This window comes from Mesorhizobium sp. WSM4808, assembly GCF_055811675.1.
Genome location: NZ_JBVVQX010000005.1, coordinates 153,903 through 196,390, shown reverse-complemented (window position 1 = coordinate 196,390; position 42,488 = coordinate 153,903). Strand labels below are relative to the sequence as shown.

Below are 42,488 nucleotides of genomic sequence, written 5' to 3'. Positions count from 1 at the left end.
TTTTCTAAAACTCTCCATCTCGCCCTCATTTTTTTGTTTTTTTTGTGGCCCCTCGGGGCGGCGGGGGCTCCCCGCTCCTTTCGGGTAAATCCCCCCCCCCCCTTTTTTGTTTTCCCCCCGCCCCCCGTGCCTATCGAGCACGGGATAGCGACGACGTCAGATCAGGGCCGGCGAACACGCTGCAAAAGCGGTCAGGGCTGCGCTCGCGCACGCCGGCAGAGTTGGACTCCTGCCGTGCTCGAGCTCAGTCGTGCTGCGCGGGTAAAGACCTGTCAACCAAGGTGCCCAGGTCGGACCGGCTGCCGTGCCGAACGGAATAGGCGCGCGTGAACTCGGCGCCGAGGAGGAAAATTTCCGACGAGTAGTAAACCCAGAGCAATATGACGAGCAGGCCGCCAGCGGCGCCATACGAAGACGCAATCGCGCTGGTGCCGATATACCAGCCGATAAGCGATTTCCCCAGTGTGAACAGGGCCGCGGTCCCGACAGCGCCAATTGCCACATCGCGCCATTCCAGGGTTCGATCGGGTAAAACTTTGTAGATGGCGGCAAACATCACCGAGATAAGTGCAAACGAAACGACGCCGTTGATCCCGCTGAGTATGATCGTTCCGAACGGCAGATAGGCGTTGATGAAATCGCCCAGTGCCGAAATCGCAGTGCTTGCGATGAGAGAGACCAGCAACAGGAACCCGAGTGCGGCCACCAACCCCAGACTGGCGGCCCGCGCCCGCACCAGACGCGACAGGGAATTGCCTTGCGGTTCGATCTTCCAGATCGTGTTCAACGATTGCTGCATCTCGCCGAAGACACCAGACGCGGACACCAGCAATGTGACCAGCCCTATGATCGCGGCCCAGGTGCCGTACAGGCTGCCGGATGCACTTTCCAGCGCAGTCTTCAGGAGATCGGCGCTTTCCGGTCCCATCAGCCCTGATATCTGCGCGGACAAGGCCAATTGTGCGGCATCGTGGCCGAAGACGAGACCAGCAATCGCAACCACGATCAGCAAGATCGGCGCCAGCGAAGTGGTGGCATAGAAAGCCATCGCAGCACCATGGCTAAGCGCATTGTCGTTGATGAAGCCGACTATGCTTTCACGCACCAGATGCCATGAATCTGTGATTGAGGGTCGCACTTCGGGTCCGCAGGCATTGAGTTGGCGTTCACTAGCAATGCGCCTGACCTTCCGAAGTTCCGGGGCGTGGCCGCCGCTGTTTCAGTGCTCCGCCAGCCAGGCATCGAGCCGGTCCTGTTCGCGGCGCAGTGCGTCGATGTTGATCAGGCCACGCGCCATGGCGAGATAGATCGCCCGTGTCCGCGAGTTGAACACGGAAGCATCGCCGGCGCCGTCCTCCGCCGGCACGATGCCGAGCTTGTCGTAGCAGTGCTTGATGCGGCTCTGCGCACCACGGATCGACAGGCCGCGCCGCGCCGCGATCGCCCGGTCGGTCAGGCCGAGCGCGATGTCGATCAGGCTCTCATATTCGCCGTCGGTGATGCCCTCGAACTTGTCCTGTACGCGGTGCTGGATGCCGCGGATTTCGCGGTCGATGATGCAGTGGCCTTCGCGGAAAACCCCGCGCAGCGCGGACCGCATGCCCTCCTCCGTCGCCGATTTGAGCACATAGCCGTAGACCGAACCGGGCGGCACGATGCGCGCCACGCCGCGCACATAGGCTTCGTCGGCGAAATTCGACCAGAACAGGATGTGCGTGCCGGCGCGACGGTTCCAGATCGCCTTGGCAACTTCGATTCCCGTCGCCTTGGGCATCTGCAAATCGAGCACGACATGCAGTGGCTCGCGTTCGGCCGCCAGGTTGATGGCGTCCTCGCCGTCGCTCGCTTCGATCACCTCGACGTCGCCGGGCCACAGCTGCTCCACCGTTCGCCGCGCGAAGCTACGGTGCAGCCCGTCATTCTCGGCGATCATCACAAGCATCACATGGCCTCCGATACGGCGAACTCGCCAGGCACCGCTGCAGCCGCCGCCAATTCTCGCGACGGCTGGCGGTCGATCTCGACGACGACACGGGTGCCGCCGTTCTTGCGGCCGGCCTGGCCGATACGCAGCCGCGCCCCGATAAGGGCTGCCCGCGTGTGCATATGGCCGATGCCGCCATACGCGGCCGGGTCGACGGTGCCGCAGCCTTGGCCGTCATCCGTCACGATGACCCGCAGCACGCTCGCGGTCGACGCCAACAGCACGTCGATGCGGTGCGGCGCGGCATGGCGAACGGCATTGTTGATCGCTTCCTGCACGATCCGGTAGAGCGCGGTCCGCACTGGCTCGGCCAGGCTGTCGGCACCGCCGTCGCTGGTGTCGGCGATGCGCACGGCGATCGGCGGCTTGGCCCTGGCGACGCTGCGGTTGAGATGCGCCTCGACCGCGTCGCGCAGGCCGAACAGTTCGAGCACGCTCGGCCGCATGTCGTCGACGATGTGGCGCAGTTCCGTCAGGCAGCCGGCGACCTCCTGCTCGAGATCGGCAAGCTGCGCTGCCCGCGCCACGCCTTGCCCGCGAAGGGCCGAAAGCTGGCGCGCGATGCGGGCGAGATCGGCAAGCGTTTGGTCGTGCAGGTCCATGGCCATGCGCCGCCGTTCGCGCTCCATGCCTTCGGTCAATTGCGAGGCGCCGACGCGCAGCAGTTCGACCCGGTTGCGCGCCTCGCTCTCGGCCAGCATGGCGCGGCGCGCCTCCTCGGTCTGGATCAGCGCGAAGATGTAGGGCGCGATCAGGTCCGCGCATTGCTGGGCGACCGCGACATCGGCAAGCGTGTAGCAGTCGACCTCGTGCCGGCTGATGTTGAGCGCGCCGATGATGCCGCCGCGCGCCCTGAGCGGCACGACGATGCGGCTGCGCAGCCTGGCGGCGAAGATCGGACCATCGATGGCGGTGGCGAAATGGAAGCGCTCGTCGCTCAACGCATCGTCGGCGAGCAGATAGGGGACTTCGCCCCACAGCACCGAGCGGATCGGGCTGACTTCGGTCGGCAGCGGATGCTGGGCTAGCTCGCTCCAGCTGGTGTGGAAGCCGGCTTCGTAACAGGCGTGCCGGCGGCCGTCATGCGACAGCACCGCCAGATCCATGTGATCGTGCGGGATGAGCGAGCCGATCTCAATGGCTGTCGCTCGGAACGCCGTGCCGGGATCGATATGGCCGGCAAGCGCCCGCGATATCGCCAGCAGCCGGTCGATCAAGACCAGGGACACTTCCGCCATTGCTTTCACGATCCTCCCGTGCCGCGAAATAGTGGACGCATGCCGCCGCCGCTGTCAACGACGGCGCCGTTGGCCATAGGGTCCCGCACTCAGCTTGACAAAAGACCTGACGACAGCTCGGCGGTGCCGGCAGCCTTGTGGCGGTAATAGGAATTTTTTCTTGACTCCATACCCTCAGCTATGGTACATTTTTGTCCATGGTGCTGATTTGCGCCAGTGACCCGCCGCACAGGCGGGTTTTTCGTTTGATGCTCCGTCAGCCAATGGCGGGCGAAGGCTCCGAAGAAACCCGTCAGCCCGAGTTCGTTGCCCTGCCGTTGGACCGGCCGATCAACTTGCGGTGCAATGATTGTAAAGGGTTCGCGTCCTGGTCTAGGGAGGAGCCCAGGAGACCGAAACAGAATGCCAGTGACGCAAAACGTTGCTCCGGGCGCCCCGGGAATTCCGGCGCGCTGGACATCAAGCGCCAAGAGTGGCGTCGGAACGTCGCTTTCGCCGGCCGGCCGGATTTGGTTTACGATCAGCCACGGCATCCTCAACGAAGTCTACTATCCGCGCGTCGACAGCGCCTGCACCCGCGACCTCGGCTTGATCGTCACCGGTCCCGGCGGCTATTTTTCGGAAGAGAAACGCGATGCCCTGCATACGATCGAACCGTTCGAGGACGGCGTGCCCGCCTACAGGCTGGTCAACACGGCGAGCGACGGCGCCTGGCGGATCGAAAAGCGCATCCTCGCCGACCCGGCGCGCCCGGCTCTGCTGCAGGAAATCACCTTCACGGCGCTGAAAGGGGTGCCCGGTGGCTACCGCGTCTACGCGCTTCTGGCGCCGCATCTGGTCAATGCCGGCATGGGCAACACCGCCTGGGTCGGCGAGCAGGAGGGAAAGCCCGTGCTGTTCGCCTCGGGACGCGGCTCTTGCCTGGCGCTGGCCTCGTCGCAGCCCTGGCGCACCGGCTCGGCCGGTTATGTCGGTTCTTCCGACGGTTGGCAGCAACTCCACGACACCGGTGAGCTCGACGCTGCATACCAGCGGGCCGAGGACGGCAATGTCGCGCTGACGGGCGAGATCGGCTTTTCCGCCACAGAGACCAAGGCCTTGCTGGCGCTTGGGTTCGGCGCGACATCGGACGAGGCCGCGGAACATGCTTTCGCCAGCCTGAAGCAGGGTTTTGAACCCGCGGCGAAATCCTATCTTCAGAACTGGCGCAATTGGCAGACTGGCCTGCTGCCGCTTGATCGACACACGGCATCATCGGGTATCAACAGCTATCGCACCAGCACCGCGGTACTGGCGACGCACCGGTCGATCGCCACACCGGGCGCCGCGGTCGCCAGCCTGTCGATCCCGTGGGGCTTCAACAGGGGTGACGACGACCTCGGCGGCTACCATCTGGTCTGGCCGCGCGATCTGGTCGAGACGGCGGGCGGCTTTCTTGCTGCCGGCGATGCTGCCTCGGCCCTGCAAATCCTCGATTACCTCAGCTCCATCCAGCAGCCGGACGGCCATTGGCCGCAGAACGCCTGGCTCGACGGATCGGCCTATTGGCCCGGCATCCAGATGGACGAATGCGCCTTTCCGCTGCTGCTGGCCGATGCTTTGCGCCGCGCCGGCCATTTGCCGCGCGCCGGGCTCATGACCTTCCTGCCGATGATCGAGCGCGCCGCCGGCTATGTCGTGCGCAACGGACCCGTCACCGGCGAGGACCGCTGGGAAGAGGATGCCGGCTACAGCCCGTTCACGCTCGCCGTCGAAATCGCCGCACTGCTTGCCGCGGCAGACCTGCTCGACGCTTGCGGCAAGACAGACGCCGCGACCTATCTGCGCGAGACATCAGACGTCTGGAACGACCAGGTCGAGCGCTGGACCTACGTCACCGGCACGGCGATCTGCAGTCAAGTCGGCGTCGAAGGCTACTATGTCCGCATAGCACCACCCGACAGCGCCGAGGCCGGTTCGCCGAAGGACGGCTATGTCCCGATCAAGAACCGGCCGCCCGGCGACACGGATCGGCCCGCCAAGGAGATCGTCAGCCCGGATGCGCTGGCACTTGTCCGCTTCGGTCTGCGGGCGGCCGACGATCCGCGCATGACAGACACGGTCAAGGTCATCGACGCGCAATTGCGCTGCGATCTGCCGCAAGGGCCGCTCTGGTATCGCTACAACGGCGATGGCTACGGCGAGCATGAAGATGGCGCGCCTTTCGATGGCACCGGCCAGGGTCGCCCCTGGCCGCTGCTGGCCGGCGAACGCGCCCACTATGAGCTGGCGGCTGGACACGAGGAAAAGGCAGCCAGCCTGCTGGCAGCACTGGAAGGCTCGGCCGGACCGGGCGGCCTGTTGCCGGAGCAGGTCTGGGACGGCGCCGATCTGCCGGAGCGCGAACTGCTGCATGGCCGACCCTCGGGCAGCGCCATGCCGCTGGTCTGGGCGCATTCGGAGCATATCAAGCTGCTGCGCTCGCTGCGCGACGGCGCGGTCTTCGACATGCCGCCGCAAGGCGTCAAGCGCTATATCGAGGACAAGACCGTATCGCCGTTCAGGACATGGCGGTTCAACAACAAGATCCGCACCATGCCGGAGGGCAAGACGTTGCGCGTCGAATTGTTGGACCCGGCTACAGTCCACTGGAGCACCGACAACTGGGCGACCGCCCACGACAGCCATACGGTGGAGAACGCCTTCGGCATCCATCTTGCCGATCTGCCCGCGGCAAGCCTCCCCGAGGGAAGCACGCTGCTCTTCACTTTTTTCTGGCCCGCGACCGGCGATTGGGAGAATGTCGACTTCTCCGTCATATCGGGCGACCAAGATGGCCAGTAGATCACAGCCAGTAGACCTTCCCTCGATAACCCCGCAAATCTCTTAGAAAACAGGGACGAAACCATGCAGATCGGAATGATGGGACTGGGCCGGATGGGCGCCAACATGGTCCGGCGCCTGATGCGCGACGGCCACGAATGCGTCGTCTACGACATCAACCCGGCCAGCGTCGCCGCCCTGGTGACCGACGGCGCGTCAGGGGCGGCCTCGATGGAAGAATTCGTCGGCAAGCTGGCCAAGCCGCGCTGCGTGTGGCTGATGCTGCCGGCGGCGATCACCGGCAGGATCATCGACCAGGTGGCGGCCCTGATGGAACCCGGCGACATCGTCATCGACGGCGGCAATTCCTACTACCACGACGCCGTCGACCAGGCCGCGAAGCTGGCCGGCAAGGGTATCCATCTTGTCGATGTCGGCACCAGCGGCGGCGTCTGGGGCCTGGAGCGTGGCTACTGCCTGATGATCGGCGGTCCCGACGTGGCGGTGCAGCACCTGGATTCGATCTTCGCCACGCTGGCACCGGGCGCCGATGCCGGCTCCAATCCGCCTGGGGATGCCGGGACCGCGCCCTTCGGCTATCTGCATTGCGGACCCAGCGGTGCCGGCCACTTCGTCAAGATGGTGCACAACGGCATCGAATATGGCGTCATGGCCGCCTATGCCGAAGGCATGAACATCCTGAAGTCGGCCAATGCCGGCAAGCGGCAACGGACGGCGGACGCCGAGACCAGTCCGCTGGAAAACCCGCAATACTACCAGTTCGACATCGACCTTCCCCAGGTGGCCGAGGTCTGGCGGCATGGCAGCGTTATTGGCTCCTGGCTGCTCGACCTGACGGCCGGCGCGTTGAAAAGCGATCCGGGCCTGGTGAATTTCGGCGGCCGCGTTTCGGATTCCGGCGAAGGGCGCTGGACGCTGAAGGCGGCGATCGACACCGGCGTGCCGGCTCCGGTGCTGTCCTCGGCACTGTTCGACCGCTTCTCCTCGCAGGGCGAATCCGAATTCGCCGACAAGCTGCTCTCCGCCATGCGCTATGCCTTTGGCGGCCATGTCGAGAAGCCGAAGGCCGGCAAGTGAGGACACTGGGAGAGACACGCGCATGAGCCAGGAACGGTCCGACACGCTGGTGCTCTTCGGGGCCACCGGCGACCTCGCCCACAAGAAGATATTTCCAGCCCTTTACCAGATGGTCGCCAAGGGCACGCTCACCGAGCCGGTGATCGGCGTCGCCTTCGACGCCTGGGGCCTCAAGCAGTTGCAGGCGCGCGCCCGCGATGGCATCGTCAATGCGCTCGGCAAGATCGACGAGAAAGCGTTCGCCAAATTCGCCTCGCTGCTGCGCTACGTCAGCGGCGACTACCGTGACGGAGCGACGTTCGAGAAACTGAAGAGCGCGCTCGGCACCGCACAGCGGCCGCTGCACTACATGGCGGTGCCGCCGACCATGTTCGAGACCGTCGTCCAGGGGCTGGAGCAATCAGGCACGGCGCATGGCGCGCGGCTGATGGTGGAAAAGCCCTTCGGTCACGATCTGCAATCGGCGCGCTGGCTGAACCGGGTCCTGCATCTGGTGTTCGACGAACAGTCGATCTTCCGCATCGACCATTACCTGGGCAAGGAAGCGATCCAGAACCTGCTCTATTTCCGCTTCGCCAATTCGCTGCTCGAGCCGATCTGGAACCGCAACTACGTCGAGAGCGTGCAGATCACCATGGCCGAGGATTTCGGCGTCGAGGGACGTGGCCGTTTCTATGACGATGTCGGCTGCATCAGGGACGTCATCGAGAACCATCTGCTCAACATCCTGTTGCTGCTTGCCATGGAGCCGCCTGTCGGCCGCTCCGCCGACGACCTGATCGATGAGAAGGTGCAAGTGCTGCGCGCGATCAGGACGCTGACCAAAGACGATGTCGTGCGTGGCCAGTTCACCGGCTATCTCGCCGAGCCCGGCGTGGCGCCGAACTCGCCTGTCGAGACCTTCGCGGCGGTGCGTTTCTTCGTCGACACCTGGCGCTGGCAGGACGTGCCGTTCTTCATCCGCGCCGGCAAGAACATGCCGGTGCATGTCACCGAAGTGGTGGTGCGGCTGAAGCGGCCGCCGCTCGATGTCTTCGATCCGATCAAGCCCGCCGACCAGAACTACGTCCGCTTCCGCATCGACCCACAGGTGGTGATCGCCATCGGAGCACAGCGCAAGGCGCCGGGCGACGACATGATCGGCGAGCAGGTCGAACTGACGGCGCTCGACGATTCAAAGGGCGACATGCCGCCCTATGAGCGTTTGATCGGCGACGCCATGAACGGCAACGGCCAGCTCTTCACCCGCCAGGACGCCAGCGAACTGGCCTGGCGCATCGTCGGCCCGGTGCTTGGCGACACCACGCCGCCGCATCTCTACGAGCCGCTCACATGGGGACCGGCGGACGTCATGGCCGGGTTCGGGCCGCCCAATGGCTGGATCGATCCGGTGAAGTGAGAGGACCACACGATGGCCAAGGCGGTGAAGCAACCTGCATCGGGCACCGAGAAGCCGGACACTGAAAAGATCGTGCTCACGATCGACATCGGCGGCTCGCACGTCAAGATTCTCACCAGCGCCGGCGGCGAGGAGCGCCGCGCCGACTCCGGACCGGGCCTGACACCGCAGCAGATGATCGACGCGGTGAAGAAGCTCGCCGAAGGCTTGTCCTACGACGTCGTCTCGATGGGCTATCCCGGCCCGGTCAATCACAACAGGCCGCTCGCCGACCCCGCCAATCTCGGCAAGGGCTGGGCTGGATTCGACTTTGCGGGCGCGTTCGGCAAACCGGTGAAAGTGGTCAATGATGCGCTGATGCAGGCCATCGGCAGCTACGAGGGCGGGCGCATGCTGTTCCTCGGGCTCGGCACCGGTCTCGGTGCGGCGATGATCGCCGACAACGTCGCCCAACCGATGGAACTCGCGCATTTGCCCTACAGGAAGGGCAGGAGTTTCGAGGATTATGTCGGCGAACGCGGCCTGGAAAAGCGCGGCAAGAAGAAATGGCGCAAATACGTCTTCGACGTCGTCGACCGGCTCCGTGCCGCCATGCAGCCCGACTATGTCGTGATTGGCGGCGGCAACGTCGACAAGCTCGATGAATTGCCCGCCGACTCCAGGCGCGGCGACAACACACGCGCCTTCGAAGGCGGGTTTCGTTTGTGGCGCGACAAAGCGCTGATAGTCTGATACTGTTATTGTTTAATATAGTTGTTCAAAATAACGTGTGACCTGACATCAAGTCGTTGCAATGCGCAGATTTGCCGACTAGGAATTCCGCGCTACACCAACGCCATTCGTCCGTGGACGCACGAAGGACGCCATAGCATTTTGATTTCGCGCATGATCCTTTCCGGAAGTCAAATCCGATTTTCAGGTCATTCGCTGTAGACGGAGAAATAGAGTGACCGACGATAGCAACAGTGCCCGTAAAGACATCGATCTGCTCGAGCTGACCGCTCACATCGTGTCCGCTTACGTCGAGAAGAACCGCTTGCCCGCCTCCGGCTTGGCCGACCTCATCGCCAGCGTCAGCGCCTCGATAAACGCGCTCGGCAAGCCTGCGGTCCCGGTGGCTGCCCCCCTGGTCCCGGCGGTCAACCCCAAGAAGTCGGTGACACCCGATTTCATCATCTGCCTTGAAGACGGCAAGAAGTTCAAATCGCTGAAGCGTCACCTGGGCGTGCATTTCGGCCTGACACCGGACGCCTATCGCGCCAAATGGGGCTTGCCGTCGGACTATCCGATGGTCGCTCCCAACTACGCGGCCTCGCGTTCGCTGCTGGCGAAATCCATCGGCCTCGGCCGCAAGGCTGCCCCCGTGAAGGCACCCGCCAAGGGCAGGAAGGCCAAGGCCTCGGCCTGAATATTCAGTCCTGAGCCAACAGTTAGGACGACTGGAACAGAAGCCTGCCGGCGAATTCGCCTTGGCAGGCTTCCTATTTTTATGGCTTGGATGGGCCGGACGGGTTCCTAGAGCAATTCCAGGAAAAGTGTGAAACGGTTTTCCGTCCGGAATTGCGTGAAAACAAGGAGTCAGAGCGGTCGCCGTTTCCGTGAAACGGTGAACTGCTCTTGGGGAGCGAGCCATGAACTACACCAGGATGGTGATCGAGAAAGAAGCGCCGGAAGAATACGGCTACGACCGTATCCGCTACAATCTTTCGGAAAGTTCGATCGCCGACCAGAAGCTCTCCGACATCGGCCTGTCGCTGCCTGATCTCACGCTTTTCTATGGCGAGCATCGCGGCGACAAGCAGTTGCGTGCACTGATCTCGGCGCAGGATGCCGGCATTTCACCGGATGATGTCCTGGTCACCGCCGGCGCCGCGGGCGCGCTGTTCATAATCTCGACCTCGCTCTTGTCGGCCAATGACCATCTCGTCGTCATCAGGCCCAACTACGCCACCAACATCGAAACCCCAAGGGCGATCGGCTGCGCCATCAGCTTTGTCGACCTGGCCTTCGAGGAAGGCTTCGCCATAGATGTCGAACGCGTCAAGGCGGCGCTGCGGCCGGACACGAAGCTGATCAGCTTCACCTGCCCGCACAACCCGACCGGCACGATGATGAGCCGAACCGAGCTCGATGCGCTGGTTGCGCTTGCCGAAAGCAGCAACTGCCGTCTGCTGGTCGACGAGACCTATCGCGACCTTTCCTACGGCCGGCGGCTGCCGACGGCTGCCTCACTCAGCCCGAAGGCGATCAGCGTCTCGTCATTGTCCAAGGCCTTCGGCATTCCCGGCATCCGCATCGGCTGGCTGATCACCAGGGACGCTGAGCTTCAGGAGAAATTCCTCGCCGCCAAGGAGCAGATCGGCATCTGCGGCAGCGTTATCGACGAAGGCATTGCCCGCGGCATGCTCGAACGCCGGGACGCTTTCCTGGCGACGCTGCTGCCCGAAATGGCGGGGCGCCGCGACATCGTCCAGGCCTGGATCGATCGCGAACCGCTGGTCGACTGGGTGCGGCCCGAAGGTGGCGTCGTCGGCTTCCCGCGCCTCAATGTCGAACCCGGCTTCGACCTCGACCGGTTCTATGTGAACCTGCTGGAAAACCACGGCACCTATGTCGGACCCGGCCACTGGTTCGAGATGGAAAAACGCTTCTTCCGCGTCGGCTTTGGCTGGCCGACGGAAGCCGAATTGCGTGGCGGCCTCGACGCCATTTCCGTCGCGCTGCGGCAGTAAGTTTCCCGTGCCAGCGACCGGTTGATGCTACTGCGTCACAGCGACCGTTCATAGTGGCCAGCGTCTGCGCCGCCCCTCACCTGCCTGCCGGCATCCTCTCCCCGTATAGTGACGGGGGGAGGGGTGCCGTCATCGGCGATTTCGCCAATCTCCAGCGTTGCGGGAGAAATGCCGGCGTCGCCGCCCGCCCCTCTCTCCCCGTCACTATAGGATGTCCGGCAGGACAGTGAGGGGCAGCGCCAACGTCAACGATTGCTCCGTTCGGCCAGAAACTCATGACGCAATAGCGCTAATGCATCTCGCTCAAAAGTCGCGACGCGCTTTAGGCTGAAAATTCCTTGATCCAGCACTGATTTTGACGCATATCCGCTGCGAACTGAGCTAAAAGTTCCGCCAGCCGGACCAGCGCCCATCGTGGAAGTGCCCCGCCAGCTGATGCCATTCGAACGGGGCCTCTTAAATCATGACAGCAGAACAGATATCGCCGGACCAGCGCTATGCCGCGTTCCGCCACCGCTCCTTCCTGAGCTATTGGGCGGCGCGTTTCCTCACCACATTCGCCACCATGATCGTGTCCGTCGCGGTCGGCTGGCAGATGTACGATTTGACCCGCGACCCGCTCGATCTCGGCCTTGTCGGCATCGTCCAGTTCCTGCCGTCGCTGCTTCTGGTGCTGGTCACCGGCGTCGTCGCTGATCGCTTCGGCCGCCGCCTGATCATGGCGCTGGCGGTCGTGGTGGAGGCGATGTGCGCGCTGGCGCTGCTGTTCCTGACGCTGCGCGGCATCAGCGGGCCGCTGCCGATCTTCTGCGTGCTTGCCATGTTCGGCGTCGCCCGCGCCTTTTTCGGTCCGGCCTCCGCCTCGCTGTTCGCCAATCTGGTGCCGCCTCAGGATTTCGCCAACGCCATCGCCTGGAATTCATCGGCCTGGCAGACGGCGACCATCGTCGGCCCGGTCGCCGGCGGCCTGCTCTACGGCGTGTCGCCGGAAGCGGCCTACGGAACCGCCGCCGTCCTGATGCTCGTGTCCGGGCTGCTGATCTTCACCATTCCGAAGCCGTCGCAGCGGACCGAGTCGGAAAAGCCGACGATGCAGCACCTGCTCGGCGGGTTCAGCTACATCTGGAGCGAGAAGATCGTGCTCGGCGCCATCTCGCTCGATCTGTTCGCCGTGCTCCTGTCCGGCGCCTCGGCGCTGCTGCCGGTCTATGCACGCGACATCCTCCAGCTCGGCCCCTGGGGCCTCGGCCTGCTGCGCTCGGCGCCCAGCATCGGCGCCATTTGCGTCGCCATCTGGCTGGCCGGGCATCCGCTTCGCAACCACGCGGGCATGATCATGCTGGTCGCCGCCGCCTCGTTCGGCGCCTTCACCCTGCTGTTCGGCCTTTCCACCATCACCTGGCTGTCGATCGTGGCGCTGGTCTTCCTTGGCGCCACCGATATGTTCAGCGTCTACATCAGGGAAACGCTAATTCAGCTGTGGACGCCCGACGAGGTGCGCGGCCGCGTCAACGCCGTCAACCAGGTCTTTGTCGGCGCCTCCAACGAGGTCGGCGAATTCCGCGCCGGCACGATGGCCGCGCTGATCGGCACGGTGCCGGCCGTGGTGATCGGCGGCATCGGCGCCATCGCCGTAGCGGGCCTGTGGATGGTGCTGTTCCCGCAACTGCGCAAGGTGCGCCATCTCGACGGACGCAACTGATCTTCCTCCAGTTGACAGCCAACATGCCTCGCCCATGCCACAGGAGTTCCCATGATCACTTGCTACCTGAAATATGTCATTGACCCCTACAAGCTTGCCGAGTTCGAAGATTATGGCCGTCGCTGGATAGCTCTGGTCAATCGCCTCGGCGGAAACCATCACGGCTATTTCCTTCCGAGCGAGGGGGCGAGCAATATCGCTTTTGCCATGTTCAGCTTTCCGAGCCTTGCCGACTACGAGGACTATCGCAAGCGTATGGCTGCCGACCCGGAATGCCAGGAAGTGTTTGAAATGGAAAAACGCAATCGCAGCATTCTCAGCTACGAGCGCAGCTTCCTGCGGCCGGTGCTCGAACCTTAAAGCGCGTCGCGTCGAAACAGATTCACGCGCCGCGCTTTAGGTCTTGTTTTATGCATGTCGTCTTCCCAAAAACCGAGGTCACTTTTGGGCGACATGCATTAGCTATTGCTCGGCTTGCCGAAAATCATCCGCAGGAACTCGTCCAGCCAGCGCTTGAGATGCATGTCCCAGATCAGCCGGCCGCCGAGATGATCGCGGCCGGGCTGGGCACCGGGCAATTCGAAGCGATGCGCGCCGCGCACCACCCAGCGCTGCATCATCACCCTGGTCAGTTCGCCATGGAACTGGATGCCCCAGGCATTGTCGCCATAGCGAAAGGCCTGGTTGGGATAGGTCTCGGCCGTCGCCAGCAGCGTCGCGTCCCTGGGCAGCGAGAAACCCTCGCGGTGGAACTGATAGACCATCTCCGGCCAGTGCATCAGTTGCTTGCCGGCTTCGGTCGCTTTCAGGGGATACCAGCCAACCTCGACCAGCCCTTCGCCGTGTCCTTCGACCTTGCCGCCGAGATAGTTGACCAGCATCTGTGCGCCGAGACAGATGCCGAGACATGGCCGGTTCTCCCTCAGCGGTATTTCCAGCCAGTTGGTCTCGCGGCGAACGAACTCGTCCTCGTCATTGGCGCTCATCGGACCGCCGAACACCACCGTGCCGGCGTGGCCGTCCAGTGTTTCGGGCAAGGCGTCGCCAAGCGGCGGCCGGCGGATATCGAGGTCGAACCCTTCTTCCAGCAACATGTGGCCGACACGCCCTGGGCTCGAACTCTCCTGATGCAGCACGATCAGTATCTTTGGCTTCGAACTCGTTTGGCGCGGCATGGGAAGGCGAAAATCCTATTCGTCGCTCGATGTTCCGGTGGCGCCGGGCGCGTGCGCCGCTGCCTTGCGGCGCGCCTCGACGCGATCATGGCGTTCGACGCCGATCAGCTCGGCGACGCGCCAGACGGTGTTGTCCTCGAGCTCGTGCAACTCGCCGTCGGCATAGACGATTTCCCACATCAGGCCGATGAAGGCCTTGCGCGCATCGGCATCGAGATGGCGCTTCAGGACACTGGTGAAGGCATAGAGATCGATCGCCTCATTGTCGGCCCGCTCGCCGGCGGCGGCAAGCGCCTCAAGTTCCGTGCCGCTGATCGAATAGCTCTCCGCCAGCACCGCCTTGAACCGTTCCCACTCGACATCCTGGCGCACGCCATCGGCATTCATCACATGGTAGAGCAGCGCCGAGGCGGCGATGCGCGGATCGTCCGTGCTGGCACGAGTGCCGGCGCCGGCCGGCAAATCCCTGAGAAACGACAGAACGCGTTCAAACATAGATCCATACCCCAACGGCCTGACGGCCTGCCCAACTCAAAACAGCCGAAACCGGCGCGGCGATTTCTCCGCTTCCTCGTCCGGATCGACGCCGGGATCGTCCGGCAACCGCGCAAGCTCCTCGGCCGGATCGACGCCCTCGGCATCGCTCGGCACCGCGGCGAAGGCCGCTGCCGTGATCGGCCTGACATGATCTTCTTCGCGACTTTCAGCTTGCTTGCCCGCCGACGTCTCGCCACCGGCGTTATCGATCACCTCGATCGGCCCTTTTTCGCTCGTCGGCTTTGCCAATGCTTCGATGACCGGCGCCGCACCGGCTGGCACGTCATCATGGCTGTCGATCAACTGGCCGAGACGCTCCATCGGCGCACGCCACTCGAAGGCGTCGAGCCGGCCGGTGATCGGCGACACCGGCGCCCAGCGTTCCGATACCACGCCGTCTGCGACCCAGGCCGGATCGCGCGGCGCCCGCACCGCCCTGGATAGCAGCTGCCGCACCTTGCCCTGATCGCCGGTTTCGGCCTCCTCGATGTCTGCGAGCAGCAGATACGCGCCCTCGCGGCGGTCCATCCGGATCGCCGCCTCGGCCTCGCGGCGGGCGGTCGAGAAATCCTGCGCGTCGAGCGCGGCGCGCGCCACCGTCATCGACGATTCGGCGTGGTTCTTCTTCATTTCCTGCAGCTTCTTCGCCCGGTTGAGGCGGTCGAGCACGGCGTCGCCCGGCCTTGCATGGGTATAGAGCTCTGCGACCTCCGGATGCGGCTCGGCCTTCCAGGCCGCCTCGAGTATCTTCGAGCCCTTGCGCACATCGTTCTGCTTGAACAATGCGGCCGCGGCGGCAACGGCGGCGGGCGCGAAGTCCGGCCGCAGCTTGTTGGCCTCGATCGCCGCAGTCCTGGCGGCGGCGGGATCGCTGTCGGCAAGCGCCTGCGCCTTGGCGGTCAACAGAACGGCGCGGCGGCGGTTGGCGGCATCGCGTTCGATCTGCCGTGTCGATTTCTGCGCGTCGACCAGTTTCAGGGCGCCGTCCCAGTCGCCGCGCGCGGTCAACTCTTCCAGCGTCGATTCCGCCGCCCAGGCCAGCTGCGGCGCCATCACCGCGGCGCGGCCGGCATAATGCCTGGCGGCGTTGCGGTCGCCGAGCCGTTCGGCTTCCAGATAAAGCCCCCGCAAGCCCAGCAGCCGCATCTCGGGATCGTCGAGCATGCTCTCGAATTTCTGTCGCGCGCTTTCATGATCGCCTTCGAGCAGCGACGCCTGCGCTTCCAGCAGGTGGATCAGCGGCTCCTGGTCGGAACGGATCAGCTTGGCGGCTTCCTTGGTCTTCTTGCGGGCCAGCGCGCCATCACCGGCGCCGGCGGCAATCATGCCGGTCGACAGCGCCTGATAGCCACGATCGCGGCGGCGGACACGGAAATAGCGCGAGATGGTGTAGGGGCTGTTCCACAGCGACTTGAGCAGCCACCACAGGATCATCACCGCGGCGACCACGGCAACGACGGCCACCGCCGCCACCATCAGGCTGACCTGGTATTGATAGCCGTTAAAAGTGACGACCATGTCGCCCGGCCGGTCGGCCAGCCAGGCAAAGCCCAGCCCGAGCGCGAAAACGACGATGAGGAAGGCGAGCAGGCGGATCATTGTGTTGCCCTCATGCCTTCATCGCGCCCGAGATCAGCGCATCGACCTGGGTTTCGACCTCGATGCGTGCCTTCAGCTTGCCGGCCAAGTCCGCGCCAGCGGCCTTGGCGGCCTCGGGCAGCGTTTCATACTCGCTGAGTGCCTTCGCGTAGTCGCCCTGGTTGACCGCCGCCTCCATGCGCGCGACGGTTTCCGGTGCGCCGGCGCCTTCGACGGCGCCGATCGGCCTGACCTTGACCAGCGATTCGGCGCTCGACATCAGATTCTGCAGGAAGCCGGCATTCTCATCGACGGGCGTCGCGGCAGTGACCATGGCACTGGCGGCGGCATCAGCCTGCGATGCGATCTCGGCGCGGGTCGGAACGCCCTTTTCAGCAAAGGGGCGCAGTGCCGCAAGCTGCGGCGCATCGGGCGAAATCGCTGCAAGGGTTTCGAGTTCGGCCGAAAACGGCCCGCCACGCTCGAGCGCCGCCTTCAAGGCCGACGCCGCGATGGCAAGCGCGACCTTCGGTTGCCCCGCCGCCGCCTCGACCTTGCCGGACAGCTGCGACACAGACTGCTCCAGCGCTGTGAGCCGGCCCTCCTGCGCCGTCGTAGCCTCGCCGGCCGACTTCACCAGCGCGTCGAGGCCTGCCAGTTTCTCGTTGAGCGGACCGAGATCGACCGGTGCCGAGCTGCCGGCCTTGCCGAGCGCGGCGACCGCCGTCTCGATCTGCGCGACCTTGTCGCCCAGTGCGGCGATCCCGGCTGCGTCGCCTGCTCCACCTTCCTCGACAGCCGATTTCAGCGCTGCCACATCGGCCTTGACCTGTTCAAGGCCCGAGGAAAGGCCGACCATCTTGGCCGCTCCATCGCCGTTGCCGCCGGCGTCCTTCAAACCGGCGATTTCGGTCTTCAGCGAGGCGATGTCGCTGTTGACGCCATCGAGCGAGACGCCGGCGCCCGAACCCGGCGCGCCAAGCAGGCCGGCAAATTGCAGCCCGCCGGCGCCGACCAGCGCGATGACGCCGCCGATGATGCCGGCGGCGACGCCGTTGAGGCCGCCGCGCTTTTCAAGGGGTGGCGCCATTTTCTCGTCCCGTGTCTCGGGTTTCGCCTTGTTGCCGTCGGTCTGCGTGCGCTTCGCCGATGCGTCCTCGAAACTGTAGTCGTAGGCTTTGGTCTTGCCGGCCGGCGCATCGGACGATCCGGGACCGTGGGACGATCCGGGCTCGTCGGACGATCCGGGATAGGGGATCTCGGCCTCGCTAGCGGGCTTTGTCGCCGCTGCCGGCGGCTGCTCCGGTTCGGCCCGGGCGTCGGTATGCTCCCAGGGCTCGAGATCGGTCTGGTCGGCGTGAACCGGCTCTTCGGGAACCTCGGGTTGCGAAGCGTTCGCTGCTTCCTCGGCCTTCGCCTCGTCTGTCCGGGCCTCCTGCGTGGCGGCGTCCTCGTCGGCGATGCGTGAGACGGCGCCCGGCTCGAGATCGATGGTCACCGGCTCGCGGCGGCTTTTCGAGTGTCGCATCTTCGGCGTCTTGACCATGCCTGGGCTCCGCACAATTCGCTTCGTCTCAACGCCTAGCGGCGCATGATGGTTCAGAAAGGGTCTAGCACATCACCAAGCGGTGAAAAGGGGCGGTGTGATGACGCGGCTCAGCGCGGCGCCTGCAAAAGCGCCAGCAGCACATCCTCGTCGGGCTGCGCGGCAATGCGGATCCTTTCGCTGGCGACACCGTCGAAGGCTGCCGCGATGCGAGTGGAAAGCGCAAAAACCCATGTTTTTTCGAAGAGACCGCGCAGAGCGGGCCGTCTTGCCAAGGTCTGCATCGCCGCCGCCGCCTTGGCTGAATAGAGCAACACCGCGTCGGCAGGTTGCCCCGACAGGCGTTCGAGGATGACTTCGTCCGAATACCCCACTGCCAGCGTGTCATAGGTCTCGACGGCGTGGACCCGAACGCCCGCCGTCCCGAGCCTCTGTTCGAACGCCGGAAAACGCACGCGCCCGCAGAGGTAGACAATCGTCTTTCCAGAAAAATCGACGGCGAGACTGTCGGCCAGCGCCTCCGCATCGCCCGGGCCTTCACTGACCGACAAAAACCCCGCTCGAAGCGCCGCTTGCGCCGTCCTTTTGCCGACCGCATGACAAGGCAAGGCGGCGAGCGTCGCGATGATTTCTTCCGGCGCATGACGCATGGCATTGGCGCTGGTGACGGCCACCGCGACGGCATCGTCCGGGATCAGTCCGGCGGCGGCAGGCAACGCCTTTGTTTCGGTCAGGGGCAAAAGAACCGGCTGAAAACCTGCCTCCTCAAGCCGATGCGCTGTGCGCGAGGCACCCGGTTCCGGCCTGGTCACCAGGACGCGAAGCATTTCAGAGCCAGCCGTCGAAGAACTTTTCGCCGGCCTTGGCGCGCACACTCCGGGCCGCTTCACCGCCGATGCGGGCGGCGTCTTGCGCCGGCCCCTGCAGCTCGACCGTGTGCGACTGCGTGCCGTCGGGCGAGATGATCAGCCCGGCAAAAGACAGTTTTCCGGCCTCGATCGCCGCATAGCCGGCGATCGGTGTGCGGCAGGAGCCATCGAGCGCCGCCAGGAAGGCACGCTCGCAGGCCAGCGCCTGGCCGGTCGGTACATCATGGACGGCTGCCAGCATTTTTTCGACATCGCGGTCGCCGATACGGGTTTCGATACCGATCGCACCTTGCCCCGGCGCCGGCGGGAAGACATCGAGCGGTATCAGATCGGTGACGACATGCTCGAGCCCAAGCCGCTTCAGCCCGGCATAGGCCAGGATCGTGCCCGCGGCCACGCCTTCTTCAAGCTTGCGCAGCCGCGTCTGCACATTGCCGCGGAACATCACCACGTCGAGATCCGGCCGCATCCGGCGGATCAGCGCTTGCCGCCGCAGCGACGACGACCCCACTTTCGCCCCGCGCGGCAGTTCGGCGATCGTCTTCGCCGCCTTGCCGACAAAGGCGTCGCGTGCATCCTCGCGCGGCAGGAAGGCCGAGAGTTCGAGACCGTCCGGCAGTTGCGTCGGCATGTCCTTCGACGAATGCACGGCGATGTCGATCCGGCCCGCCAGCAGCGCCTCCTCGATCTCCTTGGTGAACAGGCCCTTGCCGCCGGCTTCCGACAGCGGCCGGTCCTGGATGCGGTCGCCGCTGGTCGCGATGACGACCACCTCGAACGCCTCCGCCGGCATGCCATGCGCGGCCATCAGCCGCGCCTGTGCTTCATGCGCCTGTGCCAGCGCCAGCGGGCTGCCGCGTGTTCCGATTCTCAAGATTGTTTGCATGGCGCGCAGTCCGTGATAACCCCCCGGCAAGCGAGGCTTTTCCGGGGTTCTCCTAACGGGGAAAGCCCCATGATACAATCTTTAGGGACAGCGACGAATTGATCCGCGTGCTGGGCATAGAGACGAGTTGTGACGAGACCGCCGCCAGCGTGGTGGCCATCGACGGCTACGCCGCGCCAAAAATCCTGTCCAACATCGTGCTCAGCCAGATCGAGGAGCATGCCGCTTTCGGCGGTGTCGTGCCGGAAATCGCCGCGCGTGCCCATGTCGAGGCGCTGGACGGCATCATCGAGGCGGCGCTTGCCGATTCGGGCACGGCGCTCGCCGATATCGACGCGATTGCCGCCACCGCCGGCCCCGGCCTGGTCGGCGGGCTGATCGTCGGGCTGATGACCGCCAAGGCGATCGCCGCTGCGGCGAACAAGCCGCTGATCGCCATCAACCACCTCGAAGGCCATGCGCTGACCGCAAGGCTGACCGACGGGCTCGACTTTCCCTATCTCTTGCTGCTGGTCTCCGGCGGCCATACGCAAATCGTCGCCGTGCGGGGCGTCGGCGACTACCAGCGCTGGGCCACTACCATCGACGACGCGCTCGGCGAAGCCTTCGACAAGACGGCCAAGATGCTTGGCCTGCCCTATCCCGGCGGGCCGAATGTCGAGAAAGCGGCACAGGCCGGCAATGCCTCGCGCTTTGCCTTTCCGCGACCGATGAAGGGCTCGGCCCAGCCCGACTTCTCCTTCTCCGGCCTCAAGACCGCCGTGCGCCAGGCGGCGAGCGCCATTGCGCCGCTGAGCGACCAGGACGTCGCCGACATCTGCGCCTCGTTCCAGGCAGCGGTGGCCGATGCGCTGGCCGACCGCGTTTCCCGCGCGCTAACGCGCTTTCACGAGACATTTCCCGGCACGAAAAACCCGGCCCTCGTCGTTGCCGGTGGTGTCGCCGCCAACCGCACGATCAAGATCATGCTGGAGCGGCTCTGTGCCGAGATCGGCTTCACCTTCATTGCACCACCGCTGAAGCTCTGCACCGACAATGCGGCGATGATCGCCTGGGCCGGTGTCGAGCGGCTGCGCGCCGGCATGGCGCATGAGAACGGCTTCGATTTCGTGCCGCGCTCGCGCTGGCCGCTGGATAGCATCTCGGCGCCGATGGTCGGCTCCGGCCGGCGCGGAGCCAAGGCATGAACGAGCGGGCAATGAGCGGCAACGACACCGCGCCAACCGGCTGGCGCGTTGCCGTGCTCGGCGGCGGGGCCTGGGGCACTGCCTTGGCCTTGGCCATGCTGCGCGCCGGGCATTTCGTCCGCCTTTACGCGCGCGACCCGGAGACCGTCGCCGCGATCGACCGCGGCGAAAATCCACGCTACCTGCCGGGCATCACGCTCCAGCCCGGCATCGTGGCGACGAGCAACATCCAGGCCGCGCTCGACGGTGCCGACTGCGTGCTGGCGGTGACGCCGGCCCAGTCGCTGCGGACTACGCTGGCGGCAGCGAAGGACCATATGCCGGCCGGTGTCCCGCTGGTTCTGTGTGCCAAGGGCATCGAAAGCGAGACCGGCGCCTTGCTGTCGGCGATCGTCGAAGAAATCCTGCCGCTAAATCCCGTTGCCGCTCTGTCGGGTCCGAGCTTCGCCACCGACGTCGCCCGCGGCCTGCCGACGGCCGTTGTGGTCGCTGCCCGCGACGAGGCATTGGCCGCCGATCTCGCCGCCCGCTTTTCCGCCGAAAACCTGCGCTGCTATTCGAACGACGACCTGATCGGCGTCGAGATCGGCGGCGCCTTGAAGAACGTCTTCGCCATTGCGGCGGGTGCCGTCACTGGCGCGGGTCTCGGTGCCAGCGCCCAGGCCGCCATGGTGACGCGCGGCTTTGTCGAGCTGCGCCGCATCGGCGCTGCCTTCGGCGCCAGGCCCGAAACGCTGATGGGGCTTTCCGGCCTTGGCGACCTGCTGCTGACCTGCTCGTCCACCCAGTCGCGCAATTTCGCCTATGGCCTGGCGCTCGGCCAAGGCAAGCCGCTTGCCGGATTGCCGCTCGCCGAAGGCGTGCCGACGGCGGCGATCGCTGCCCGCATCGCCACCGAGCGCAACATCGACGCGCCGATCATTGCCGCCGTCGCCGCCATACTGGAGGGTGCCATCACCGTCCGGCAGGCTGTGACGGCCTTGATGACCCGGCCGCTGAAGACCGAAACCAACGATTGATCCCCACGACTTTGAACGATCAGGAGAATAAAGATGCTGTTTGCTGTGATTTGCAAGGACAAGCCCGGAAGCCTGCAGGTGCGCCTCGACACGCGGCCCGAGCATATCGCCTTTCTCGAAGGGTTGAACGGCGACAAGAAGCTGGCCTTCGCCGGTCCGTTTCTTGACACCGAAGGCAAGCCCAATGGCAGCCTCGTGGTCGTCGAAGCGTCCGACCTGGCTGGCGCCCAGGCTCTTTCGGCGGCCGACCCCTACGCCAAGGCCGGGCTGTTCGAAAGCGTCGAAATCCGCCCGTGGAACTGGACGTTCAACAAGCCGGCGGCTAGTTAATCCCGGTCGCCCGCGCGACGCCTAGGAGGAGAAAGACATGAACTACTGGCTGTTCAAATCCGAGCCATTCAAGTTCTCCTTCGAGATGCTGAAGGCCAAGGGCAAGGCCGGCACGCAATGGGACGGCGTGCGCAACTACGCCGCGCGCAACAACATGAAGGCGATGCAGATCGGCGATCTCGGCTTCTTCTACCATTCCAACGAGGGGCTGAACGTCGTCGGTATCGCTGAAGTCTGCGCGCTTGCCCATCCCGACACCACGTCGGACGATCCGCGCTGGGAATGCGTCGACATCCGCGCCGTAAGGGATGTGCCGAACCCGCCGACGCTGGAACAGGTCAAGGCCAATCCGAAGCTTGCCGACATGGCGCTGGTGCGGCTCGGCCGGCTTTCCGTGCAGCCGGTGACGCCGGCCGAATGGAAGGAAGTCTGCCGCATGGGCGGCTTGACGCCGGCTCCGTGACGGCGCTGACGCCCAACAGCGCGAGGCAATTCATTCTCGACAACACGGCGCTGATGGCGCCGCCGCACGTCCCGGAGATCCTGCTTCATCTTGCCGACGAAGCGCATGATTTGTGGCAGCGGACCGAGGATGAGCTGGTCGAGATCGGCCTGCCGCCGCCTTTCTGGGCCTTTGCCTGGGCCGGCGGCCAGGGCCTTGCCCGCTATGTCCTGGACAATCCCGGCACGGTGCGGGGCAAGCGTGTGCTCGACTTCGCTTCCGGCTCCGGTCTTGTCGCCATCGCCGCCGCCAAGGCAGGTGCCGCCAAGGTGATCGCAACCGACATCGATCCGTTCTGTGCCACCGCGATCCGGCTCAACAGCGAGATCAACGGTGTCGGGACCGAATTCCTCGGCACGGATTGCATCGGCACCGATGCAGGTTGGGACGTGGTCCTGGCCGGTGATGTTTTCTACGACAAATCTTTCGCGGACCGGCTGATGCCATGGTTCGCAACGCTGAAGGCGCGCGGCGCCGAAATCCTCGTCGGCGATCCCGGACGGTCGTATCTGCCGAAGGCAGGGCTGGAGCCGCTTTCTGTGTATGAAGTGGCCGTCACGCGGGCGCTGGAGGATGCGCTGGTCAAGCGCACGACGGTCTGGCGGTTCGCTTGACGCGATCGCCGAACAGGCGTTCCATCACATACAGATCAGAGGGGGAGCTCATGGAATTTTCAGCAGTGAACTGGCTGGCGGTGGTCGCTGCCGCGATCGCCGCGTGGCTGTTCGGCGCCGCTTGGTACATGGGCCTGAGCAAGGCGTGGCTGAAGGCCGCCAAGCTCGATCCGGCGACGATGAAGAAATCGCCGCTGCCCTTTGTCATCAGCTTCATCGCCGAACTGGTCATGGCCACCATATTGGCCCTGGTCGTCGGCGCGATGACCGGCGGCGAGCCGACATGGATCGCCGGACTAGTCTTCGGCTTCGTGCTCTGGCTGGGTTTCGTCGCCACGACGCTCTCGGTCAACCATCGCTACGAGAATTTCGGCTGGGACCTGACCCTCATCGACGGCGGCCACTGGCTCGGCGTGCTGCTGATCATCGGCGCCGTGATCGGCTGGTTCGGCGCGGCGGCAAGCTGAATCAAAGGCAGTAGGGCAGTAGGGCAGTAAGGCAGTAGGGGAATAGGGGGCAGACGGCACCGACTGCTATCCCTACTGCCCTACTGCCCTACTGCCCTACTGCCCTACTGCCCTACTGCCCTACTGCCCTACTGCCCTACTGTCCTACTGCCCTTTGTCCGTGGTCCGCGTCTTGGCGACTTCCTCGAGCATCCATTCGCGAAAGGCGACGATGCGTGGATCGTCGGCGGTATTTTCGGGATAGACCAGGAAGTAGGCGAACTCGGGCGCCACCCGCAGGCCGAGTTCGAAAGGCTGCACCAGCCTGCCCTGGGAAAGGTCGTTCGCCACCATGGCGAAATCGGCGAGCGCAACGGCATTGCCGTCGAGCGCTGCCTGGACGGCATCCGTGGAGTTTCCGAACACGACGGTCCGGCTGTCGTCGAAATCAGTGATGCCGGCCGCCGCCATCCACATCCGCCAGTTCGGCCATGTCACGCCTTGCCGTGACCATTCGATATGCGCAAGCGTGTGGTTGAAGAGGTCGCGCGGCTCACGCAGCGGCGGACCGGACGTCAAGAGGCTCGGGCTGCACACCGGAATGAGGATGTTGTCGAACAGCCGGTGGGTGCGAAGACCCGGATATTTGCCGGCGCCGAAACGGATGCCGACATCGATGTCATCGAGTTCGAAATCCCGCACTTCATAGGCAATGTCGAATCGCAATTCGATATCGGGGTGATGCTTGCGAAAATCGTCGACGCGTCGCATCAGCCATTTTGACGCGAACTGCGCGTCGAGCGTTACCTTCAAAAGGGCGGTGCCGCGCGCCAGCTTTTGCGCCCGCGAAACGGCCCGGCCAAGCAGGTCGAGCGCGTCGGCCGAGGCGTCGAACAGCACCGTTCCCGCCTCGGTGAGCCGGATCGTGCGGCTGGTGCGTGTGAACAGCACCAGCCCGAGTTGATCCTCGATTTCCTTGATCTGATGGCTGACGGCGGCCGGCGTCAAGCCTAGCTCATCGGCCGCACGGGTGAAATTGAGGTGCCGGGCCGCTGCTTCCAGTGTCCTCAAGGCACGAGTCCCGGGTAGAAGACGAGCCATCCTATCCTCAAATAAAACTTGATGATCCAGAGAAAACTACTCGTTTCTCGCAGAGATTTCAATCTGGCATCATCCATCCATCGAAAGATCATCAAGCCGGATTTGATATCCGGGGAGAACGGAGCACACCATGTCCATCATCGTTTTGAATTCATCGACACCTCGCCCGGCCTGGCTGGGCGAAACTCTCGACTGGCTGCGTCACGCCCGGGCCGCGATACGCCTCGCCGGCCGCGACATTGCCTACCAGAACGTCGAGGATCTCTCCGATCGCCAACTGCGCGATATCGGCGGCGAGCGCCGTGACGTCGCTCGCGCAATGGACAGGGAGCTTGGCCGGCTGGGCCTGCTAGACATGGGCTGGCAGAGACCGCGAAGGTCAGGGAATAGGCAGTAGGAAATAGGCAGTAGAGGAAAATTTAAGTCAGCGCCGACAGGTAGCCTACTGCCTACTGCCTACTGCCTACTGCCTACTGCCTACTGCCTACTGCCTACTGCCTACTGCCTACTGCCTACTCCCCTACTATCTTACCACCCTCACCACCGTCCGGTCCGACAGCAGCGGCAGCAGCCGCGCCATGGTTTGCGCCGTGACAGCCACACAGCCTTGCGTCGGCGTGAAGCCGGGGCGCGCCAGATGGAAGAAGATGGCGCTGCCGCGCCCGCGCCGGCGCGGCGACAGGTTCCAGTCGAGCACAAGACAGGCATCGTAGAGCCGGTCGTCGCGCCGCATGCGTTCGTGGCTGGCGCCATAGGGTATCTTGACCGGCCTGTTGTAGTTGCGGTCGTCGGGCACTTCGCACCAGCCCAGATCGGGCCCGATCGGCGTCATCGCCAGACGGGTCCTGCGGCCGCTGGAGAACTGATCTCCCCGGAAATACCCCGACAGGATCCGCATCGCGGCCAGCGGCGTGGCGCCATCGCCTTCGCGCTTGCCGGCCGAGATGCCACCGCGCCCCAACGCACAGGCAAACACCGTTTTCCCGGCCTGCAACAGGCCCTGGCTTGGATGCCCAGGCCTCGCCCGCACGGTCAGCACACGCAGCCCTTTTCGCAAAATTGCGCCGGCTGCATTGCGATCATGTTTTTTCTTGTATGATCGTGCCACGGAACAAATCACTGTGAACGGCTGTTGCGCCGGTCAGCTTCCGCATAAACAGGCAGCGGTCAACTGAATTTTCTTTTCAAAACAACGGATTGATCCATGACTTCACGCACCATACTGATCGTCGACGATGATGATGACCTGCGCGGCACACTGGTCGAGCAATTATCCCTTTACGAGGAATTCGACGTGCTGCAGGAATCGACTGCGGCAAAAGGTGTCGCCGCAGCGCGCGGCGGCCTCATCGATCTGCTCATCATGGACGTCGGACTGCCCGACATGGATGGCCGCGAAGCGGTGAAGATCCTGCGCAAGGGCGGCTACAAGGCGCCCATCATCATGCTGACCGGCCACGACACCGATTCGGATACGATTCTTGGTCTCGAAGCCGGCGCCAACGACTATGTGACGAAGCCGTTCCGCTTTGCCGTGCTGCTGGCGCGCATTCGGGCGCAGCTGCGCCAGCATGAGCAGAGCGAGGACGCCACCTTCTCGGTCGGGCCTTATACTTTCAAGCCCAGCCAGAAACTGCTGCTCGACCCGCGCGGCGGCAAGGTGCGGCTGACGGAGAAGGAAGCCTCGATCATCAAATATCTTTATCGCGCCGACCAGAAGGTGGTGACGCGCGACGTGCTGCTCGAGGAAGTATGGGGCTACAATTCCGGTGTCACCACGCACACGCTGGAAACCCATGTCTATCGGCTGCGCCAGAAGATCGAGCGCGATCCTTCCAATGCGGAAATTCTTGTGACAGAAAGCGGCGGCTACAAGCTGGTTCCTTAAACATTTCATTATCCAATGAGCGGTCGGGCGGGGCCGCTTTCGGGTACGATCCAGTTGGAGGGTGGTTTGGATCGAACTCGCAGAGGAGGAGTCGGACTGTCGGTTCGGGGACATAGCTAGATGGCGCTGGATGACGACATCCGCGTCCTGTCCGCCGTGAGGCTCTTCGAGGGCTTCACGCAGGAACAATTGCGCCTGCTCGCCTTTGGCGCCGAGAACACCAGGCTGATTGCCAACCACAAGCTTTATCGCGAGGACGACGAGGCCGATTCCGCCTATATCGTCGTCAGTGGGCGCATCGTGCTCTACCGGGAGCAGGGTGGTGAACGCATCCCGATTGGCACGGCAGGCCCCGGCACGATCCTCAGCGAACTGGCGTTGATCGCCGACACCAACCGGTTGACCAGCGCCTCGGCCGAGATCGATTCGGAAGTGATGCGTCTCAGCCGCAAGATGTTCCGCCGCATCCTGGAGGAATATCCCGAGATCGCGGTCAAGCTCCACCAGCGCATCTCGGAGGAATTTCAGGCGATGATCCGCCGCATCGAGGAACTGGCGCCGCGCTTCTCCGGCTGAAGGCTGCCCGCCTGCGAAGCTGTTGTTTCGCGGCCAAAGGCGGAAGCGCGGCAGCGCTTTTCAACGACATTGGCCGCGATGAACTGATCGTGGCGCACTGCGGCCGGAGCGGGAATCGCTAATGGCTCGTTCATTCGGACGCCCGGATCCAGGGGCAAGGGTCCGTTGACAGGCATGAGGTGAAATCCTAAAGCACCTCGAAGGCGGCCGGCACAGCAGGCGCCATCACCACCAGGCTCCTGGGGGGAGCGAGCCATGCCGTCAGGGCGGTACGAGACGATTATCTTGTATTCCCGCAATGACGCGTTCGGCGACGGATTGATCCGGATTCCGGCTTTGCGCGCCGCCAGAACGGCATTCCCCGATAGTTTCATCGTCTACGGAACCACCCGGTCGTCGTCCCTTGAACATAGCCTCAATCGCCATGTCGGCCATTTGGTCGATGCGATCAATGTGCGGACGCCGCTGGCGCGCCTGGTCGCCGATCACCGCAAGGGCAAGGGGCGATTGGCCGTTGTCGATTTCCGCATCTCGGCGCGTTGGCTGCTTCAAACCTCGGCATCACTGCTCGGCCGCGGCATCGCCTATGAGGCAAACTTTCCGGCTTTCGCCCTTTCCTGGCGTCTGGGCCAAAGGCCTGAAGCACGACCCGGGCACAATGCCTGGCGCTACCACCGCCTCATCGAACGCCTTGCCGGCAAGCGGCTGCCTTTCGATCATCGGCTGGAGCCTGGCCCGGCCGCGCGAGCGGCGGCCAGGAGCCTTGCGGACGGCAAGCAGGCTCCGTTGATCGTTATCGCTGCGCACGGCAGCGCCAGCAAGCGCATGTCGGCGGATCAGGTTGCCGCGATCGCCGACAGCCTGATCGCCGACGGGGCGAACCTTCTCTATGTGAAAACCCCAGGCGATGGTCCCGATATGGCTGAACTGGCTCAGCGCGTGCCGAAGCTGCGGCTTGTCGATTCCGCCGCGATCGAAGGTGTCGATATCGGTGACATCTTGCTGGCGCTCGGCGAGTTTGCCGATCTTTACATCGGCGCCGAAGGCGGTACCGCACATCTCATGGCAACCGTGATGACGCCGATGGTTATCCTCAGTGGCGGCGCCAACATGGCCCGTTGGAGGCCGCTTTCGAACTGCGTGGACGTGATCGAATCCCGTCTTGCAAGTCCAACCGGTCTGGTCGCCAATGTGCCTGCGCCGACAATCATCGAAGCGGCGCAACGCATGCTGGCGACGCGCCGCCGCGACCATCCCCATCTGCCGGATCTTGCTGGCCTGTCAGCCCAGCAAATCGCGACAACGACATGCATGAAGACTTAAAGCGCGCCGTTTTAACTTGAATTCATTTGGTCGCGCTTCGAAGCGCGTTGAGATTCAGGTCGGCCATTTGCAGGCCAGCCTCACCTGAACATCGACGCCATGGTACAATGGGTTCGGTGGGGCGAAGCGCTGCAACCCTGGTGACCACCGGCACATGCAGGCGGAGTTCTCGGCGGCAGATCTGGCGGCTGTCGCATTTTGGTTCCAATGGAGTTCCTCTCAGTCCTCAATGAGAATAGCAAATGCCAGAGAACAACGCGCTGAACACCAAGCATGGCGGCGAATGGACGATAGCCTGGCGCTTGGTCATACTGGCGGCGACGGCGATTAACGTCGCGATGCTCTTAGCCGCTCTGTTCGTTGCGCAGATTCGTGGTCTGGACGCTTGGATCTTTTATCGAGATCCATCTGCGGTCGCCGAAGTCGGCTTCTATACAGGGTGGATTTCGTCCCTGGGTGCTTCACTGTGGATCGGCTCCGGCGCGGTGACCCTGTTTGCTGGCCTGCTCGCGCATCGATGGGATTGCACGTTTCTCGGCGGCCTTACCCTGTTCCTGGGGCTCGATGACCTGTTGTTGATCCATGAGGACGTGCTCCCCATGGTTGCGATACCAGAGATCGTTGCGATGATTGTCTACGCCGCCGCCGGGCTGTTCTGGTTTTTTCGGCTGCGACGGAAGACATTCGACGGCACGATCGTCTTTGTGGCCGCAGGTTTCCTGCTCGCGCTGTCGGCATCCATCGACCAACTCGGAGATCTGTTTCCCACCCCTGGTTCTGCGGCCGCCATCGCCGAAGACGTCGTCAAAGAGCTTGGCATCTTCCTTTGGGCGGCAGGTGCCGTTGGGTACGCGGCGATGGTGACACGATTGGGCCGTCCGTGGGTGGATCCAGCCGACTCCACCTCTGCCGACTGACTGCCGCACGCGGGCATTTTCGACCAGACTAGTCCAGATCGAACCGCGCGATGACAGGCACATGGTCCGACGGGCGCTCCCAGCCGCGCGCCGGACGCAGGATCTCGTAGCCGGAAAAGCTGGGCACCAGGTTCGGCGACGACCAGACGTGGTCGAGACGACGGCCGCGATTGGACAGCTCCCAATCCTGCGCGCGATAGCTCCACCAGGTGTAGAGCTTCTGCTCATGCGGCACGTTGAGCCGCATCAGGTCGACCCAGTCGCCGGCGCGGCGCATCGCCTCGAAATTTTCCGTCTCGATTGGCGTGTGGCTGACCACGTTGAGCAATTGCTTGTGCGACCAGACGTCATGTTCGAGCGGGGCGATGTTGAGGTCGCCGACCAGCACCGAGCCGGACACCTCGTCATGTTCTGCCCGGATGGCATTCATCTCGGCGACGAAGTCGAGCTTGTGCTTGAACTTCCTGTTGATGACAGGATCCGGTTCGTCGCCGCCCGCCGGAACGTAGAAATTGTGGAGCAGGATCGCCTTGCCGCCGGCCCGCACCGTCACCGAGAGGTGCCGGCTATCCTCGATTTCGCAAAAGCGTCGCTTTTCGACCAATTCGATCGGCCGCCGAGCCACGGTTGCTACGCCGTGGTAGCCCTTCTGGCCATGGAAGGCGATGTGCTCGTAGCCGAGCTTGCGGAAAGCCTTTTCGGGGAACAGCTCGTCGGGAACCTTGGTTTCCTGCAGGCACAGCACGTCGGGCGCATGCTCGACGAGCAGGCGCTCGACGATCGGCATGCGCAGGCGAACGGAGTTGATGTTCCAGGTGGCGATGGAAAAGGGCATTGGCAATCCAGGACAGCGTGCGACCGGCCAGAACCGATGGGCCCCGGCGGGGAAGACGCCTTTCGGCGGAGTCAGTCCGGGAAACTGCCAGCCGCAAGCCGCAAAGACAAGCCGGACCACGCCCGCTGAGGCGTGACCCGGCGCTTTCCACAGCTATTGGTGCGATTGGCCTAGCGCGCCTTGTTGGTGTTGAGCTCGCGGTTCGCCGTGTAGTCGATGGCGAAAGTATCCGGCGCGAAGCTGACGCCTTCCTTGGTGTTGAAGATCATCACCGTCGTGTCCTTGCCCTGCGCGTCGGTGATCGTCCACTGCCGCAAGTCGAAGGTTTTCGGATCGAACATCATGGTGATCTTCGAATTGCCGAACACCGATTTATCGGCGAGCTGGATGGTGGTGAGGTCATCCTCCTGCTTGACGCTTTTGACGCGGTCGCCGGAGAGATCGATCCTGTTGTCGAGCAGCAGCTTCAAGGGTGTCTTCGACAGCGGATAGAGATCGGACGTGTTGAGCCTCTTATTCAGGATGACCACCGACTGGCCGTCTGAAATCACCCGGAAGTTTGAAGAGCCGTCGTAGTTGAAGCGGATCTTGCCTGGCCGTTCGAGGAAGAACTTGCCGCCGGTCTGCTCGCCCTTGGGGCCGAACTGCACGAATTCGCCGCTCATCGATTTGACCGAGGAAAAGTGGTCGGCGATCTTCTGCGCAGCGGTCGGCACAGCCGCCTGCGCCGAAGCCAGCACCTGGAAGCCGGGCACCGCGTTGAAGGCTGCCGCCCCCGCAAACGCCAGGCCGAGGCCCAGCAACTGACGCCGGGATGGAGCAAATGTGCTGAGCGCTGAAAGATCGTTTTTCATGTCCGTCACTCTCATCTGATTCCTGAGTTGTTCTGTGCTTGGACCCCCAGTTAGGCTGAAATTTGGCGGGTCAGACGTCCCTTGGTCGCTTCAACGCCTTGAAAGGTTCAAGGTTGCCGGACCGGGATGTCACAAGGGTCGGCCTTTCTGGTCAGAACTTGTCCTCTTCGGTCGGCACCAGGATCTCGCGCTTGCCGGCATGGTTGGCCGGGCCGACGATACCTTCCTTTTCCATCTTCTCGATGATCGAGGCGGCGCGGTTATAGCCGATGCCCAGCCGGCGCTGGATATAGCTGGTCGAGGCCTTGCCATCGCGCAGCACCACGGAGACCGCCTGATCGTAGGGATCGTCGGAATCCTCGAAATTGCTGTTGCCGCCACCGGACCCACCCTTGCCCGACGGCTCGTCGTCGTCCTCGCCATCATCCTCGGTGATGGCGTCGAGATATTCCGGCACGCCCTGCAGCTTCAGATGCGCGACGATCTTCTCGACCTCTTCATCGGCGACGAACGGGCCGTGCACGCGCTGGATGCGGCCGCCGCCGGCCATGTAGAGCATGTCGCCCATGCCGAGCAGCTGCTCGGCGCCCTGCTCGCCCAGAATGGTGCGGCTGTCGATCTTCGACGTCACCTGGAAGGAGATGCGGGTCGGGAAATTGGCTTTGATGGTGCCGGTGATGACGTCGACCGACGGCCGCTGCGTTGCCATGATGACATGGATGCCGGCGGCGCGCGCCATCTGCGCCAGGCGCTGCACGGCACCTTCGATGTCCTTGCCGGCGACCATCATCAGGTCGGCCATCTCGTCGATGATGACGACGATATAGGGCATCGGCTCGAGATCGAGGTTCTCGGTCTCGTAGATCGCCTCGCCGGTCTGGCGGTCGAAGCCGGTCTGCACGGTGCGCGAGATCTTCTCGCCCTTCTTGTCCGCCTGGCTGACGCGGGCGTTGAAGCCGTCGATGTTGCGCACGCCGACCTTGGACATCTTGCGGTAGCGGTCCTCCATCTCGCGCACGGTCCATTTCAGCGCCACCACGGCCTTCTTCGGATCGGTGACGACGGGCGTGAGCAGATGCGGGATGCCGTCATAGACCGAAAGTTCCAGCATTTTCGGATCGATCATGATCAGCCGACATTCTTCCGGCTTCAGCCGGTAGAGCAGCGACAGGATCATGGTGTTGATGGCGACCGACTTGCCCGAGCCGGTGGTGCCGGCGACCAGCACGTGCGGCATCTTGGCGATGTCGACGATGACCGCCTCGCCATTGATGGTCTTGCCCAGCGCCAGCGCCAGCTTGGCCTTCGTCGTCTCGAAGTCACGGCTGGCCAGAATCTCTCTGAGATAGACGGTTTCGCGCTTGGCGTTCGGCAGTTCGATGCCGATGGCGTTGCGGCCGGGCACCACGGCGACGCGGCAGGCGATGGCGCTCATCGAGCGCGCAATGTCGTCGGACAGGCCGATGACGCGTGACGATTTGATGCCGGGCGCCGGTTCGAGCTCATAGAGTGTGACCACCGGACCGGGACGGACGGCGATGATCTCGCCCTTGACGCCGAAGTCCTCCAGCACGCCTTCGAGCAGGCGGGCGTTCTGTTCCAGCGCGTCCTTGGACAGGCTGGCGTCGCGCACCACGTTCTTCGGCTCGGAGAGGAAGTGGAGCGACGGCATTTCGAATTTTTCCGAGCCGATCAGCGATGTCTGCGCCTCGCGCTGGACGCGGGCGCCGGGCACGGGGCGCGCCGCCGGCGCCTCGACGCGGGTGGCTGCGTCGGAGCGGAACGGCTGCACCCTGGCGGTCGGCGCGCCGCGGCGTTGCACGACAGGTTCATCGTCGAAATCGGCATCCTCGCCCGCATTGTCGAAGCGGTCGTCGAAGATGTCGGCATCGTCGGGGTCGAGCGAGGCGCTGCGGTCATTGACCATGGCGGCGAAGAATTCGGGCTCGACGCGGGCGCGGCCATCCTGGCTCATCCGCTGCTCGGCAAACTCCGCCGATTCGACCCGTTCGGCGGCGCGCCGCCAGGCTGTGGAGCGCTGCTCCATCTCCGGCTCGTACTCGTCCCGCTCCTGCCTGCGGCGCAAGGCACGGCGGTGCATCCACGCGCGCAGCGACAGCCACCAATGGGTGATGGCGCCGAGCGCCAGGATACCCTCGTCGCCTTCGTCCTCGTCATTGTCGAACAAAAGGTCGTCCTCGCGCGGATCGGCGGCGGGCTCGTCCTCCATCACGGCGAAGCCGTTCTTGCGACCGATCAGCGCCGAACCATGGGCAAAGAGCCACAGCGCGGGTGCGGCCAGCAGGATGGCGATGATGCTGGCGATCAGCCCGGTCGGATAGCCGCCGATGACGACGCCGGGGATCTTCAGCACCATGTCGCCAAACACACCGCCGAGGCCGGTGGGCAGCGGCCAGGTCTTGGGCGGCACAACGCAGCCGACCATCGCAGCGGCCAGCAGCGCGAAGCCGAACCAGGACAGCCCGCGCTTGGGCAGCCTGTCGACGCCGCGCGCGGAAAACAGCAGGAAGCCCCAGATGACCGTCGGAACCAGGGCCGCGACGGCGGCGAGGCCGAAGAACTGCATGGCCAGGTCGGAGAACACGGCACCCGCATAGCCCATGGCATTGGTGACGGTGTTGTTCGTCGCGTGGGAAAAACTCGGATCGGCGACATTCCAGGTGGCAAGGCTGGCAACGCCAAAGGCGGCCAGCGCGAACAGGCCGACGCCGACCAGCCGCCCGACCTGACGCCGCGCGAACGCCTGGATGCCGTGCCCCGTATCGGCCAGCGCAAGCGGTGCTGAAGCCCCTGAACGCATGCTCTTCCCCGTCTGTCATGGACTTGCCGGGTGCGTGGCGCATTCCGGCAGATTCGGGCCTCAGACTATCGGTGGGAAGGTTAAGGGCGCATTAACTATAAGAGGTTGAGATGATCAAGCCTCGTTACCACTGGTTGAGCCGTTTGCTGCTCGAAGAATGGCGCCGAGTGTCGGCGAAGGGGGGTCGCCAATTTGGGTAAAGGCATGCAACCCGTCTTCCTTCGCGTGGCGGCACTGGCCTGGGCAGGGCTCAGTTTGCTGCTCGCTTTGCACTGGTTCGTCGAACTCGGCATGGTGGGCTTCCCGGACGGCTATGTGACGCCCTTCGCCAGAGCGACCGGTCCGCTGCTGCACATCCTCGCCACAGCCTGCCTCGGACAAGGCCTGTATTTTCTGTTCAGAGGTCTTTTCGGCAAGGGATTTGCAGTGCGAGGCCTCGGCCTGCGGGTTTTGATCGCCGCGGTCCTGACAGTGGCGCCTGTGCTGATCGTCAGGAATTGCCCGCATTCCCGGACATGCAGCAGCGCGTATGAAGCGCTGACGAACACCATGATGGACGACGGCGCCGGCGGATAGAGCTGCCGCCTGCCGAAACAATGGCGGACTGCCGGGCCCGCCATTGGTCGTTTGGAACAAAGATCGGGCCTCGGCCCGACCGGACAAATCAGTTGGCGCCGCCGAGCGCCTGCACATTGGCGCAGAATTCCGCATACGGCTTGCTCATCGCCGCATCCTGGCATTCCTTCTTCATCGCTTCCTGCTTTTCCATCGGCATGGCCATGAAAGCGGTCTTGAAATCCGCCATCGGCTTCATGGTCTTCATGCCGGAATCCGTGAAGAACGGCGCCATGTTGTCGGGCTCATCCAGAGCGCCGGCAAATGCAAAGCCGCTGACCATGGAAAGAGCGAGCGCTCCAAGGCAGATATTCTTGAGGTTCATGAAATGGTTTCCTTCCCTGTTGTTTGGCACGAGCGTCAGAACGACGATCGTCCCCCCAGTTCGGAACCAGAGCGGTCGTTGTTTCCTCAAAAAACCTGATCACATGAACGTGATTGCGCCAAGACGGGCATTGCCGGAATGACTTGCCAAAAAAAGAGGCCCGGATGCGATCCGGGCCTCAATGCGTGAACTCCTTTCGGGAGCATCACGACGGGATAGGAATTGCGGGGCGGCCAATGCCGTCCCGCACGGGCTTACGAGTGGTAGGCCGCTTCGCCATGCGAGGTGAGGTCGAGGCCTTCGCGCTCTGCGTCGGCTGTCGGACGCAGGCCGATGATCAGGTCGACGATCTTGTAGAGGATGGCGCTGCCGATACCCGACCACAGCAGGGTCACCAGGACACCCTTGGCCTGCGCCAGGAGCTGGGTGGCCGTGCCGGCATAGCCGGCAGCAAAGTCGGCCGTCGAATAGTCGACAATGCCGGCGCCACCGAGGGCAGGATTGACCAGGATGCCTGTGCCGAGCGCGCCGATGATGCCGCCGATGCAGTGGACGCCGAAGACATCAAGGCTGTCGTCGTAGTCGAACGTGTTCTTCACCACCGAGACGAAGAAGTAGCAGACGAAGGTGGCGACGATGCCGAGCACGATGGCGCCCATCGGGCCGGCAAAGCCGGCAGCGGGCGTGACGGCGACGAGGCCGGTCACCGCACCCGAAACAGCACCAAGCATGGAGGCTTTGCCGCGCAGCAGCGATTCAAGCACGATCCAGGTGACCGCCGCCGCCGCCGTGGCGACGAAGGTATTGATCATGGCCAGCACCGCATAGGCGTTCGCTTCAAGATTCGAACCGGCGTTGAAGCCAAACCAGCCGACCCACAGCAGCGAAGCACCGACCATGGTCAGCGTCATCGAGTGCGGCGCCATGAGATCCTTCTTGTAGCCGCTGCGCTTGCCGATCATGAGCGCGCCGACGAGGCCGGCAATGCCCGCATTGATGTGAACGACCGTGCCGCCGGCGAAGTCGATGGCGCCGAAGCTGAAGATGAGGCCCGTCGGATCGCTATAAGCGCTCGGGCCGCCCCAGAACCAGACCATATGAGCGATCGGGAAGTAGATGAAAGTGACCCACAGGATGACGAAAAGGATCAAAGCGGAGAATTTGACGCGTTCGGCGAAGGCGCCGACGATCAGAGCCGGCGTGATGCAGGCGAAGGTCATCTGGAAGACGACGAACACCAGTTCAGGAATGGCGACACCCTTGGTAAAGGTTTCCGACAGGGTCGTCACATCGACGCCGGAGAGAAACATCTTGGAAAGGCCGCCGACGAAGGCGTTGCCCGGGGTGAAGGCGAGGCTGTAGCCGTAGAAAACCCAGATGATCATGACCACGCTGGTGATGGTGAAGACCTGCATCAGCACTGACAGCATGTTCTTGCTGCGAACCAGGCCGCCGTAGAAAAGCGCAAGACCGGGAACCGTCATCAACAGCACCAGAACGGTGGAAACCATCATCCACGTGGTGTCGCCCTTGTCGACGGTGAAAGCTGGCGCTGCTGCGGCCGCGGCGGGAGCCGCTTCCTGCGCGAATGCGGCGACCGTGCCCAATGCTCCGAGCGCGAACGAGCCGAGCAGCGCGGAGCGCGCCGCTGACTTCAAGGTGGAAGGAATATTCATTGAACTCTCCATTGGAATACGTGATCGCCGCTCAGAGCGCGTCGGTGTCTGTTTCGCCGGTGCGGATGCGCACCGCCTGATCGATGCCGAAAACGAAGATCTTGCCGTCGCCGATCTGGCCGGTCTTGGCGGCGGCGGAGATGGCCTCGACAGCCTTGTCCACCATGTCGGAACTGACGGCGACTTCGATCTTGATCTTCGGCAGGAAGCTGACCGCGTATTCCGCCCCGCGATAGATCTCCGTATGCCCTTTCTGACGCCCGTAGCCTTTGACTTCGGTGACGGTCAGGCCCTGGATGCCGACGGCGGTAAGCGCTTCGCGTACCTCGTCGAGCTTGAACGGCTTGATGATTGCCATCACAATTTTCATAAGGTTTCACCCTTCGCTGTTGCGGTCCCCCGCGTTTGCACACCTTCACCGATCCTAAAAAGCCGGAGAGTGCCCACGAGGATTCAAGCTCCGTGCCAAGTGCCGAAGCAGGGTGTTAACCCGTTGTAAAAAAAGAGATTAGAGAGCACACCGACGCAACCTGCCCACAGCTGCAGCGATGCATCTGCCTAAAACTTAGGCAATTTTTGAAAAATGCCTACTCTGCAGGCGATCGCTTGAGCCGGATCAGCCCTTCCTGCGCAACCGAGGCGATCAGCGTGCCGTCGCGGGCAAACAGCGACCCGCGTGTAAAGCCGCGCGACCCCTGTGTCGACGGGCTGTCCTGCGTGTAGAGCATCCAGTCGTCGAGCGCATGGCTGCGATGGAACCACATGGCGTGGTCAATGCTCGCCGCCTGGATATCGCGATCGAAAATGGCGCGGCCATGCGCAAAGGTCGATGTGTCGAGCAGCGTCATGTCGGAAAGATAGGCGAGCACCGCCGCCTGGATGGCGCGGTCCGCCGGCACCGGACCTGTGGTGCGGATCCAGATATTCTGCTTCGGCTCCAGCTTTTCGCGGCTGGTGTAATGCTTCAGCATCACCGGCTTCATCTCGATCGGCCGGTCGCGCTCCCAGTAGCGTTTGATGCCATCGGGCACCGCCTCGGCGAATTTGCCCAGCAATTCGCGTTGCGACAGCAATGTGTCCGGCCCCGGAACGTCCTGCGGCATCGGCACCTGGTGCTCGAGACCGACCTCGTCCTGCTGGAACGAGGCTTCGAGCGAAAAGATCGCCTGGCCGTGCTGGACCGCCACCACGCGCCGCGTGGTGAAGGAGCCGCCGTCGCGAATACGGTCGACCTCGTAGACGATCGGCACCTTGGTGTCGCCGGGCCGCATGAAATAGCCGTGCAGCGAATGCACGTGCCGATCGGGATCCACTGTCCGCTGCGCCGCCACCAGCGCCTGGGCGATGGTCTGGCCGCCGAACACGCGCTGCCAGTCGAGCAAGGGGCTGCGACCACGATACAGATTGTGTTCCAGCTTCTCGAGGTCGAGAATGCCGAGAAGCTCGTCCATGGCTGCCGTCATATTTCGCGCCCTCGCCGCAGAAGTGTTATGGCGGTTTCCGACAGGACGGACAGGCAGTCAAGGGTGCAGGACCCGGCCGGCGCGCAGGAGCGAAGATGATGGAACGCAAGGCGGACACGAAAACCGGGCCAAACGCGAAAACAAGATCTGGGCTCGATGTCCTGGTCGCCGGCGCCGGCTATGTCGGCCTGGCCGCCGCCGTGTCGCTGAAGCAGGCGCGACCGGGTCTCGCCATCGCTCTCGTCGATGCCGCACCTGCTGGCGCCTGGCAAAGGGATGGCCGCGCCTCGGCCATTGCCGCCGCCGCCTGCCGCATGCTCGACCAGCTCGGCGTGTGGGCCGAGATCGTGCCCCAGGCGCAGGCGATCACCGAGATGATCATCACCGATTCGCGCACCGCCGATCCGGTGCGTCCGGTCTTTCTGACCTTCGACGGCGAAGTGGCGCCGGGCGAGCCCTTTGCGCATATGGTCGCCAACAGGGTGCTGAACGGCGCCTTGCGGGCCAGCGCCGAAAAGCTCGGCATCGACATCATCGAAGGCGTCGCCGTGCAGGGGTTCGAGACCAACGGCGCTGGCATCACAGTGCATCTCGCCGACGGCGCGACCCTGAAGGCCCGCCTGCTGGTCGCCGCCGACGGCGTCAACTCGAAGCTGCGCGACATGGCCGGCATCAAGACGGTGAAATGGGAATATGGCCAGTCGGGCATCGTCTGCACCGTGGCCCATGAACGCCCGCATAACGGTCGCGCCGAAGAGCATTTCCTGCCGGCCGGCCCCTTCGCCACATTGCCGCTCAAGCCCGGCGAGGACGGCACCAACCGCTCGTCGATCGTCTGGGTCGAGCGTACGCCCGATGCCGAAAAGCTGGTGGCCGGTGACGATCTCCTCTTCGAACACGAACTCGAACAGCGCTTTGGCCTGAAGCTTGGCGAAATCCGCGTTGCCGACAAGCCGCGCGCCTGGCCGCTCGGCCTGACCATTGCGCGCGCGTTCGTCGCACCCCGCATCGCGCTCGCCGGCGATGCCGCCCACGGCATCCACCCGATCGCCGGCCAGGGCCTCAATCTCGGCTTCAAGGATGTCGCGGCCCTTGCCGAGGTGATCGTCGAGGCCGACCGGCTCGGCCGGGACATCGGCGCGCTCGACGTGCTCGAGCGCTACCAGCAGTGGCGCCGCTTCGACACGGTGCAGATGGGTGTCACCACGGACGCGCTGAACCGGCTGTTTTCCAACGATATCGGCCCGCTGCGCACCGTCCGCGACATCGGCCTCGGTCTCGTCGAACGCATGCCGCGCCTGAAGGATTTTTTTATCCGGCAGGCGTCGGGACTGTCCGCCAGCACGCCGCGACTATTGAAGGGCGAGGCGATCTGATCGATTCAGCGCCCCCAACGTCGTCATCCTTGGGCGTAGCGACGCGAAGCGGAGCGAAGACCCAAGGATCCATGCCGCGACCTTGGCAGAAGAATGCAGCGGAGCAGAATTCTACACCGTGGTGACGCGTTTGAGTCGCGCATGGATCCCGGGGTCTGCGCCGCGTCGCTTCGCTCCTTGCTCCGCCCCAGGATGACGAAAGCGATGGCGTTTCCGCCAATCACCCAAGGTAGGCGCTCAGTTGACCTCGAAACCCAGCTTTTGCCGCAGCCGCAATATCCTCTGGTCGGATATCTCCAGGCGTTTCTCGCCGCCCTGGGCGGCGCGGTTGACCATCTGCAGCAGATCGTTTCGCTCGGCGACATCGAGACGTTCGCGCAGGAACGGCGCCAGCTTGTCGATGACAACGGTGGCGTCGTCGACTTGCGCCGCCGCCCATTTGGCATAGATCACCGCCTCGTCGGTCTTCTTCTTGTCGGCGATCTCGGAAATCACCGCGCGGATGACGGCCTCGCGCTGCGGCAGGATTGGCCCATCCTCGGAGACGATTGATGTGATCAGCGTAGCCGCCGCTACGACCGGATCATCGATCGCCGTCAGCGGCGACAGCGCCGCCTGCTTGCGCAGCTTCTTGCGGCGCACGGAGCCCTGTACCCGGCCAATGACATCGGCAACATCACGCGCGGCCTCGTTCATGGCCTTCATCCGGTACCACCAGAACGCCGCCGCGCCCATCACGCCAAGGATAGCAATCAGGAAAGGCATGTCGAAATCCCCAAGAACCCCGGCGACGATAGGAGAACTCTCGCCTTGCTTCAACACGCAAAAGTTGCGCACGGAACCGAAACCCGAACGCTCAGCCCGACGCCCTGGTTTTCGAAGCAGCCACAACGCTGGCAGGGCTCTATGATCCCGGTATGTCGTAGATGGCCCGGACCTCGATCGTGCCGAGTTCGGCCAGTGGAATACCAGCGGCAATGTCCAGCGCCGCTTCGAGATCTCCGGCCTCGATCATGACGAAACCAAGCAATTGCTCCTTGGTCTCGGCGAACGGCCCGTCGATAACCAGCCGCTTGCCCTGACGCCGCCGCACGGTTTTGGCCGTTTTCACCGATTGCAGCGCCTGCGCGACGATCAGCAGGCCGCTCTCCTCCAGCGCCCGGTCGTAGGCCAGCGAATCGGCGTCGAGATTGGCCGACTTTGCCGGGGTCAGCGCGTGAAGATCCTTTTCCTCACCATAAACCAGGCAGACATATTTCATTTCCAGCCCCCTTGCCGCTGTGAACCATAGGATGCGCCGACGAGGACATCGGTGTTGCCACTGACCGCCGCCGCATGATCGAGAAGGCATGCCGCGATGCCGATGACGGCAACCGCCGCCAGAAGCCGGCCAAAGCCGGATGCCGGCGGATGCAGCCAGAAGTCTTCTTCTCGTCGCCCGGCCCCGCAGCCTGCACCTTTCCACGATGCCAAAAACATATTGTCCATGTGAACCTCCATCCGGCCACAAATCCGTGGTGGCCATCCGCAGGACGGGCGAAGCAGATCAAAGTCGACATTTCTGCCCGGCATTTTTCGGAAAAATCTGGCCACGGTGCAGGCACCGTGCGGTGGTTCAAAGAGCGCAGTGGCCTTCGCGTCCGAGCGCGCTATAGTTGACCGGACGCCGGCTCGGCCTCGACAACGAACCCCAACCACGACAACCAAGGAGGAATTCATGGACCGCACCGCAAACGCCGTCTGGAAAGGCAATCTGAAAGAGGGCACGGGCACGCTCGACACCCAGAGCGGAACCTTGAAGGGCACGCCCTATTCGTTCAAGGCGCGCTTCGAGGACGAGAGCGGCAAATCCGGCACCAACCCGGAAGAACTGATCGCCGCGGCGCATGCGGGCTGCTTTGCCATGCAGTTCTCGCATTTCCTGGCCGAGAACGGCACGCCTGCCACCGAACTCGACGCCAAGGCCGTGGTGACGCTGGTTCCAGGCACCGGGATCACCGGCAGCGCCCTCACCGTGGTCGGCAAGGTGCCCGGCATCGATGCGGCGAAATTCACCGAGCTGGCCGAGAAGGCCAAGGCCGGATGCCCGGTCTCGAAGGCGCTCGGCGCCATAAACGTATCGCTTGATGCCCGGCTCGGCTGAAAGCGCTGCATCCGTGTAAGACCCGGCGCGAACGCCCAGGCGCGCGCCGGCCTATGCTCCCAGCGCGTCCAGGCGAGCGCGCAGTGCGGCGACTTCCTGCTCCAACGCCTCCAACCGCGCCTCCAGGTCGGAAGCAGGCAGGGCCGATGCACTTCGCTGCACCGAAAGGGCGGCAACGTCCACCGGGCCGCTGAGGAGATGAACGTAGCGGTCCTCGCGCTGGCCTGGTCCGCGCGGGATTTCCTGGATGAGTGGCGGCCGACGTCCGATCAGCATGTCGAGTTCGGCGCGCAGATCTTCGATCGACGGGAACCGCGCCATGCGCTCGCCGCGCGCCAGCAGTTCATGGGCCGTCTGCGGCCCGCGCAGCAACAGCAGGCCGATCAAAGCGGTCTGCGGCGTGGTCAGCGAGAAGCGCTGCGCCATCTGGTGCTCGTAGCGCTCGACGCGCGAGCCGAACATCTGCCGCACCAGCCCCTTTTGTTCAAGCAGCTTCAGCCCCCGGTGCACCTCGGTCTGCTCCAGTGCCATCACCGGCTCGCGCGCCGTCTTCTGGTTAGCGGCGGCCAGTGCCGCGTTGAGCGTCAGCGGATAGACATCCGGCGTCAGCTCTTTCTTCTCGATCAGGCAGCCGAGGATCCGGGCTTCGCTGGGAGAGAGGATGGGAAGATCGTCGCTCATTGGACTAAAATCCTTTCTGAGGCCGGCGGGACAGCGCCCCCCTCTGTCCTGCCGGACATCTCCCCCACGTGGGGGGGAGATCGCCAGCTTCGCCGAGCGCGCGTCATCCTTCAACCTTTGAGATTGGCTAAAGCCGCGATGACAGCCAATCTCCCCCCACGTGGGGGAGATGTCCGGCAGGACAGAGGGGGGCCGCTACGGATCGCTACATCCGAGGTTTGCAGCAAATCCGCTCCGCCTAGACCCGTCT

44 protein-coding genes are annotated in these 42,488 nt (G+C 63.9%); 22 read left to right on the top strand and 22 right to left on the bottom strand.

Features of this window, described 5'->3' with window-relative positions; genetic code table 11:
* Positions 1-244: 244 nt before the first annotated feature.
* The 3 genes from AC0L2U_RS10985 to AC0L2U_RS10975 all read right to left on the bottom strand — a co-directional run bounded on the left by AC0L2U_RS10985 (position 245) and on the right by AC0L2U_RS10975 (position 3,222).
* On the bottom strand, positions 245-1,138 hold the full coding sequence (locus tag AC0L2U_RS10985) for a YihY/virulence factor BrkB family protein (RefSeq protein ID WP_127808742.1): 894 nt from the start codon (positions 1,136-1,138) through the stop codon (positions 245-247).
* A gap of 81 nt (positions 1,139-1,219) precedes the next feature.
* The gene (locus AC0L2U_RS10980) at positions 1,220-1,942 is read right to left on the bottom strand and encodes a response regulator transcription factor (RefSeq protein ID WP_127318792.1); all 723 of its coding nucleotides are present in this window, start codon (positions 1,940-1,942) and stop codon (positions 1,220-1,222) included.
* On the bottom strand, positions 1,942-3,222 hold the full coding sequence (locus AC0L2U_RS10975; RefSeq protein WP_127808741.1) for a sensor histidine kinase: 1,281 nt from the start codon (positions 3,220-3,222) through the stop codon (positions 1,942-1,944). Before AC0L2U_RS10975 ends, AC0L2U_RS10980 begins: the two co-directional genes overlap by 1 nt.
* 402 nt (positions 3,223-3,624) lie before the next feature.
* Here AC0L2U_RS10975 and AC0L2U_RS10970 point away from each other — a divergent pair, with 402 nt between their 5' ends.
* From AC0L2U_RS10970 to AC0L2U_RS10935, 8 genes are all read left to right on the top strand, one after another.
* Positions 3,625-6,045, top strand: a complete 2,421-nt coding sequence (locus AC0L2U_RS10970; protein WP_473601901.1) for a glucan 1,4-alpha-glucosidase — start codon at positions 3,625-3,627, stop codon at positions 6,043-6,045.
* 63 nt (positions 6,046-6,108) lie between these two features.
* Entirely contained in the window at positions 6,109-7,122 is a 1,014-nt protein-coding gene (gene gnd / locus AC0L2U_RS10965) for a phosphogluconate dehydrogenase (NAD(+)-dependent, decarboxylating) (RefSeq protein ID WP_127808739.1), read from the top strand.
* A gap of 22 nt (positions 7,123-7,144) precedes the next feature.
* Positions 7,145-8,521: a glucose-6-phosphate dehydrogenase gene (zwf, locus tag AC0L2U_RS10960; RefSeq protein WP_473601899.1), complete on the top strand. Its 1,377-nt coding sequence runs from the start codon at positions 7,145-7,147 to the stop codon at positions 8,519-8,521.
* Positions 8,522-8,533: 12 nt separating this feature from the next.
* Complete coding sequence (locus AC0L2U_RS10955; RefSeq protein WP_127397657.1) at positions 8,534-9,253, top strand: ROK family protein; 720 nt, start codon at positions 8,534-8,536, stop codon at positions 9,251-9,253.
* A gap of 214 nt (positions 9,254-9,467) precedes the next feature.
* Positions 9,468-9,929: a Ros/MucR family transcriptional regulator gene (locus AC0L2U_RS10950; protein WP_127270031.1), complete on the top strand. Its 462-nt coding sequence runs from the start codon at positions 9,468-9,470 to the stop codon at positions 9,927-9,929.
* A gap of 223 nt (positions 9,930-10,152) precedes the next feature.
* A complete protein-coding gene (locus AC0L2U_RS10945; protein WP_473601898.1) occupies positions 10,153-11,253 on the top strand; it encodes an aminotransferase class I/II-fold pyridoxal phosphate-dependent enzyme in 1,101 nt (366 codons plus the stop codon).
* Positions 11,254-11,716: 463 nt separating this feature from the next.
* On the top strand, positions 11,717-12,955 hold the full coding sequence (locus AC0L2U_RS10940) for an MFS transporter (RefSeq protein WP_127397457.1): 1,239 nt from the start codon (positions 11,717-11,719) through the stop codon (positions 12,953-12,955).
* A gap of 51 nt (positions 12,956-13,006) precedes the next feature.
* A complete protein-coding gene (locus AC0L2U_RS10935; RefSeq protein ID WP_127397458.1) occupies positions 13,007-13,315 on the top strand; it encodes an NIPSNAP family protein in 309 nt (102 codons plus the stop codon).
* 98 nt (positions 13,316-13,413) lie between these two features.
* Here AC0L2U_RS10935 and AC0L2U_RS10930 read toward each other — a convergent pair whose 3' ends face one another.
* From AC0L2U_RS10930 to hemC, 6 genes are all read right to left on the bottom strand, one after another.
* The gene (locus AC0L2U_RS10930; protein WP_127397459.1) at positions 13,414-14,130 is read right to left on the bottom strand and encodes a glutamine amidotransferase; all 717 of its coding nucleotides are present in this window, start codon (positions 14,128-14,130) and stop codon (positions 13,414-13,416) included.
* A 15-nt stretch (positions 14,131-14,145) separates the two neighbouring features.
* Positions 14,146-14,625 carry a tellurite resistance TerB family protein gene (locus AC0L2U_RS10925; protein WP_127268697.1) on the bottom strand — a complete coding sequence of 160 codons (480 nt, stop codon included), beginning with the start codon at positions 14,623-14,625 and terminating at the stop codon, positions 14,146-14,148.
* 36 nt (positions 14,626-14,661) lie between these two features.
* The gene (locus AC0L2U_RS10920; protein WP_473601897.1) at positions 14,662-16,266 is read right to left on the bottom strand and encodes a heme biosynthesis HemY N-terminal domain-containing protein; all 1,605 of its coding nucleotides are present in this window, start codon (positions 16,264-16,266) and stop codon (positions 14,662-14,664) included.
* Positions 16,267-16,276: 10 nt separating this feature from the next.
* Positions 16,277-17,791, bottom strand: coding sequence for a COG4223 family protein (locus AC0L2U_RS10915; RefSeq protein WP_473601896.1), 1,515 nt, complete (start codon positions 17,789-17,791; stop codon positions 16,277-16,279).
* Between the two features lie 110 nt (positions 17,792-17,901).
* On the bottom strand, positions 17,902-18,618 hold the full coding sequence (locus tag AC0L2U_RS10910) for a uroporphyrinogen-III synthase (RefSeq protein WP_128289994.1): 717 nt from the start codon (positions 18,616-18,618) through the stop codon (positions 17,902-17,904).
* A 1-nt stretch (position 18,619) separates the two neighbouring features.
* A complete protein-coding gene (gene hemC / locus AC0L2U_RS10905; protein WP_128289995.1) occupies positions 18,620-19,546 on the bottom strand; it encodes a hydroxymethylbilane synthase in 927 nt (308 codons plus the stop codon).
* 101 nt (positions 19,547-19,647) lie between these two features.
* Here hemC and tsaD point away from each other — a divergent pair, with 101 nt between their 5' ends.
* The 6 genes from tsaD to AC0L2U_RS10875 are packed head-to-tail and all read left to right on the top strand — an operon-like array spanning position 19,648 to position 23,665.
* Entirely contained in the window at positions 19,648-20,733 is a 1,086-nt protein-coding gene (gene tsaD / locus AC0L2U_RS10900) for a tRNA (adenosine(37)-N6)-threonylcarbamoyltransferase complex transferase subunit TsaD (RefSeq protein ID WP_473601975.1), read from the top strand.
* On the top strand, positions 20,730-21,752 hold the full coding sequence (locus AC0L2U_RS10895; RefSeq protein WP_128364513.1) for an NAD(P)H-dependent glycerol-3-phosphate dehydrogenase: 1,023 nt from the start codon (positions 20,730-20,732) through the stop codon (positions 21,750-21,752). Before tsaD ends, AC0L2U_RS10895 begins: the two co-directional genes overlap by 4 nt.
* Positions 21,753-21,785: 33 nt before the next feature.
* A complete protein-coding gene (locus AC0L2U_RS10890) occupies positions 21,786-22,082 on the top strand; it encodes a YciI-like protein (RefSeq protein ID WP_127808728.1) in 297 nt (98 codons plus the stop codon).
* 37 nt (positions 22,083-22,119) lie between these two features.
* Complete coding sequence (locus AC0L2U_RS10885) at positions 22,120-22,545, top strand: EVE domain-containing protein (protein WP_023811233.1); 426 nt, start codon at positions 22,120-22,122, stop codon at positions 22,543-22,545.
* Positions 22,500-23,198 carry a class I SAM-dependent methyltransferase gene (locus AC0L2U_RS10880; RefSeq protein WP_352750689.1) on the top strand — a complete coding sequence of 233 codons (699 nt, stop codon included), beginning with the start codon at positions 22,500-22,502 and terminating at the stop codon, positions 23,196-23,198. The genes AC0L2U_RS10885 and AC0L2U_RS10880 overlap by 46 nt, the downstream gene beginning before the upstream one ends.
* A 50-nt stretch (positions 23,199-23,248) precedes the next feature.
* Entirely contained in the window at positions 23,249-23,665 is a 417-nt protein-coding gene (locus tag AC0L2U_RS10875; protein ID WP_473601894.1) for a DUF1761 domain-containing protein, read from the top strand.
* 144 nt (positions 23,666-23,809) lie between these two features.
* On the opposite strand, the gene gcvA is transcribed toward AC0L2U_RS10875, so the two are convergent.
* Positions 23,810-24,745, bottom strand: coding sequence for a transcriptional regulator GcvA (gene gcvA / locus AC0L2U_RS10870; RefSeq protein ID WP_127269718.1), 936 nt, complete (start codon positions 24,743-24,745; stop codon positions 23,810-23,812).
* A gap of 130 nt (positions 24,746-24,875) precedes the next feature.
* On the opposite strand from gcvA, the gene AC0L2U_RS10865 reads away from it, so the two are divergent.
* Positions 24,876-25,142, top strand: coding sequence for a hypothetical protein (locus AC0L2U_RS10865; protein ID WP_127396138.1), 267 nt, complete (start codon positions 24,876-24,878; stop codon positions 25,140-25,142).
* Between the two features lie 126 nt (positions 25,143-25,268).
* Here the strand turns inward: AC0L2U_RS10865 and AC0L2U_RS10860 are convergent, their stop codons facing one another.
* Positions 25,269-25,805 carry a L,D-transpeptidase family protein gene (locus tag AC0L2U_RS10860; RefSeq protein WP_174800339.1) on the bottom strand — a complete coding sequence of 179 codons (537 nt, stop codon included), beginning with the start codon at positions 25,803-25,805 and terminating at the stop codon, positions 25,269-25,271.
* A 144-nt stretch (positions 25,806-25,949) separates the two neighbouring features.
* Between AC0L2U_RS10860 and AC0L2U_RS10855 the strand changes: the two genes are divergently transcribed.
* From AC0L2U_RS10855 to AC0L2U_RS10840, 4 genes are all read left to right on the top strand, one after another.
* Complete coding sequence (locus AC0L2U_RS10855) at positions 25,950-26,633, top strand: response regulator transcription factor (protein ID WP_013528898.1); 684 nt, start codon at positions 25,950-25,952, stop codon at positions 26,631-26,633.
* A gap of 120 nt (positions 26,634-26,753) precedes the next feature.
* Complete coding sequence (locus AC0L2U_RS10850) at positions 26,754-27,209, top strand: cyclic nucleotide-binding domain-containing protein (protein WP_023811239.1); 456 nt, start codon at positions 26,754-26,756, stop codon at positions 27,207-27,209.
* A gap of 255 nt (positions 27,210-27,464) precedes the next feature.
* Positions 27,465-28,532, top strand: a complete 1,068-nt coding sequence (locus tag AC0L2U_RS10845; RefSeq protein ID WP_473601893.1) for a glycosyltransferase family 9 protein — start codon at positions 27,465-27,467, stop codon at positions 28,530-28,532.
* A gap of 242 nt (positions 28,533-28,774) precedes the next feature.
* Positions 28,775-29,449 (top strand): hypothetical protein, encoded by a 675-nt coding sequence (locus AC0L2U_RS10840; RefSeq protein WP_127808724.1) that lies wholly within the window; start codon positions 28,775-28,777, stop codon positions 29,447-29,449.
* A 28-nt stretch (positions 29,450-29,477) separates the two neighbouring features.
* On the opposite strand, the gene AC0L2U_RS10835 is transcribed toward AC0L2U_RS10840, so the two are convergent.
* From AC0L2U_RS10835 to AC0L2U_RS10825, 3 genes are all read right to left on the bottom strand, one after another.
* Entirely contained in the window at positions 29,478-30,284 is an 807-nt protein-coding gene (locus AC0L2U_RS10835; protein WP_127396140.1) for an exodeoxyribonuclease III, read from the bottom strand.
* Positions 30,285-30,454: 170 nt separating this feature from the next.
* On the bottom strand, positions 30,455-31,138 hold the full coding sequence (locus tag AC0L2U_RS10830) for an outer-membrane lipoprotein carrier protein LolA (RefSeq protein ID WP_127267333.1): 684 nt from the start codon (positions 31,136-31,138) through the stop codon (positions 30,455-30,457).
* A 151-nt stretch (positions 31,139-31,289) separates the two neighbouring features.
* On the bottom strand, positions 31,290-33,959 hold the full coding sequence (locus tag AC0L2U_RS10825; protein WP_127808723.1) for a DNA translocase FtsK: 2,670 nt from the start codon (positions 33,957-33,959) through the stop codon (positions 31,290-31,292).
* A gap of 204 nt (positions 33,960-34,163) precedes the next feature.
* Between AC0L2U_RS10825 and AC0L2U_RS10820 the strand changes: the two genes are divergently transcribed.
* A complete protein-coding gene (locus tag AC0L2U_RS10820; protein ID WP_127319580.1) occupies positions 34,164-34,535 on the top strand; it encodes a hypothetical protein in 372 nt (123 codons plus the stop codon).
* Between the two features lie 88 nt (positions 34,536-34,623).
* On the opposite strand, the gene AC0L2U_RS10815 is transcribed toward AC0L2U_RS10820, so the two are convergent.
* The 4 genes from AC0L2U_RS10815 to tesB all read right to left on the bottom strand — a co-directional run bounded on the left by AC0L2U_RS10815 (position 34,624) and on the right by tesB (position 38,038).
* Positions 34,624-34,899 (bottom strand): hypothetical protein, encoded by a 276-nt coding sequence (locus tag AC0L2U_RS10815; RefSeq protein WP_127267328.1) that lies wholly within the window; start codon positions 34,897-34,899, stop codon positions 34,624-34,626.
* A gap of 254 nt (positions 34,900-35,153) precedes the next feature.
* A complete protein-coding gene (locus AC0L2U_RS10810) occupies positions 35,154-36,575 on the bottom strand; it encodes an ammonium transporter (RefSeq protein WP_127267327.1) in 1,422 nt (473 codons plus the stop codon).
* A gap of 31 nt (positions 36,576-36,606) precedes the next feature.
* Positions 36,607-36,945 (bottom strand): P-II family nitrogen regulator, encoded by a 339-nt coding sequence (locus AC0L2U_RS10805; RefSeq protein ID WP_127397384.1) that lies wholly within the window; start codon positions 36,943-36,945, stop codon positions 36,607-36,609.
* A gap of 217 nt (positions 36,946-37,162) precedes the next feature.
* Positions 37,163-38,038 carry an acyl-CoA thioesterase II gene (tesB, locus tag AC0L2U_RS10800; RefSeq protein ID WP_127397385.1) on the bottom strand — a complete coding sequence of 292 codons (876 nt, stop codon included), beginning with the start codon at positions 38,036-38,038 and terminating at the stop codon, positions 37,163-37,165.
* A 98-nt stretch (positions 38,039-38,136) separates the two neighbouring features.
* Between tesB and AC0L2U_RS10795 the strand changes: the two genes are divergently transcribed.
* Entirely contained in the window at positions 38,137-39,414 is a 1,278-nt protein-coding gene (locus AC0L2U_RS10795; protein WP_189367505.1) for a ubiquinone biosynthesis hydroxylase, read from the top strand.
* A 237-nt stretch (positions 39,415-39,651) separates the two neighbouring features.
* Here AC0L2U_RS10795 and AC0L2U_RS10790 read toward each other — a convergent pair whose 3' ends face one another.
* The 3 genes from AC0L2U_RS10790 to AC0L2U_RS10780 all read right to left on the bottom strand — a co-directional run bounded on the left by AC0L2U_RS10790 (position 39,652) and on the right by AC0L2U_RS10780 (position 41,007).
* Entirely contained in the window at positions 39,652-40,179 is a 528-nt protein-coding gene (locus AC0L2U_RS10790; RefSeq protein ID WP_127382880.1) for a hypothetical protein, read from the bottom strand.
* 139 nt (positions 40,180-40,318) lie between these two features.
* Positions 40,319-40,675: a YciI family protein gene (locus tag AC0L2U_RS10785; protein ID WP_473601892.1), complete on the bottom strand. Its 357-nt coding sequence runs from the start codon at positions 40,673-40,675 to the stop codon at positions 40,319-40,321.
* Positions 40,672-41,007, bottom strand: coding sequence for a hypothetical protein (locus AC0L2U_RS10780; RefSeq protein ID WP_292696576.1), 336 nt, complete (start codon positions 41,005-41,007; stop codon positions 40,672-40,674). Before AC0L2U_RS10780 ends, AC0L2U_RS10785 begins: the two co-directional genes overlap by 4 nt.
* 124 nt (positions 41,008-41,131) lie before the next feature.
* Between AC0L2U_RS10780 and AC0L2U_RS10775 the strand changes: the two genes are divergently transcribed.
* On the top strand, positions 41,132-41,557 hold the full coding sequence (locus AC0L2U_RS10775; RefSeq protein WP_127322672.1) for an OsmC family protein: 426 nt from the start codon (positions 41,132-41,134) through the stop codon (positions 41,555-41,557).
* A gap of 51 nt (positions 41,558-41,608) precedes the next feature.
* Here the strand turns inward: AC0L2U_RS10775 and AC0L2U_RS10770 are convergent, their stop codons facing one another.
* On the bottom strand, positions 41,609-42,238 hold the full coding sequence (locus AC0L2U_RS10770) for a YceH family protein (RefSeq protein ID WP_127270053.1): 630 nt from the start codon (positions 42,236-42,238) through the stop codon (positions 41,609-41,611).
* Between the last annotated feature and the right edge of the window lie 250 nt (positions 42,239-42,488).

What these genes read in the sequence shown, in the direction of transcription:
- zwf (WP_473601899.1), top strand. Translation starts at nt 7,145, where the DNA reads ATGAGCCAGGAACGGTCCGACACGCTGGTGCTCTTCGGGGCCACCGGC.
- AC0L2U_RS10935 (WP_127397458.1), top strand. Translation starts at nt 13,007, where the DNA reads ATGATCACTTGCTACCTGAAATATGTCATTGACCCCTACAAGCTTGCC.
- AC0L2U_RS10885 (WP_023811233.1), top strand. Translation starts at nt 22,120, where the DNA reads ATGAACTACTGGCTGTTCAAATCCGAGCCATTCAAGTTCTCCTTCGAG.
- AC0L2U_RS10940 (WP_127397457.1), top strand. Translation starts at nt 11,717, where the DNA reads ATGACAGCAGAACAGATATCGCCGGACCAGCGCTATGCCGCGTTCCGC.
- AC0L2U_RS10845 (WP_473601893.1), top strand. Translation starts at nt 27,465, where the DNA reads ATGCCGTCAGGGCGGTACGAGACGATTATCTTGTATTCCCGCAATGAC.
- AC0L2U_RS10915 (WP_473601896.1), bottom strand. Translation starts at nt 17,791, where the DNA reads ATGGTCAAGACGCCGAAGATGCGACACTCGAAAAGCCGCCGCGAGCCG.
- AC0L2U_RS10975 (WP_127808741.1), bottom strand. Translation starts at nt 3,222, where the DNA reads ATGGCGGAAGTGTCCCTGGTCTTGATCGACCGGCTGCTGGCGATATCG.
- AC0L2U_RS10875 (WP_473601894.1), top strand. Translation starts at nt 23,249, where the DNA reads ATGGAATTTTCAGCAGTGAACTGGCTGGCGGTGGTCGCTGCCGCGATC.
- AC0L2U_RS10920 (WP_473601897.1), bottom strand. Translation starts at nt 16,266, where the DNA reads ATGATCCGCCTGCTCGCCTTCCTCATCGTCGTTTTCGCGCTCGGGCTG.
- AC0L2U_RS10925 (WP_127268697.1), bottom strand. Translation starts at nt 14,625, where the DNA reads ATGTTTGAACGCGTTCTGTCGTTTCTCAGGGATTTGCCGGCCGGCGCC.
- AC0L2U_RS10810 (WP_127267327.1), bottom strand. Translation starts at nt 36,575, where the DNA reads ATGAATATTCCTTCCACCTTGAAGTCAGCGGCGCGCTCCGCGCTGCTC.
- AC0L2U_RS10795 (WP_189367505.1), top strand. Translation starts at nt 38,137, where the DNA reads ATGGAACGCAAGGCGGACACGAAAACCGGGCCAAACGCGAAAACAAGA.
- AC0L2U_RS10890 (WP_127808728.1), top strand. Translation starts at nt 21,786, where the DNA reads ATGCTGTTTGCTGTGATTTGCAAGGACAAGCCCGGAAGCCTGCAGGTG.
- AC0L2U_RS10980 (WP_127318792.1), bottom strand. Translation starts at nt 1,942, where the DNA reads ATGCTTGTGATGATCGCCGAGAATGACGGGCTGCACCGTAGCTTCGCG.
- AC0L2U_RS10825 (WP_127808723.1), bottom strand. Translation starts at nt 33,959, where the DNA reads ATGCGTTCAGGGGCTTCAGCACCGCTTGCGCTGGCCGATACGGGGCAC.
- AC0L2U_RS10865 (WP_127396138.1), top strand. Translation starts at nt 24,876, where the DNA reads ATGTCCATCATCGTTTTGAATTCATCGACACCTCGCCCGGCCTGGCTG.
- AC0L2U_RS10855 (WP_013528898.1), top strand. Translation starts at nt 25,950, where the DNA reads ATGACTTCACGCACCATACTGATCGTCGACGATGATGATGACCTGCGC.
- AC0L2U_RS10835 (WP_127396140.1), bottom strand. Translation starts at nt 30,284, where the DNA reads ATGCCCTTTTCCATCGCCACCTGGAACATCAACTCCGTTCGCCTGCGC.
- AC0L2U_RS10830 (WP_127267333.1), bottom strand. Translation starts at nt 31,138, where the DNA reads ATGAAAAACGATCTTTCAGCGCTCAGCACATTTGCTCCATCCCGGCGT.
- AC0L2U_RS10840 (WP_127808724.1), top strand. Translation starts at nt 28,775, where the DNA reads ATGCCAGAGAACAACGCGCTGAACACCAAGCATGGCGGCGAATGGACG.
- AC0L2U_RS10820 (WP_127319580.1), top strand. Translation starts at nt 34,164, where the DNA reads ATGCAACCCGTCTTCCTTCGCGTGGCGGCACTGGCCTGGGCAGGGCTC.
- AC0L2U_RS10880 (WP_352750689.1), top strand. Translation starts at nt 22,500, where the DNA reads ATGGAAGGAAGTCTGCCGCATGGGCGGCTTGACGCCGGCTCCGTGACG.
- gnd (WP_127808739.1), top strand. Translation starts at nt 6,109, where the DNA reads ATGCAGATCGGAATGATGGGACTGGGCCGGATGGGCGCCAACATGGTC.
- tesB (WP_127397385.1), bottom strand. Translation starts at nt 38,038, where the DNA reads ATGACGGCAGCCATGGACGAGCTTCTCGGCATTCTCGACCTCGAGAAG.
- AC0L2U_RS10955 (WP_127397657.1), top strand. Translation starts at nt 8,534, where the DNA reads ATGGCCAAGGCGGTGAAGCAACCTGCATCGGGCACCGAGAAGCCGGAC.
- AC0L2U_RS10895 (WP_128364513.1), top strand. Translation starts at nt 20,730, where the DNA reads ATGAACGAGCGGGCAATGAGCGGCAACGACACCGCGCCAACCGGCTGG.
- gcvA (WP_127269718.1), bottom strand. Translation starts at nt 24,745, where the DNA reads ATGGCTCGTCTTCTACCCGGGACTCGTGCCTTGAGGACACTGGAAGCA.
- AC0L2U_RS10815 (WP_127267328.1), bottom strand. Translation starts at nt 34,899, where the DNA reads ATGAACCTCAAGAATATCTGCCTTGGAGCGCTCGCTCTTTCCATGGTC.
- AC0L2U_RS10910 (WP_128289994.1), bottom strand. Translation starts at nt 18,618, where the DNA reads ATGCTTCGCGTCCTGGTGACCAGGCCGGAACCGGGTGCCTCGCGCACA.
- AC0L2U_RS10790 (WP_127382880.1), bottom strand. Translation starts at nt 40,179, where the DNA reads ATGCCTTTCCTGATTGCTATCCTTGGCGTGATGGGCGCGGCGGCGTTC.
- AC0L2U_RS10970 (WP_473601901.1), top strand. Translation starts at nt 3,625, where the DNA reads ATGCCAGTGACGCAAAACGTTGCTCCGGGCGCCCCGGGAATTCCGGCG.
- AC0L2U_RS10770 (WP_127270053.1), bottom strand. Translation starts at nt 42,238, where the DNA reads ATGAGCGACGATCTTCCCATCCTCTCTCCCAGCGAAGCCCGGATCCTC.
- AC0L2U_RS10930 (WP_127397459.1), bottom strand. Translation starts at nt 14,130, where the DNA reads ATGCCGCGCCAAACGAGTTCGAAGCCAAAGATACTGATCGTGCTGCAT.
- hemC (WP_128289995.1), bottom strand. Translation starts at nt 19,546, where the DNA reads ATGCAAACAATCTTGAGAATCGGAACACGCGGCAGCCCGCTGGCGCTG.
- AC0L2U_RS10805 (WP_127397384.1), bottom strand. Translation starts at nt 36,945, where the DNA reads ATGAAAATTGTGATGGCAATCATCAAGCCGTTCAAGCTCGACGAGGTA.
- AC0L2U_RS10850 (WP_023811239.1), top strand. Translation starts at nt 26,754, where the DNA reads ATGGCGCTGGATGACGACATCCGCGTCCTGTCCGCCGTGAGGCTCTTC.
- AC0L2U_RS10785 (WP_473601892.1), bottom strand. Translation starts at nt 40,675, where the DNA reads ATGAAATATGTCTGCCTGGTTTATGGTGAGGAAAAGGATCTTCACGCG.
- AC0L2U_RS10775 (WP_127322672.1), top strand. Translation starts at nt 41,132, where the DNA reads ATGGACCGCACCGCAAACGCCGTCTGGAAAGGCAATCTGAAAGAGGGC.
- AC0L2U_RS10945 (WP_473601898.1), top strand. Translation starts at nt 10,153, where the DNA reads ATGAACTACACCAGGATGGTGATCGAGAAAGAAGCGCCGGAAGAATAC.